Source organism: Shinella zoogloeoides (assembly GCF_022682305.1).
Classification (GTDB): Bacteria; Pseudomonadota; Alphaproteobacteria; order Rhizobiales; family Rhizobiaceae; genus Shinella; species Shinella zoogloeoides_B.
In genome coordinates this window covers 170,734-223,167 of record NZ_CP093528.1, presented here as the reverse complement: position 1 = coordinate 223,167, position 52,434 = coordinate 170,734, and the positions used below count along the sequence as shown (strand labels likewise).

Genomic DNA, 52,434 nt, shown 5'->3' with positions numbered 1-52,434 from the left:
CGACGTCTATGGTGTTTGCCGCCTCATCGAAAGACTGGGCACGAACCTCTGCCTCCCGAATGAGCTTCGGAAGCCTGATAACGTTGCTCATGTGATTTTCACTCCTGCGGAGATGGATCGGCGGGCTTCTGGCTGCCATTCACCGGCCGCCGCGGATCAATGTCCAAGACGATTTTTTGGTCGTCGGCGAAAGCGAAGAAAGCCTTGAAGTCAGTGACGACGGTCCGCCAGTCGTTACCCCATCCCGAAATGAAGTCCTGTGGCGACATCCGGCCGGAACGAACAGCGAGAATATCCGCCTCAAGGTCCTTCTTCGGATCAATCGGCTCGTTTGCCGGCATGACGAGCCGTGTGCGATAACCATCGCGACGGCGTTGCAGCCTCCCCGAGAGGATCGCCCGATCGGTGAAGCGTCGTGCGATCGGCATACAGAGGCGCGGGCCGACAATATGCCACTGGATCTGCTCGACGAGGCGACGGAACTCTATCTTGCCGGCGCGAAGGCTGGAATAGTTCGCCTGCCTGAGATCGCCGGTCAATTGATCGTAGGTTAGGCCAGCGCCAGCCGCCATCGCCTGCATTCCGGCAATGTACGTCTCAGCAAATGCCGACTGCGATGAGGGGTTGGCGAATGTGATGTCGGATTCGCCTATGTCGACAATCATACCCGGTTCGATCCGGGTGATGGACTTGCCCTTATCGTCCTTCTCGCCGCCGAGGACGGCCATCCCTCCGGGCTGACGCTTCATGAAACCGGCGAAGCTGGCTTGCGTGCGGGCCTGCACGATCGCCGCCTCCATGAGATCCTGTATCTCGTTCGCCGAGAGCAGGAGCGGCGCGAACCACGAAAGGCCCCGGATCTGGCCTCGCCGAAGCGGCCGATAGATATGACACAAGTCACCCCATTCGACGAGCGAAGAGCCGCCGACCGGCGACGCATATGCATCGCCAGGATGCTCTCGATGAAGCCATAGCCCCAGCCTGCGGCCCCAGTCGCCAAGCTCGACACCAAGGCGAGAACCGCCACCATCGATCCTGTCACGAGAAGTGTCGATGCAATCGCCTTCCAGGCCAAGCAGTCGGAATGGAACCGTGCCGTTCGCCTCACTCATGGAGAGATCGATAAACCGCGTCACATCCTCACCGCCCTCCACCATCGATCGAACGGAGAGCGCCTGGTGAGCACCGAAATTCAAGACGCCTTCCGCGTCGCAGATTTCCTGCCATTCCTCGAATACGGAATTGAACGCCTTGTCTGCACGGTCGCTTCCTGTGTCGGCAACGACAAGAATGCCCGTCCCGACCACATGCGACACAAGAACATCGAGGATACGCTGACCGGCCCATCGGTCACGCACGAATGCCCTAGCCCTGTCACGAAGCGCACGAAGCGCACCACCGACTTCGACGTTGGCCGATGTGCTACGCGCCCGCCAGGCCTTGTTGCGCCGTCCATGCTGGGCCGCCGCGTACTCGCGCTCGCGGTACTGGTCGAGCATGGACCGCGCGGCCGCGCGCTTGACGCCCGCTTCCGGCGAAAACACGGAAACGACTTTGTCGAGCAGGTTCATCAGTAGCCACCGCTATATTCAGCGAAGAGAACGTTGCTGTCAGTCTCCGGCTTGCAAAGCGCATCACGAATGACGTCGCGCGCTTTAAGCAGGTCGGCCATCGACTGATACTCAACCTCATGCGTCTGAAACCGCACACGGCGGGCGCCGGTGGCAATTGCAGCCTCGATCGCTGTGAGATCGGCCTGCGTCCAACTGGTCTGCATGTTCACCGGTCCCAGAAAGAGGAGGAGTTATCGAACCAATCGACGGAACCATCATCGTCGCGTCTATCGCTGACGATCTCGACGATGGCAGACTGCTCATCGGCGGACTGCGTTACAGGAACACTGGCGATCAGCGGCTCCGGCGCAAAAAGATCGGGCGAACGCACACTCTCCGGTACACCCCGCAGGGCGGCAAGGCGTGACCATTCCTGAGGTGTCATACGCGATACGCCGAGGTAATCAGCCAAGGCGTTATTGTAGACTTCGCAGTCGAGAAGATGGTTTTCCTCCCCGGCTCGCGGAACCCATTGCCGTTTGACGCGGCCTTTGACCTTTACGGTCCCAAGATACTCCGACGTGATCTGCCGGAAGTACGCCTCATCCATCCATGTGCCAAAGTGAATGTAACCAGGGGGATCGACGGGCTGCCCGGCGGCCATGCCCTCTTTGCGGAGATCCGCATAAAACGCGCCTTTCAATGACCAGGTGCCAACACCCCACACCATGGCACCGCCGCGCACGCGCTCACCCCGAAAGTCGATATCGACCTTTGACGGCTGGCCAAGGGCAGGCCGGGACCATCCGTCAAGGCCCTTTACCGCGAAGGTGCGCATCTTGCCGCGCACCCATGTATAGACCACATGCGCCCGGAAACCGGAGTCCACGGCAAAGAGGTCGACTTCACGCGTCTTGCCAAAAGCGTCCGGCCACTTTTTTGTGCGAATTTCCTCAAGCTTGAGGAACGCACCGGCGTGAGGATCGTCGGTGTCCCCGGCGATGAAGTCGGCGTCGACGACATAAGACTGGCGGTCGGAGCCATAGGCACGGATCGAGTACCAGATGCCACCGCCCTGCACGTCGGCCGCGCCGGTGAGGATGAGGCCCTGCGCGGGTATGTATCCGCGCTTGAGCACCTCGCTCCGCCGCTCCATGAGGCGGACGTGATCCGGGGCATCGCCTTTCATCTCGTAGGCAAGCCCAAGCGTCAGGTTGTGAAACGCCTTCAGCTTGAGCGGATCGCCATTGGCAGAAAGAAACCGCGACGCAATCTTGTCCCACGGCACGAACGGCGAGCTGAGCGCGTCGAAATGATAGGACGGATATGTGCCAGGCCGAGATGCGAATGGGACCCAATGGCCCTTGCGCATCAGCGCGACCTTCTCATGCGCCTCGACGATGGAGCCGCAGCAGGGCGTCACATAGTGCGCCTCGTAGGGATAGGCATCGTTGAACCGGAAATGCTTCCTGTCGAAGACAAAACGGAAATCGTCGCCGCAGCCGGGGCAGGGCATGCACCAATATCGCTGGTCCCCCGCATCGAAGAGATCTTCGATCTTCGACGCACCCTTGACGGTCGGGGTTGAAACATAGGCGCGCAGCCACTCGCCGGACATCAGGAAGGATTCCTGACGGGCCTCGATCATGGCGAGCGGATCGCCCTGGCCGTCAAGGTCATCCGGATACTCGTCGATCTCGTCGAGATAGGCCTTCTTGATCGTCTTCGATCGAAGATCCGCCGCGGAATTGGCGATAGCCAGCGTCAGTGACCCACCGGCATAGCGCTTCGATGTGGTGGTCGATGCATCGCCGTCACGCGATGTCTGCGGCCTAACCTTCCGCTTGAGGGTCGGAGACGTGTCGATCGAGACGGACAGCTTGTCCTTGTTGAAGTCGGACAGCGCACCGGTCGTGGGCTGCACGATCATCGCGCGGCACGGTTCGGTGTCGATCATGTGCCCGGCCGCGGCGATGATCATGATGGTGAAGCCGGTCTGCGCCGACTTGCGGACGGCCACCTCGTTGACACCGCTGTCCGTGGCCATCATGTCGAGCGGCTCGCGGATGTAGGGCGTAAGGCTTGCATCCCAGAGGCTGCCAGCCTTCGGCCCGTCCGGCACATGGAGATGAGTCTCAGCCCAGGCGGAAGGCATAAGCCGGTCCTCCGGCATGACGCCGGCCGCGACGACGGCAGCCAGAACCGCAAGGGCTGAGCGCTTTAGCGTGATCCTCATCATTCGTCTCCGGACGCCAGGTCGACATCGACACCGGCTGCTTCTGCTTCGAGCGCTTCGCCGAGAAGCGATGTCATCTTTGCGGAAATGGCTTGCCGCTGTTCATGGATTTTCTTGCGAAGGACGCGCCGCATCGCTGGCTCACCTTGCGATGCGGCTTCGACGAGATCGGGAATCCAGTCGAACGGCTGCTGTAATTCGCGCACGATCTGCTCGACGATCCGGATCATGGCCGTCTCGACGCCGTGCGGACCGCGAACAGCAACCACCTGCCCGGTACGTTCGGCGAAATCGAGGGCCTTGAGCTTCGCTTCATATTGAGCGCGCTCGGCCTGGGCGTCGCGGAGCGGGCCGCTGGCTTGCGGTTCCCGCGTTGCGGCCTGCTTCGTCTCCGCCGCCTGCTCGCGGAAAAGGTCGCCGACCTGGCCGACGATACGGTCATAGGTCGCCAACTCAACCAGCTTGCTGCGTCCTTCTCGCCGCGTGACGATCAACCCGTCACGCTCCAGCTTGGCGATCCTCTCGCTGGCGCTCTGTCGCGTCACGCCTTTGCGTTTGGCGAGGTCGGCCACGGAGACCCAAACGCCGCCATCGTCTGTCGCGCTCATTCGTCAGGCTCTTGTCAGGGTTTCCGCAATGTCAGTCAGGGGTGTCAGGTCAGTTTTTCAAGTGATCTGACTAGCGAAATTTCGGGCTCGTCCCGGCCCGCAAGGGTGGAGTACCGGGGAAGGACCCGAGAAGGGGGGGGGTCACCCCGGAAGGAGGCGACCCAGCTCGTGCAGGACGCGAGGGGCGAGGTGCTCCTCGATCAGTTCGGCGAGCACCTTGATGTACTCATCCGGATTGTTCGTCACATCGTGCGCCGGGTTCGGGCCGAACAGTTCACGGATCGCATTGTTGCGGCCGCTCTTTTTGTTCAGACCACGCGTGTTGATGAAAACGCCGACGTGTTCGCTCTCCATTTTCGCCCGGAACGCAGACTTAAGCATGCCGCGACCTTTGACGTGAACACCTTCAGCCGTCTCCTGGTGCGGCAGCTTCGCAAGTCCGATCCATCCGGACCGCATCACGACCTCTACGGTATTGCCGCCCGCATTGAATGCCGCCGTCGTCAGATCGCGCACCATACCGACGGGCAAATCCGCACGCTTTGCAGATACGCGCACGATTCGTACCCGGGCCATGTCTCGCATGCGGCGCATGGCTCTGGCGAACGCCTTGGTCTTGATCTCACCGGGCAAGCGGGCGATGGCTCGACCGAGAGCATCAATCTCGGACGCATCAAAATGCAGTTCGGCGCTCATACCCATAGACAAGAAAAAGGCGACCTCTCGGCCGCCTCATCATCTGGTCATAGCTGTCGCACTGGCCCTGAATCGGTCTCTCACAAGGGAGAAGGTCAGAGCGGGGTCCGGGCGCGAGAGCGAAGGTCACTAAGAACCGGATCAACCGTGGACAGACGATAGTCACGGAGGAGCGAGGATTGCAAGCGGCACGATGATGGCGCGCGGACGGCCGAACAGCATCAGCTCCACCACCGCATCGCCGCGCGCCTTGGAGCCGACAGACAGGATTTCGCCACCGAACCCGACGAACGGCCCTTCGGCAATCACCACCTTCGCACCACGCCGGAAGAGGCTTGCCGGCCGCTCATAGTCATACGCGCCGGCATCGGCCTTCCGCCGAAATTCCTCAATGCAATCCGCATCTACGGGATACGGATTCTCAAAGCCGCCGACGAAGCCCTCGACATGCTCGACGCCGAGGAAAGCAGTAAAGGCCTCAACGGATCGCGAGCAGCGGACGAAGACATAACCGGTGAAGATCGTCTCCGCCTTAGCGGGCAGGACACGATGATGACGGCGACGTTCAGGCCCCATACGCATCGGAACAAAAACCTCAACGCCCGCCTCTGCAAGGTGTTTTTCCACAGCCTTTTCACGCCCTGGCAAGACGCAAAGCACGAACCAGGGCGAATCATCCGGCGCACCACCGGTGGCGAAGCGGTGGAGGTGGTCCTGCCGGATGGCCTTCATGCGCTCGCCAAAGCGGACATGACCACCATCGCCGATCAGGCTGCCGGTGAAATCCCTATGCTGCATGTTCATCGCCTCTCATCCCCCTCGCCAACGCCTCGAATTCCGCCATGGCCATGGCCACGGCATCATCCACGCTCCCGCCCACGCCATCCGGCGGCGGCGGGAAATACACGAACTGCTGGCGGCCCGTGTCTGGCAGCCATGGCCAGCTCCGGCGCTCGTGCAGGCGGCGCCACGCCTCCCACATCTCGCTCCCCACCTTCACGGGCACAAACCCGGCCCCGAGCGCCTTGATCGATTGGGACACCAGCACGCCGCGGCAACTCGCCGCCCGCTCGTGCATGTCGGTCACGACCGGCCATCCGAACTTTGCGAGGCGCGAACGCTCTTCGCTGGCCCTGTCGAGCTTGCCGTCGAGGATCATCCGCTCGATGAACCCGGGCAGGGCCGGAAGCGGGCGGTGCGGCTGCATCAGTTCGCAGAGCCGCTTCGCTCCCCAAGCCTTGCCGAAAGGCCCTTCCGGACCTGCGGTTTGTTCGACGGCAGCCCTGGCCGGCAGTTTTTCCCAGCGGCGCTCCCGCAGGTAGACGGCTGCCGAGCAGATGATCTTGCGGCCGCTTCCCTTCACCGCTTCGAGATAATCGCCCATCCGGTCGATAGCGCTTGCCCGGTCGGCAGCACAGAGATCGAACCAAACCTTGCGGGCGGCGTCCTCGCTGTCACTGACATAGCTCGGCCAGGTCGGGAACCATCGGCGGAAGGCCCGCTCGACCGAGGCCGGCGTTTCCACGACCGCATCGCCACACGGCTCCTGCACCCCTTCCCGCGCCTCGCGCTCGCCCTCTCTCCCCTTACCGGTTTCCTTTACTGGTTCCCTTACAGGGTTACTGTCCAGATTCTGGACTCGGCTTTCGCCATTTTCTGGACTCGGCTCGACGTCATTTCTGGACTCGGCCCCGTGTCCAGATTCTGGACTCGGATTTGGTGTGGTTTTCTCTGGGAAATCAGGCTCGAAGGGGAACCGGTAGCGCGTCCGCTCCTGCCTGTTCGAACCACGCTCGCGGCGCTGCTCGCGGGCGATCAGGCCGGCGTCCTCCAGCTCCTTCAGGTAGACGTTGAGGGTCGAGCGCGGCACCTCGCAATCGGCGGCCAGCGTGTCCTGACTGGGGAAGCATCCGTTGTCCGGATGATAGCGGTCGCAGAGGTTCCATAGCACCACCTTCAGCGCCGGTTTTATGCCGCGCTGCTTGATCGCCCAATTGGTTGCGTCATGGCTCATTCCGCCGCCTCCCGCCATGCGGCAAGGTCCGGGCAATTCGCCGCGACCAGCGCGGCCATCACCGGCGGCGAGACGCTGTTGCCGACGCAGGAGACCTGTACGGATTTCGGGAAGCCGATCCAGACCGGGTCACCGGTTGCCTCGTCGACCTGCCATCCGCCGTCGATCACGTAGTCAGGCGGGAACCCTTGCGCGTTGTAAAGCTCGCGCGGCGTCAGCATGCGCATACCGATGTCCGTCATGACGAGGGTCAGCCCGTCGACCTCCATCGTGACGAATTCGCGCTCATCCCAGACGCCGTGTGAGCGCAGGAAATCCGCGACCTCCCGTGCCCGAGGCGCCATGTCCTCGGTGAAGGGAGGGATCGCAAGTTCGCATTCAACATGGCTGAAGCGGGGCTTCGTCGTGACGGTATGGAACGGCTCTGTTTCAGGGGTATCCTGATCGCTCCCATAATAGGCGTGCAGGAAGGGGGCCACGAGTTGCGACTTGTTGACGCCGGCGGTGACCGTCGCTGATGGTTCATCGGCGCCATGGCCGACGCTCGCGCCAAACTGGCGAGCGACGAAGGCGGAGACAACACCCTGATGGCTGCCGCTCTGGGTTACGGTAGACATCGGCTCGTTCGCCGACCTCCCAGGGTTCACGCCCCCATCGCGGCGCGAATCGTTATTATGCTGGGCCAGAAAGACCGCCGCGACGCAGGTGTCCGCCTTTGCCGTGATTGTCGCCATCGGCTCGTCCCCGGTGCGCGGACGGGACTGTCCCGACCTGCCGCCGCAACCAACGAGCGTCGGAACGACAACAGTGAGACCTGCGCCGCCGGCTGTGATCGTATGTGCAGGCTCGTCCGCCCCATTGAACGGCTTTCCCGCATTCCGCATTGTCATCAGGTGAGGCGCAATGATCCCGAGCGGAGCGCATCCGCCGGGCCGTTTGATGTAGCTGTCTGCCGTGATCGTGGACAACGGCTCGCGCACATCCTGGCCGGTAGCTCCCGTATTGAAGCGCACGACCGAGGGCACGATCACGGCATGCTTGACGCGAACCGCGTAACGACCCGTTCCACGGGCGACACGCGCCATGCTGGCGGCAGCCAACGGCCGGACTGCGCGAAGCTTGTATTTTTCCCATATCTCCGCGGCGGTATCGAAGATCGACGGGCACGGCAGCGACCAGTCGATGCATTCCGCCGCCGTGCGCCATGGCAGCTTCCTGCCGGCGGCAACATCGGCATCGCCTGGCGCGCCATGTGTCGGCTCCGGCCACACGATCGGCTTGCCGTCGCGCCTTGCGACGAGGAACAGGCGCTTACGGATGGTGGGCGCGCCGTAATCGCAGGCCCGAAGCTCGCGCCATTCGATCCGGCGATAGCCGTGCTTCCGCATGGCCTTCAGCCATTCCTTGAAGGTCTCGCCGCGGCGCTCCGGATCCGGCATCAGGCCGCGATCCGTCTCGACGAGCGGACCCCAGTCCTTCCATTCCTCGACATTCTCCATGGTGATGACGTCGGGTTTCGCCCGCTCCGCCCACAGCACGATGATCCAGGCGAGATCGCGGATATTGCGCTCGACGGGCTTGCCGCCCTTCGCCTTGGAGAAGTGCTTGCAGTCCGGTGAGAAATGCGCGAGGCCGACATGCCGGCCGGCAACATGGTCGAGCGGGTCGACCCGGTAGATATTCTCCGACAGATGCAGGGTATCGGGATGGTTCGCCGCATGCAGCGCCAGCGCCGCCGGGTTATGGTTGATGGCGATATCGGGCGAGCGGCCGAGGGCCATTTCTATCCCGGTCGAAGCGCCGCCGCCCCCGGCGAAGCTGTCGACGATAAGCGGACGCGCGGAACGGGGCGGCGCGGCGACGGAGGAAGCGAAAAGCGTTTCCCGGAACATCACGCACCCAGCTCCTCTATGATCGGTACGAGGCTGCTCATCGGCCGATCTCCCGCTCCACGCGCTTGGCAAGCGCCTGCACCTCACGGACCTTGCTGTCGAACTCGTCGCAGCGCATGCGGACCTTCGCCGCCTCGTCATTGGCCTTGCGGATAAAATCCAGCACCCCCTTGCGCGCCTCGACGATCTCGCCCTGCATGTGCTGGAGCGCCGCGCTTTCGGCGAGGAACTGGTCGAAGAGCGGATTGGAGCCTTCCGGCCCATAGAACCCTTCGCGGATTTCCGTCACCCACGCGCGCGGGACGCCGAGATCGTCCGCGACACGCTGGTCGGTCCACGGAGAGGCGTATCCGCCCTCGGCATAGACCTCCGCCAGCTTCATGTTGATCAGGCGCCGGTCCTCGACCGTCGAGGTCGGCGGCGGCTCGGCCGTTGCCGCCGCCGCGAAGCTCTTCTCTTTCATGCCATGGCCCTTTCTTGCGGCGGGCTGCGCATGGATGGGGCAGAAGTCCTTGCGCGGACCGCTCCCCACCACCCAGCCCTTGTTCTGGAAATTCTGCTGCGCCGCGACCGGCGGCTTGCGCGCCTTGCCCGTCTGGTGCGGGAAATAGGCGACGGCCCCGCATTCGGCGCAGGTGATGCGCATCGCCTTGACGCGCGCGGAGGCATCGCCGACGGAGATGACCGCCTCCGGAAAAGTCCGCCCGATGCTCATGTCGCCTCGCTTTCCGGCGCGGCCCTCGGCATGTAGTTCGCCCAGTCGACGCGGCGGCTGACGGTCGTGTCGCCATAGCCACCATCCGCCTGGCGCTCCCAGACGAACCATTCGGTATTCATCTGCGAGGAGGCCTTTGGCCCATCCCAGCCGTCCCGGTGCATCATCGGCAGGCGGCGCGAGAAGGCGTAGCGCCGGGCGGGCGGGCAGGTCTCCATGATGAAGACGCGATCCGGATCCTCGAACCCGAAATAGGCGTTGGAGTTGAGCAGCAGCGCCATCTTCCGCGGCTTGTGCACCCGCAGCGCATGGGCGATGAAGGCGTTCATCACCTCGCCGTAGGGCGGGTTCGTCACGATGTCGTGGCACTCTCCGTCGCCGCGCTTCGTCTCGCGGAAATCGATGACCGCCTGCAACTCGCCGCTTGCGTCCGCCGTTGCATAGTCGACAACATCGGAGAGCACGACGGCGTAGCCCGCCGCCTCCAGCATGCCGCTGATCGCGCCCCGCCCGCAGGCCGGCTCCCACACGGTCGGCGAGAAGTCCTCCAGCGCCAGCAGCGCATGCATGGCCTCCGGTGGCGTCTGGTAGAGATTGTCGCCTCGCTCTTCCTTCGTCGCGCTGCGCGTGCCGATGGCATGCCGCAGGCTCGCCCGGGTCGGAGCGAGGCCCTGCGCAATGCGCGCATCGATGGCACGGCGCGCGATGCCGGGCGATTCGGCCTCCGCTGCGGCGAGCTTTCGGGCCTCGTGGATTTCCTTGCGGGAAAGCCCGGCTTCGTCGGCCGTGAAAATGTTCCCGTCTGGAACATTTTTCGGGCGGCCGCGCGTGGCGGCCTGACCGGCGGCCTGCGCCGCATCGTAGGCCTTCGCCACCTCGATCTTGCATTGCGTTTCCACGAACAGGGCATCGCCCTGCATCTGGCGCAGCTTCGGCACGAGATGGCGGGTCGCCTCGTATTTCGCGGCGAAGCGCGCCTCCGCCTGGGAGAGGTCGTAGGCCCCATCCGCGATGATGCGCGCCCGCTCGATATCGCCCTCGTCGAAGAGGCTGAGCGCCGACTGGATCATGGTGGCGATCTGCGGGGTGCCGGCCCGTCCGACAGTGGCGGGAACGGCCGCATCGGCGGAGACGACCTTGCCGAAGAGGCTGGAGGCGGTCTCGCTCGGATACCACAGGTCGCCGTCCTTCGGGTCGCGCCGCAGCAGCCCCTTGGCGTTCAGGGTGCGGCATCGCTTGCGGTCCCGTTCCGCGGTGGATCGATACGATCCCTCCTCCAGCGCCAGGTCGACGATGGCGGTCTGTTCGGGAGAGAGCTTCGGCGCGTCCATCAGTGCGCCCTCATCAGGGCCGCCATATAGGCCTCTCCCCGCGCGGTGATGCGCCAGATGTCGTCATGGCCGGACAGCGGCGCGAGATAGCGGGCGGAAACGGCTTCCTCCGCCGCACGCTCGTCCGACGCTCGCTGCAGGAAGGTCGTCTTGTCCGGGCTTGTCCAGGCGCGGCGCACCATGGCGCGGGCGGCGGGGGAAAGTGACCCGCCAATGACGGGCGATTTTTTCAGGGCTTCCCGCATCACACGCCCTCCAGCCGGGAGAGCACGCATTCGCAGGCGCGGATGACGCGGCGCAGCTGCTGGCCGAGATCGCGCCGCTCCAGCGCGTCGAGCCGGCCGTCGGCGAAGGCCTCCCGCGCCATGCGCCAGACATCCGCCGCCTTGTCCATGATCTTCAGCACATCGGCTTCGGACAGAGTCTCGGCGATGGCGACGCGCCGCTCCAGCGGCTCCAGCCGGAACCCGAGCTGCCGCGCCATTTCGGACACGATCACCGGCGAGCCGGCGCGCATGTCCGCCTCGATGGCGACATCGACGGGCACGAGCAGGTCCGCGTGCTCGTGCCCGTTGCTGGCATATTTGGACAGCGTCGAGACACCGACGCGGGTGAGGAGGGCAAGGGAGGTGACGCCGCCGCCGAGGCGGAAGCAGGCGTCGGTCGCCCCCTTGAGCATGGAAACCAGTTCGGCAGAGATAAGGCGCACGAAAACACCCCGCGAAATGCAAGGAAACAAATTCAGGAAAGGATTCAGTGAGGCGCGAACCCGCCGCGCCTAGTGTCGGCCCGTCAGATCAGGGAGGGCCACATGCGGGAGGAAAGAAAAAAGGTGCCGGAGCGAAACGAAAGCGCCGGCACCAGGTGGCGCGCGCCGCGCGGCCGTCATCCAATCGGCCGGAAGCCACGCACAGGGAGGAGAGGGAGAGATGCGTCATTCGGCGGCCTCATGAACACGAGGCCGCGGCCGGGCGACACCCTCGGGCCACGCCTTACCTTCTGGCCAATTATCCGAGAGCCACCGCATAGCTCGCTCAAATCGCTCAGTCCCAATATCACCGCCAGCTTCGATCATCAGCAAGCGCCGACCACCTGAGAATATGATCGTCGACAGGCGTGCCTTGGACATGCCCGTGATCGAGCAATACGTGGTCGCGGTCAAAATGAGGTTCTCTCGGAGGGTCATCCCGAATGAATGCGTAATTTAATACGCCATGTCAACGTAATTTAATATCCTACCAAAGCAAGGGAATGCGTCATACAATACGCATAATGAGCAATATGTTGATTTCTCGGATTAATCAGCGCCTGAAAGAAACAGGCAAAGCCGCGCAACGTGTCTCAATCGAGGCTACGGGCGCTAAGGAGACCTTGCGGAAGATATTGGACGGGACCACAAAAAATCCTCGGATAGACACCATCAATAAGATTGCCGCGGCACTAGAAACAACGCCGGAGTGGCTTATGGGTGTCCAGAGCCTACAAGAGCTTGTTGAGTATAATAGCTCACAAAAGACGCCACCAACGTTACCGCCCCGCCAATCTCTTCCGCTCGACATACCCGTGCTGGGAACGGCCGCAGCCTCGCACAATGGCGGATCGTTTCAGATCACGCCTGACCCCGTGGATTATGTTAGACGACCGCCCGCGCTCTTCCTTGCGAAGGATATCTATGCGCTTTTCGTTGAGGGCGTTTCAATGATACCGCAGTACTGGCCGGGCGAACTTATCTATGTAACACCGCACAAGCCGCCACGTTTTGGGGATCCGGTCGTTGTCCAGTGCAAACAGATCGACGGCTCCTATGAGTCTACTATTGGACTACTGGCCAAACGTTCCGAAACAAGCATTATTCTTGATAAGCATAATCCGCAGGCTCAGATATCAATTCCTCGCGAATCGATTCATGCTATGCATAAAATCTTGACAACCAACGAACTTTTCGGCGTGTGATCGACTCTATTGAACAGACCAAACGTCATCGTACGAGAGATCGGTGTACTTCATTACCTCGGCGGCGGACGCATGGCAGCTAAACTTAGCAAGTGAATTTGCAACCTGCTCTTTTTCGGCCTTAAGGATTCTCTGGAATTCAGCCTTAACCTCTGCTGAGGGTTCATCCTTTGGGAGATTCTCCGACCTTAACTTATAGTTTTTGCATCTTTGCTCTGTTGCGAAAGCGGAGAGCACAAACATAGCCATGCGCCTTCCTTCGCCCGCACCTGGAGATTCGCCACTGTCGCTCCCGCCTTCTTTGGCTGAATCAGTTCCGCCGCGCTGCAACTGCGCTGACAAGCACTTCTGAAGCGATGAGGCGGATTTCGTACTTCCGCGCGCGCCCATAAGGTGTGGTTCGGCGCTGATGCCGTCCTTGATCGCGACTTGAGATTGAGCGCCCGCTAACGCATCCACCAGAGTTCGAGCTTCATCTAGTTTAAGCACAAAACTCACGCCGGCAACGTTGTTTCCGTACGCGCCAGGCTTTCCCTTCACATCCAGGATTACCTTGCCGTCGACTGCAATTTTCCCCTCCGCGTCTAGCTTATCTAGATCGGCGACATAGTCCCAGCCAGCAATCGCCCTAACCTCAAGCCCATGGTCGGCAGAATCACACAAAATGAAGATGCCTGAGCGTAGAGAGCTTGAGTAGTTGACCTCAACCTTTACGCCGCCCGTAAAGGGGTCGGGCGTCGATTCCGAGGTCCAGCTATTAAAGCCCGCTGCGGCGGGCGACGCAAAAACAACAAGAGCCAACAACGCCCCACCAAGCAGCCTCATCCCTCGCTCCATTTTTGGCTTTGGTTCTACAGTCTGCAACTCGCACGATTAAAGTCAACAGCCTGTTATTCTTCCATGTTTTCGCTTAAAACGATTCTGCGTAATTACGTACGTATTTTTCGGTTGACAGCGTATTATATTACGCATTAGCTTTTGGCTGTTCCCCGGAACGGCGGGCCGCAGGCTTAACCCCCTCTCCTCCTCAGGCCTCAGCGGCCCGCCACTCCGGATCACCCCTGAAACGGAGACGGCAATGCACCAGAAATCCGACACCACCCTGATCAACGACATGGCGGACGCCATGCTGCGCTACGGCGAGGGATGCACCCGCGACCAGCTCGCCATGCATTTCACCCAGGACGAGATCGACCGCCTCTCGGAGCGCGCCCGGGCGCACGCCAACGAGAAGGCCGTGATCCAGCGCCGCGCCCGCGTCGCTGCCCGCGCGGCGTGACGCCATGAAAGAGGTCGTCATCCCCCCGCCGCGTCGTCTCGCCCTGCGCATCGTCGACCGCATCGCCGAGGTGACGCTGGTCGTCAGCATCGCGATCCTCGCCGTCCTGGCGCTCCGGCTGGGGGTATGACGATGCGCCAGCCGCCCCGCGATCACGTTCCCGTCACGCCGGATCGTTCCGTCGCTCGCCCCTGCCGCACCGGCTTTGCCCTCGCGCTGGCAGGCGGATGGATCGTCCTTGCCCTTGCCTCCGCCTTCCTCGCCTTCGGCGTCTGATTCCGCCCTACAGGAGTGCACCCATGAAAATCATCCGCGATGCCAAGACGCTGTTCGGCATGCTGGAAAGCGGCAAGCTCAACGAGGAGCTTTCCGCCACATTGCAGGAAACGCAGCGCGCGCTGGCCGACCTCGTCGCCGCCCAGCCGAGCCGCAAGTTCTCGGCCACGGTCAAGCTGGAACTCAAGCTCACCGCCGCCGGCGACATGATCGAGTTCAATGCCGAAATTCCCCCGGTCAAGATGCCCAAGCTGCCGCGCCGTTCGACGGTCTACTTCCTGACCGACGACGGCAGCATCTCCACCGAGCATCCGCAGCAGCTCGACATGATCGGCGGCCCTCGGGAAATCGACCACGGCCGCACGCCCTTCACCCGCCCTTCCTGACCCCGCTTCCCGCCTAACGGAGACCGTTTTCCATGGACCATCTCACCGAAACCGCCATTACCGCCGTCGCGGACCTCGCCCGCAAGCAGGGCTTCGCCGTCACCACGATTTCCGCGCCGTCCGGGATGCACGGCATCCCGACATCCGTTCCCGTCCTTCTCGACCCGAACGCCGGCCGCGCTATCGACCTGAAGTCTCATTTCGACAACTGGCGCAGTGCGCCGGAGCGCAAGGCCGGCACGGCCAGGGTGACCACGCTGGAAAGCTTCATCGAACTGACGAAGCGCCACATGCTCGGCAATTCCGCGATCTTCGCGAACACCGACTGGCGGCAGCCGTGCCTCACGGCGGTCGTCGACTATCACCAGCCTCACAATACCTACGAAATCGACTCAGCAGGCGGGACCAAGGACAAAATCCCGGTCACGGTCGGAGAAGCCCGGTTCGGCCAGCACCGCATCGAGTACAAGTTCCCGCTGTCGGAGGAATGGAAGGCCTGGGTCGGCAAGGACAAGGAGCCGATGAACCAGGCGGCGTTCGCCGAGTTCATCGAGGATCACATCAGCGAACTGGCCGCGCCGCACGAGGAAGAGGTCTCCTACTGGGAAGAGAAGCTCGGCGGCAAGGTCGCCTATCCGAACGAGCTGAAGCTGCTTTCCATCGGCCTGAAGGTGCACGCCTCGACGCGTGTCGCCAACAGCGTCACGCTTCAGAGCGGCGAGGGCGAAATCACCTGGGCCGAGGAGCATCGCGACATGAAGGGCGACAAGCTCGTCGTGCCCTCGCTCTTCATCATCCAGCTTCCGCCCTTCTTCATGGGCGAGGCGATCCGCCTGCCGGTCCGCCTGCGCTACCGCGTCCGTGAAGGGCAGGTGACGTGGATCTTCCAGCTTTACCGCCCGGACGTCTACGTGACCGAGCAGGTGATGCGCGACATGGAGCGCGCCGCCCGCGAGACGGACCTGCCCGCCTACCAGGGCGCGCCGGAAATGACGGCCTGACGTCCGCCGATCCGCAACGGGGCGGCTGCGGCCGCCCTTCATCCACACCATCGCCGAGACATTGCCATGAACAAGATCACCGTCATGCTCGATGCCGCAACCGCCGTGCGCCTGCGCGCCGCCGCGGAACTCTATGACCGTCCGGTCGAGCAGCTTGTCGAGCTGGCCGCCGCCGAGGCCGGCCACGCCTTCTTCGCCGACATGCCGGAACGTGACCCGGCGCAGGGCATGGGCGTCCTCCATCCTTCGCTCCTGCCGCGGGAGGCGCTGTGATGTCCTTCGCCATCAGCACGGGCAGGCCGCCCCTTTCCGGCCGGATCGAAGCCAGGACGGCGGGGATCATCCGCAAGCGCTACCTGGCCGGCGCAAGCATGGCGGAGATCGCCGCCGAGATCGGCGAGACAGAAGGCGATATCTACCGCTACGTCTCGCCCCGCCGCGACCGCTGGAAGCGCGACCTGGATATCGAGCACCAGGCGCAGGCGCGGGGGCATATCGTCGTCTGGCGACGCTTCGTCCGCAAGTCCGGCAGCTTCGACCTTCGCCCCGTCACACTTCCCGGCACGACCATTCAGCGCAACATGATGGCGGAGGCCGGACGATGACCGAGGGATACGATACCTCCCGCCTGCCGGTCGGCACCCCCGTCCGCAAGGTCGGTGGCGACTATGAATTCCCGGGCACCATCGTCGCGGCCTTCAAGACCAGCGCCGGCGCCGAGCGGTTCGTCGTCGAGGCGACCGGCGAAGGCAGCGCCTATCGTGGCATGCTGCACATCTTCAACGGCGCGCAGTTGCGGGTCGACGCAGCAAGGTTGCCCGAGGCGCGCGGGATCGCAACCGTCCTCCGCGCCGTCAAGTGCAAGTCCTGCCATGGAACCGGTCGCGCCCATGGCGCGCTCTCCAGTCGGGACTGGCCCCTTTGCGCCCGCTGCAATGGCGCCGGGTTCGTCACGATCGCTGCGGTAGTCGCCCATGCAGACTGATCGCGCGCCCAAGCCGACCTTCCGTGTCCACTTCCATGATGGGACATGCCTCGACATCTCGGCTGCCAACAGCCTCATCGCCGAGCGCGACGCCCGGAAGAAACGGCCCGGAAGCTTTGTCAGAAAAATCAAGCTCGTGCGCAGCAACGCCGCGGAGCCAACCCGAAACCACCCCACCAACGGAGAAGCGCCATGAACGTGAACGCATCCATCAAGTCGCCCGCTCTCGGCATCCAGCGCGCCAACGCATCCGCCACGATTTTCCTTTCCTCCGGCGCTTCGCTCGCCATTCGCGCCGGCACCCTGATCAACGGCGACGCCGGCGCCTTCACCTTCCCTGGCGACACCGAGATTGCCGTCCCCGATCTTATCCCAGGCGAGGATTACGGTGTGCGCCTCGATGAAGGCCGGCCCTTCGCCTCCCTGCTTGGCCCGGAGAACCCCATCGACGCCGGCTGCATCGGCGGCTTTCATTTCGCACCGGGCGGCAACGCCTCGGCCCGCTCCGGCGGCGACGCGACGCCGGCCATCAATCCCTGCTCGCTCTGGGATATCGGCTTCCGCCCGGCCTGCCCGGATCCACGCGGCATGAAGCTGGTACAGGTCGGGGGCGCGCATCTCTTCTGGGATGACATCTACTGGCTTGGCACCGAACACGAACGTTACGGCACGAGCCGCTGCGGCGCGACCATCGCCACCGGCGAAACGCTCGACCGCCTGAACTATCACGACGCGGTCGAGATCCTTGCGAAATACGGCAAGCGCCTGTCGACCTATGACGAGGCCCGTGCCAGCGCCTACGGCGTCACGGAGCGCAGTTCCGCCGACGGGCATCCGAAGATGACCGGCCTCGACGCCGCCCGCACCAGCGCCACCGGCAGCATGCAGGCCACGGGCAACGTCTGGGGCTGGATCACCGACGGCGATCCCGACGACCCGCGCCCGTCCATTTTCGGCGGCTCCTGGCTCTTCGGCTCGCTCGCGGGTTCGCGCTGCGCGGACCTCGACGTCTGGCCCGACGTTTCGGGCGGCGGCCTCGGCGTCCGCGCCGCCTGCGACCACCTGGCCACCTGATCCGCGCGCGCGAAAGCGCGGGCGCACCCTCCCTACAGCAAAGGATTACGACCATGACGGCAGCCGCCGCAGTCAAGCAGCATGACATCATCATCGAGCGCGCCGACCTTGCGGCGCCGATCCTCTACGTTTCCGGCAAGGAAGCAGTTGGCATTCGTGCGGGAACCGTGATCCGGATCGATGGCGGCACCTACGGCTTCGACACGGATACGCCGCTCGGCGTCGCCGGGGCGCTCGTGCCTGGCTACGATTATGGCGTCGGCATCCATGAGAACGGAAAGCCTTTCGCCACGGTACTGGCGCCGGCCAATCCCCTCGCCAACGGCTTCGTCGCCGGGTTCCATTTTGCCCCCAGCGGCTGCGCGGAAGGAACCGAGGGCGGCGACGGTACCCCCTCCATCAATCCCTATTCCTCATGGGATATCGGCTTCCGCCCGGCGTGCCCGGACCCGCGCGGCATGACGCTGGTCGAGATCGGTCAGGGTCGCCTTTTCTGGGAGGATATCTATCTCCTCGCGGCCGATCACTTGCAGGGCACAAGTCGCTGCGGCGCGACCATCGCCGATGGACGCGACCTGCCCGAGCGCCTGGACGGCAAGGGCAGATATGCGAAGCTCGACCACGCGACGGCCGTCGAGATCTGCGCGCACCACGGTAAGCGCCTGATCGGCGCGGAAGAGGCCTTCGCCGGCGCCTACGGTGTCAAGGAGCGCTGCTCGCGGAGCAAGGACCCGGTGAAGACCGCAAGCATGGAGGATGGCGGTGCCCGCTTCGTCAGCCGCCGCGGCGTTATCGATGCGACCGGGACCATGTGGCAGCGAGGCACCGACGAACACCCTGACGATCCGCGCCCGTCCTTTTTCGGCGGCTCCTGGCTCGACGGCTCGAGCGCGGGTTCGCGCTGCGCGTACCTCGACTACTGGCCCGGCCTTTCGCTCGGCAGCCTCGGCGTCCGCGCCGCCTGCGACCACCTGAACCCTGCCGGATTTGCGCGATAGCGCAAATTCCTCCCGAACCGGACGATCGCCAGCCATGCACCGCGACGAACATGTGAACGCCAGGGATCTGGCGATTGTCGAGAAATACGAGGCCACCGTGACCTATCTCTATCCCATCCTCCAGTCCTTCCCGCGCCGGCACGGCGCGCTGCGCGACAGCATGATCGGGCAGCTGATGGACATGGTCGGCCTCCTGTACCAGGCCGCGAAATCGAAACAGCCTTCGCGGATCTATGCAGCGGATGCCCATCTGGCGACGCTGCGTTTCTGGTTGCGCTTTGCGACTGCGGAAAAGCTGATCTCCCACGGAAAGCATCAGGTGGCGCTGCGCCACATCGCCGAGACCGGCGCGATGCTGGGAGCATGGATTCGCGCCGCGAAGGGCAATGGGAGGTCGGGGTAATGGCTATGTTGCGCCCGTCCATTTTCGGCGGCTCCTGGATCAACGGCTCGAACGCGGGTTCGCGCTACGCGAACCTCGACAACTGGCCCGACAATTCGAACGGCAACCTCGGCGTCCGCGCCGCCTGCGACGACCCCTTTCCGGCTCGGCGACGGTCACGGCCGCGTCGGCCACTTTCCACCGGCGCGAATGCGTCAGGGTGGTCGGCCCAACCTTCCAGCTTCGGCGAATACACTGCGAGGTCCGGCAAAGCGGGGAGTAGCGGCGTCCGCGCCGTCGAAACCCGCGGCCGGCGTCTCGCCGCGAGGCCCCTCATGGCGAAGAAATACCGTAACCTCATCGGATCGATCACGGCCGACGCCAACATGCGCGAGGCGCTGCGCCTGACCGCGCGCGGCAAGCGCCTCACCCCCGGCTATCTCGAATTCAAGGAATACTCCGTCCTCAACCTGCATCTGCTGGCGGCCACCATGCGCGACGGCTCCTATATCCAGGGAGAGCCGGCCGAGTTCCGCATCTTCGATCCGAAGGAACGACTGATCTCGGCTCTGCCCTTCGAGGATCGTATCGCACAGCAGGCCGTTGCCCGCGTCATCGCGCCGATCTTCGATGCTACCCTGCTGCCGCGCTGCTTCGCATGCCGTCCGGGCAAGGGCACCCATGCCGCGGCAATCACCCTCCAGGCCGATATGCGCCGCCTGGATCGCGACGGACCGCTCTACGCGCTGAAGACGGATTTCTCACGCTACTTCTACTCCATCGAGCGAGGTGCGCTCTGGCAGATCATCGAGGCGAAAATCTCGTGCCGGGCCACCCTGCGCTTGCTGGAGGCCATGCTGCCGCGCACAGGCATCGGCCTTCCTATCGGCAACCTGACCTCGCAGATTTTCGCGAACATCTATGCCGGCGTCGTCGACCGTCACCTCCAGCAGGATCTCGGCGAGCGGTACTGGTATCGCTACATGGACGATATCGTTGTCCTCGGCCGCGATCCGGATCACCTGCGCAAGGTGCGCGCCTCCATCGAAGAGCTTTCCCGCGAACGTCTCGGCCTGCGCTTTTCCAAATGGAGCATCCAGCCCGTCAGCCGCGGCGTGAACTTCGTCGGTTATCGGATCTGGCCGACGCACAAGCTGCTGCGCCGCGACAGCGTGGTGCGCGCCCGCCGAAAGATCAAGGCCTACCGCACCGCCGGAGAGCACCTGCGCCTTGAGCGCTTCCTTGCAGCATGGACCGGACACGCTCGTTGGGCCGACAGCCGCAATCTTCTCAAGAATCTTGACGTTCCGCCGGCCACTCTCGGCCGCGCAATTCCCGTCACACCGATGAAAGGCCCTGGCGATGCGTGACCTCATGATCGACATCGAGACACTTGGCGCCGCCCCGGGAAGCGTGATTCTCAGTATTGGCGCGGTCACCTTCGATGCGGAAACCGGCGCGCTTGGCGCGGATTTCTATTCCGCTATCGACCCGCAGTCCGCAGTCGATGCCGGCCTCAGGATGGACGTATCCACGCTAAAGTGGTGGATGACCCAGTCCGACGATGCGCGCCACGCCGTGTTTGCCGGAAGCCAGCCCCTCGACTGCGCTCTGCGTGAGTTCAGCGACTTTGCTCACGGGGCCGACGCCTCCCGGGTATGGGCCAAGCCGCCATCCTTTGATCTCGTGCTGCTGGAGGCAGCGTTTCAGGCCTGCCGGCTTCACGTGCCCTGGCATTATCGTTCCCTGCGGGACGTGCGCACGCTTCTCGATTTCACTGGGACACGCCCCACCTACGTCGGAACGGCGCACAACGCGCTCGACGATGCTAGGTCGCAGGCCTTGAGCGTTATCGACGCCTATCGCAACGCCGCCATCCGCACCCCCAACGTAGCAAAGGACGCCGACCATGGTTAAGCTCGCACCTTGCCCCTTCTGCGCGGCCGAACTCGAGGAGAGCGCCGTCTTCTCGAACCGCACGGCAAAGCACTTCATGCACCCGCCGTCCGATGATCCGTGCATCGCCTCGAGCATAAATATCATCGTGTCGGACCGCGAGGATGACCAGCAGCGGGTTGCAGCCTGGAACCGGCGCACTCTGCCCGCCGATGTCACCGAGCTTGTCGTCGCTGCCCGTGAATTCTGGGAAGTAAACGAGGACATGAGCTTGAAGTCCTGCGCGCTCGATAAGGCGCTCGAGGCTTTCGCTGAGCGCGTCCCGTACGAGAACGAGCCCGAGGACACCATTACCGCGAACGGGGGCGACCATGCGTAAACCCAAGACCATGCAGCGTCCTGCCTCGGCCCGCAATTGCGTCACCATCGGAGACGTCGAGCGTCTGGCCGGGATCGGCCAAACCAATGAAGAGCGCTTCGCCTTCTGGCGGCAGTTTTCCGACCGCGAAGACGGCTTCGATGCCGGCAGGGCAGAACTCTACCGGCGCATCGAGGCTAACGACCGGGAGCGCGCCCATGTCGAGTGATCCAATCATCCGTGGCCTTCTCCGCCAGGCGGCGGATTTCATCGCCGACGAGCGTGAGAACATCTTCTGCGCTCATTCGGTCAACGGCGAGCTGATGATCGAGGACGAGGCAGATCAACGGGCCGCGAACATCATCGCCGAGTATGACGCATGGCTTGTCGCGGCGAAGGCGATCCTTACCCCCAGCAATCCAAAGGACGTCGACCATGGCTGAAACCGACACCTATACCTCGCCGCGCAACACCGCCCGGGTGCGGTTCGCCGCCACAGGGAAAGCCTTCGCTGACCTGTCGTTCGAGGATCTTCAGTCCCTCCGCGACCACATCGCCGTCGAGATGGAAAACGTCAAGCTCATTGATGGAACCCTCAAGATGAACCCGCGCATCAAGGCGGTCGATTGGCCGAACGGCTGGGCTGCTCTCACATGCCGCTCGCGCTACTTCGAGGACCGGGAAGCCGTCACATTCAGCCACAAGACCTTCGTTGGCTTCGCTGGATGGGCAGACGCCGACAACGTGAAACCCATCATCACCGGGTTTCACGCCTGGTGCGACACCCTAACTGCGAGAGGCACCAATGACTGATTCCGTGCCGACCGCCGAGCGCTGGGAGGCCAGCGACATCGCATGCTTTCCGCAGCGGCCGGCATCGGCCGGAGGTAAGTCGTTTGCCGAGGCAGCCACCAGCCACATCGAGCACGGCGGCGAGGCCCGGTACCTGCGTCGAATTGTCGAGCATTTTGGCGACAAGCCGCTCTCGGAAATCTTCCCGTTTGACATAAAGCAGATGGCGCGGGTGCTTTACCCCGACGGATCGAACGCCACCTTGAACCGGCAAGCCCTCGCGCCGGCGCGAGCCGTAATGATCCATGCCTATGAGCGCGGATGGTGCGGCTATACGCGCTTGCGCCGATTCCGAGAGGATACACCGAAGCGCCTCGAGCCAGCCTCGACGACATGGCTTCACGCCTTCATCAGACAGGCGGTCCACGACGGCCACAACAGGGTTGCCGCGCTCGTTCTTTTCATGGCGACATCCGGCGCCCGCGTTACCGAGGCGATCAATCTGCGCTGGAGCGAGGTCGATCTGCGGCAGAAGAGCGTGCTGCTACTCAAGACCAAGACCGATCGTAATTCGCTCCGCTCGCTCACCGGAGAGGTCGCAGCGCGCCTTGCGGACCTTCAGACAAGCGCCAGACCGGAAGACCGCGTCTTCGGCTTCTCGCACCGGCAATCCGTCAACGCCCGCATCCGGAAGATCTGCGAGCGCGCCGGTATCTCCTACAAGCCGAGCCACACATGCGGCCGGTCCAGCTTCGCGAACAACGCACTCGACATGGGCATCGACATCCGCAGCGTGATGGAAGCGGGCGGCTGGCGCAGCCTCGCGATCTTCCTCGGCATCTATGTGCGCCCGCACCGCAACGCCAAGCGCATCGTCGCCGAGAGTTTCGGCCGTTACCAGTATCGGACGGAGATCTGAGATGGCGCAAGAAGAGCTTCGACCGTCGCCAGCCCAGATCCGCTTGAACGCAATCCGCAGCCGCCACGCCTCGGCGTCGCCGGCCTGGGAGATTGCCTTCGGCGAGACGATCACGGTGCGCGCCGGCGAGGTAGGCGACCTTCCCGAAGTCTGCACGTTCACGGCCGGCGTGTTCGTCGACGATCGCGAGCTGATAACCCACGCGCACGAAGATATCGCGTGGCTGCTTGCCGCCTACGAGCGCCTGGCGGCCAAGTACCGAGACGCGCTCGCCGAGATCAATCGCACCGCACAGAGCCGCAATGTGCGGGACTTCGCCGCCGAATGCGCAATGCAGAGCGGCAAGCAGGCCTTCCGCACCTTTCTGCGCGAGCGTCACAGCCTGGAGGCGACGGACGACGAGCGAGTGAATGCGCGTGTGCGCTCGATCCTGGCCATCCAGTCGCGCGCCGAACTGAACACGGACGGAAGCGCCCGGCAGCGATGGTTCTCGCTCCGGGCGGAATTCAAGAATTGGCAGGAGGGCAGGGTATGAGTGCTCAGAGCATTGAAGACGATGAGCCCATGACGCTTGCCGAGGCTTGCTGTATCGTGTTCAGAGGAGCCATCAAGCCAGCCACGTTGAGGGCCGAGGCTGCGAGGGGCAATCTCGTCATCGAGCGGATTGGCCGACGCGACTTCGTTACCCGCGCAGCGATAAGGGAAATGAGGGAAAGATGCCGCGTCCAGCAAAGGGAGCCCGTCTCTGGTACGACAAGAAGTCAGGCCTCTGGTACATCCGAGACGGAACAACAAAGCGCGGCACTGGCTGCAGCCTTGCAGAGCGCGAGAGCGCTGAGGAACGGCTCAAAGAATACATCGGCGAAAAGTATCAGCCGCCGAGCGACAGTCGTCCGTCTCGACTCCGTGTCGAAGACATCTTGACCTTCTACGCCCGGGAAATCGCGCCTGGGCAGCGATCTGATACCACCAGCTACGCGATCGAGCGGCTTCTAAGCTGGTGGCAGGGAAAGTTCCTGTCTGACGTCAAGCGCTCTTCTTGCCAGGACTATGTATCGTTTCGTACCGCCCAGTCGATTCGGCAGGCGAAGAAGGCGAAAGAGCCGAAACTGGTCAGCGCGGAAACAGCGCGCCGCGAACTCACGGTTCTCAGGGCCGCAATCAACGCCTACCACGCCGAAACGCCCCTCGATGCACTGCCGGTGGTAACGCTGCCGCAGGCTTCGGACGCGCGTCCGGATTGGCTCAGGCGTGACCAGGCGGCGCGCCTGCTGTGGGCCACACGGAAGGCCGAGAGCAAGGACGCCGGTCGGGCGCTGCGGAGACTGATCCTAATCGGCCTATACACCGGCACGCGATCAGGAGCCATGCGACGGCTCGGATGGGTTCCGAACACCCTGGGCGGGTACATCGATGTGGACGCCGGCGTGATCCATCGCCGCGGCGACGATGAGCAGGAGACCAAGAAGCGGCGACCGACAGTTCGCATTCCGGATCGGCTGATGGGTTTTCTGAAGCGCTGGCGAAAGGAAGATATGGCCGCGAAGCCGCCCATCGCCTTCGTCATTCATTATCGCGGAAGTCCCGTCGACAAGCAGAGAAAGGCATGGGCGTCTGCGCGAGATGCGGCCGGCCTCGGCAAGGAGGTTACGCCACACATCCTGCGGCACACCGCTGCAACTTGGCTCATGCTCGCCGGCGCCGAGATTTGGGACGCCGCGCACTATCTGGGAATGAGCCCGAAAATGCTCGAAGACGTGTATGGCCACCACAGCCCGGAGTATCAGAAGAGCATCGCCGCGACCGTGGGTCGGAAGCGATAACTGTCAGCATTTCTGTCAGGACAGAAACGCGGGGCGCGCTAAGTGGTTGAAAGAATGGTGCTGCTAGAGAGATTTGAACTCTCGGCCTCTCCCTTACCAAGGGAGTGCTCTACCCCTGAGCTATAGCAGCATCCGGCGAAACAGGGCTGTTCCGCGTGAGCGAGGGCCTATTGCCACAGGTGATCGGGCAGCGCAAGCGGCCAATTTGCGATTATCGCAACAAATCTGGTGCGGGCGCCGCTTTTTTCGGGGCGCGGATTTGATTATGAGAAGGGCATGAGCGGCAAGGACGACACGGAAAGCCGGAAGACCAGGACGGAAGCGGAGCTTCGGGCCGAGCGGCTGGCGAAAACGCTGCGGGACAACCTGCAGCGCCGCAAGCAGCAGGCGCGCGCCCGGCGCGCGGGCAATGCGGACGAGACGGTGGGGCTTCCTGCCGCAAAAAAAGACGAATCGGACGGTTAGTCGGGGATGTCTTCATCATGAAGGCTACGGGGGACGGTTTCCGGAACCGGGCGCAAATAACCATGCGGCCGGCACGGTCTTCATTTTTCGATCGCGATGCTCTAAGAAGCCGCCATCTCCGAAAGCCTATACTCACTAGGAAAGGCGGGCACGGCCCGTAGTCACGCATGGATCGTATCAGGATTGTAGGCGGCAATGAGCTTCGGGGCATCATCCCGATCTCCGGCGCCAAGAATGCCGCATTGCCGCTGATGATCGCCTCGCTCCTCACCGACGACACGCTGACGCTGGAAAACGTGCCGCATCTTGCCGACGTCGAGCAGCTCATCCGCATCCTCGGCAACCACGGCGCCGATATCTCCGTCAACGGCCGCCGCGAGCGCCAGGGCGAAGGCTATTCGCGCACCGTTCACTTCACCTCGCGCAACATCGTCGATACGACCGCCCCCTACGAGCTGGTCTCGAAGATGCGCGCTTCCTTCTGGGTCATCGGCCCGCTCCTCGCCCGCGAAGGCAAGGCCCGCGTCTCGCTGCCGGGCGGCTGCGCCATCGGCACGCGTCCGGTCGATCTCTTCATCGAGGCGCTGGCCGCGCTCGGCGCGAAGATCGAGATCGACGGCGGCTATGTCGAGGCGACGGCACCCCAAGGCGGCCTGATCGGCGCGCGCTATACCTTCCCCAAGGTTTCCGTCGGCGCGACCCATGTCATGTTGATGGCCGCGACCCTTGCCCGCGGCACGACCGTGATCGGCAATGCCGCCCGCGAGCCGGAAGTGCAGGACCTCGCCAAGTGCCTCAACGCCATGGGCGCGAAGATTTCCGGTGCCGGCACCTCCACCATCACCATCGAAGGCGTCGACCAGCTTTCCGGCGCGCGCCACCGCGTGCTGCCTGATCGCATCGAGACCGGCACCTATGCCATGGCTGTCGCCATGACGGGCGGTGACGTTGTTCTGGAAGGCACGGACGCCGCTCTGCTCGACACCGCGCTCGAGGCGATCCGTCGCTCCGGGGCCGAGATCACCTCGACGGAAAGCGGCATCCGCGTCGTGCGCAACGGCGGCGGCATCAAGCCGGTTGACGTCGTGACCGATCCCTTCCCGGGCTTCCCGACGGACCTTCAGGCGCAGTTCATGGGCCTGATGACCAAGTCGAACGGCATTTCGCACGTCACCGAGACGATCTTCGAAAACCGTTTCATGCATGTGCAGGAGCTTGCCCGCCTCGGCGCGAAGATCTCGCTCTCCGGCCAGACCGCGAAGATCGAGGGTGTGGAACGGCTGCGCGGCGCGCCCGTCATGGCGACGGACCTGCGCGCCTCCGTCTCGCTCGTCATCGCCGGCCTTGCCGCCGAGGGCGAGACCACGGTCTCACGTGTCTACCATCTCGACCGCGGCTTCGAGCGACTGGAAGAGAAGCTCACGCGCTGCGGCGCGGTCGTCGAACGCGTCAGCGACTAACCTTCTGCGCGCGGCGGAGTTGCAGTCCGCCGCGCGCAGTCCTATCTCGTGATCAATAATCGAGATACCGCCCATCCGCGGGAAGGACTTGCCAATGGACAGCCTGAAACTGCTCGCCCTCGACGCGGAAGACCTCTCCGTCGTCTCGGCCCACCTGCAGGACGCGGTCTTCAAGACCGACGGCCTTGCCTATGACGCCCGTCACCAGGTCTTTTCGGTCGCCATCAACCGCTTCGTCTGGGAAAAGGCGCGCGGCAAGAGCTTCGAGCGCCGCCGCGCCGTCATCGCCTTCAAGCGCGTCAATGCCGTGCGCTCGCTCGGCATCGATCGCAAGGACAAGGAAAGCGTCTTCTCCCTCCTCGCCGTAAACTTCACCCCGACGGGCGAAGGCCCTGACGGCACCGTCGAACTCGTGCTCTCCGGCAATGCTTCCGTCGCCCTCGATGTGGAATGCGTCGAAGTTCAGCTTGCAGATACCGGCGGAGCGTGGGAAACCAGCTTGAAGCCCCGCCACCCGGCGGTTTGAGCAGTGATCCGGCCTTTTGCCGGGAGACGACGGGAACTTGTGACTTGGCGATCAGACTTAACTACCAGAGCGGCGATTTCGAAACCCGGTTCGCTGCCTTCCTGACCACCAAGCGCGAGGTCTCCGAGGACGTCAACGCCATCGTTCGCACCATCATCGACGATGTACGCGCCCGCGGCGACAAGGCGCTCGCCGACTATACGAAGAAGTTCGACGGCCTCGATTTTTCGACCACCTCCATGCGCGTGACGCTGGAGGAGATCGAGGCGGCCTATGATGCCGTCGATCCGAAGATCATCGCCGCGCTCGAGCTTGCCGCCCAGCGCATCGAGAAGCACCATTCCCGCCTGATGCCGAAGGACGACATCTACGAGGACGATATCGGCGTCGGCCTCGGCTCGCGCTGGACGGCCATCGACGCCGTCGGCCTCTACGTTCCGGGCGGCACCGCGAGCTATCCGAGTTCGGTTCTGATGAACGCCGTGCCGGCCAAGGTCGCCGGCGTGCCGCGCCTCGTCATGGTCGTACCGGCCAAGGAAGGCGAGATCAACCCCGCCGTGCTCGCCGCCGCGCGCATTGCCGGCGTCGACGAGATCTACCGCATCGGCGGCGCGCAGGCCGTCGCCGCGCTCGCCTATGGCACGCAGACCATCGCCCCCGTCGCCAAGATCACCGGCCCCGGCAATGCCTTCGTCGCCGCAGCCAAGCGCCAGGTCTTCGGCACGGTCGGCATCGACATGATCGCCGGCCCCTCGGAAGTCCTCATCATCGCAGATAGCGACAACGATCCGGACTGGCTTGCCGCAGACCTGCTCGCCCAGGCCGAGCACGATGTCGGCGCCCAGTCGATCCTCGTCACCGACAGCCCTGCCCTTGCCGAAGCCGTCGAGGCCGCCGTCGAGCGCCAGCTCAAGACGCTGGCGCGTTCGGAGACGGCCGCCGCAAGCTGGCGCGATTTCGGCGCGACCATTCTTGTGCCCGATCTCAAAAAGGCCGTGCCGCTGGCAAACCGCATCGCCGCCGAGCATCTGGAGATCGCCACCGCCGATCCCGATGCCCTGCTACCGGCAATCCGCAACGCCGGCGCCATCTTCGTCGGCCGCCATACGCCCGAAGTCATCGGCGACTATGTCGGTGGCTCGAACCACGTGCTGCCGACGGCTCGTTCCGCCCGCTTCTCCTCGGGCCTCTCGGTGCTCGACTACATGAAGCGCACGTCGATCCTGCGCCTCGGCCCCGACCAGCTCCGCGCGCTCGGCCCCGCCGCCGTCACGCTTGCCGAAGCCGAAGGGCTCGGCGCCCACGCCCGCTCCGTCGCCATCCGGCTCAACATGGAGACGTGAGGCATGGGCACGAAGGGCAACTTCCGTCTCTGCGATGTGGTGCTGGACGATACGATCGGCCGGGCCACGCCCGACGTGGAGCACGAACGCGCCGTTGCCATCTTCGACCTCATCGAGGAAAACACCTTCGAGCCGATCGGCCATGCCGGCGGCCCCTACCGCCTGAACATCTCGCTGCTCGATTCCAAGCTAGTCTTCGCCATCCGCACGGAAGGCGGCGAGGATGTCGCCACCCACATTCTCTCGCTGACGCCCTTCCGCCGCATCGTGAAGGACTATTTCCTGATCTGCGAGAGCTATTACCAGGCGATCCGCTCCTCCACGCCCAGCCAGATCGAGGCGATCGACATGGGCCGGCGCGGCATCCATAACGAGGGCTCGCAAACGCTGATGGACAGGCTCTCGGGCAAGATCAAGTTCGATTTCGACACCGCCCGGCGGCTGTTCACGCTGGTCTGCGTTCTCTACTGGCGCGGGTGAGCGGATGGAGGGCGTTTCCCCGGCACTCGAAAAAGCCCGGTCGCGAACGCCCCGTTCGGTTCTCTTCATGTGCCGCATGAATGCCGTACGCTCGCCGATGGCCGAAACATTGGCCCGCAGCCTCCTGCCCGCCGGCACCTATGTCGCCTCCGCAGGCATCCGCCCCGGCGAGCGTGATCCCTTCGTCGACGCCGTGCTCGGGGAGGTCGGCCTTTCGCTCGGCCGCCATGCGCCCCATTCGCTGGACGAGCTGGAGGACGACTATTTCGACCTCATCGTCACGCTCGCGCCGGAAGCGCACCATGCAGCGCTGGAACTCACCCGCTCCATGGCCGTCGACGTCATGTACTGGCCGACGCCGGACCCCGCCGTCGCCACCGGCACGCGCGACCAGATCATGCATTCCTACCGCGAGGTTCGCGAGCACCTGAAGCTGCTGATCGAGAAGCGGCTGAAGGGTCCGGGCTGAACCGGAAACGGCCTGAAAAACGGCAAATGCAGAAAGCCGGCGCTTCGGTGTTCACAAAGCACCGGGGATTGTGTAGTTTCCGGCAAATTTTTCGAGGCGGGCATCCGGCTCGCCCTCATCCACCCTACAGGAATATCATCACAAGATGGCAAAAGAAGAAGTCCTCGAATTCCCCGGCGTCGTGACGGAACTGCTTCCGAACGCAACCTTCCGCGTCAAGCTCGAAAACGAGCACGAGATCATCGCCCACACCGCGGGCCGCATGCGCAAGAACCGCATCCGCGTTCTCGCCGGCGACAAGGTGCTGGTCGAAATGACCCCCTACGACCTCACCAAGGGTCGCATCACCTACCGCTTCAAGTAAGACGCTTCTCAAAGCCCTGGGGTAGCGCCCTCGCCCGGCCCCTGGCCCTGGAGCGAAACACGGCGCCCCCGGCGCTTTCCCGGAGACCCCATGGCGCAGACCGACAAGCTCATCCTCGCCTCCGGCTCGCCGCGCCGCGTCGAACTGCTCGCGCAGGCCGGCATCGAGCCCGCGCGCCTGATGCCGATGGATATCGACGAGACGCCGAAGCGTTCCGAGCATCCTCGCTCGCTCGCGCGGCGCCTTTCGACCGGCAAGGCGCAGGCGGCGCTGGCCGCCATCAAGGGCGATCCCGCCTTTGCCGGCAGCTATATCCTGGCCGCCGATACGGTCGTTTCCGTCGGCCGGCGCATCCTGCCGAAGACGGAAATGATCGACGAGGCATCGAGCGCGCTGCATCTCCTGTCCGGCCGCAGCCACCGCGTCTTCACCGGCGTCTGCCTCATCACGCCGGATCGCACCGTGCGCCAGAAGGTCATCGACACGAAGGTGCGCTTCAAGCGGCTGTCGACCACCGACATCGAGCATTACCTCGCCTCCGGCCAATGGCGCGGCAAGGCGGGCGGCTATGCCATCCAGGGCATTGCCGGCAGCTTCGTCGTCAAGCTGGTCGGCTCCTATACCAATGTGGTCGGCCTTCCCCTCTACGAAACCCTCGCTCTCCTCTCCGGCGAAGGCTTCGACGTGCATGCCGGCTGGGCGGACGCCTGACATGGCGGACGAGACCGAAAAGCCCTCCGCCACCGTGGCGCCCCTGCGCAAGGCCGTGCCCTGCCCCATCTGCAAGCGCCCTTCGGCCCGCGAGCACTATCCCTTCTGCTCCAATCGCTGCCGCGACGTCGATCTCAATCGCTGGCTCTCCGGCTCCTACGCCATTCCCGTCGCCGATGACGAGGCGAAAGCCGACGAAGACGATATGTGACAGCCCTGTCACACGGCAAAAATGCAATCTTTTCCACAACTTGAAAAGCCAACCATTTTTCCCGCAAAAAACCACCGATGGGGCTGGACACATTTTTGCAAGATGCTATAACCCCGCTCGCTTCCGGGGCGAAACCAAGCGCCCCACGGATTTCCAAGGAAATCCAAGCCGGATGCCCGGATAGCTCAGTTGGTAGAGCAGCGGATTGAAAATCCGCGTGTCGGTGGTTCAAATCCGCCTCCGGGCACCACTTCATCAGCCTTCACGAACTCCGTCTCCGTCGATCGCTGCCGATCACCTGCCATTCTTCCATCACCGAATTCGATGCATCTGTCAGCGAAACTCGCGTGAACGATCATGGAAAACCGGCTAGACCTTGGCCGCTTCGTTCCGCCGGGCGAAAGCGGAATTGCGGTTTACCGGAGTGAATATCCATGAGCATCGTCGAAAGCCTCAGCCCTCGCTCGCTCCGGGCGCCGGAAAGCGGGATCGTCGAAGTCGTCAATTATGCGCGCGGGCGCGAGGGATTGATTCCGCTCTGGGTGGGCGAAGGCGATCTGCCGACGCCGGATTTCATAGCGCGTGCGGCCTCCGACGCCCTCCTGCGCGGTGAAACCTTCTATACTTGGCAGCGCGGCATCCCGGAACTGCGCTCGGCGCTCTCGCGCTATTATGCGCGCCGCTTCGGCGCAAAGCTGCCGGACGAGCATTTCTATGTGGTCGGCTCCGGCATGCAGGCGATCAAGCTTGCCATCGAGGCGCTGGTCTCGCCGGGCGACGACATGGTCTATCTGACACCGGCCTGGCCGAATTTTGCGGCGGCGGCCGAGCTGTCCGGGGCCAATGCAGTCGCCGTCCCGCTGGATTTTGCCGGCGGTCGCTGGCAGATCGATCTTGACCGCGTCGAGGCTGCGATCACGCCGAAGACGCGCGCGCTCTTCGTCAACACCCCGTCGAACCCCACCGGATGGACCGCGACGCGCGAGGACCTGGCGAACCTCCTCGCCATCGCGCGGCGCCACGATCTCTGGATCATGGCCGACGAGATCTATGCGCTCTATCATTATGCCGGCGGTCGCGCGCCTTCCTTCCTCGACGTGATGGAGGAAGGCGACCGGGTTGTCTTCGTCAACTCCTTCTCGAAGAACTGGTCCATGACCGGCTGGCGTGTCGGCTGGATCGTCGCGCCGCCGGAAATCGGCCAGGTGCTGGAAAACCTCATCCAGTATTCCACCTCCGGCGTGCCGCAGTTCCTGCAGCAGGGCGCGATCGTGGCGCTCGACGAGGGCGATGCCTTCGTGCAGGCGAATATCGACAAGGCGGCGCGCAACCGCGACGTCTTCTGCGATGCACTGATCGCCACCAACCGGGTGGAGACGCTGAAGCCAGACGGCGCACTCTATGCGTTCCTGAAGATCGACGGCGTGACGGATTCACGCCTTGCCGCGCTCGATATCGTCGACCGCACCAATGTGGGCCTTGCGCCCGGCACGGCCTTCGGTCCGGGCGGTGCGCTTTTCATGCGCGCCTGCTTCCTGAGAGACCCCGCGCAGGTCGCCGAAGCGGCCGACCGGCTCGCCCGCTACATCGCCGCCCGCTGATCAGCCCAGCCGGGCGAGCAGGAAATCCGCGCGCGCATCCACCGGCGTCTTCGGCAGGACAACCGTTTCGTAGCCGAGCGCCGGGTAGGTCTTTTCGAGGCGCGCATATTCGCAAAGCGCGGCGTCGAAACCGTGCCGGCGCTCCGGGTCTTCGGCATAGATTTCCGGCCAGGGCGGTGTGAGGAAGACCTTGCTGTTATAACGATGCTGCGTGGCAAGCGCGGCCATCACCGGCTCTCCACAGGTCGCCTCGAGCGCCGATGCGGCATCTATCAGCCCTCGGTCGAAGAACACGAGGCCATCGTGGTCGTGCATCCGTTCCCGGTCGGCAAGCGCCATTGCGATGGCGCGGCGGGCGAAGGCGGCAAGGTCCCGCCACGGCAGGGCGTCGCCCCCTGCCGCCAGTTCTTCCTGCACGATGCGGCGACCCGGCTCCTCCACCACCGCATGGCCACGCCGGCGCAACTCTTCAAGGAGGGTTGACTTCCCCCCGCCGGAGCAGCCGGAAAGCACGATGAAACGGTCTGACATGATCTGGTCTTTCGTGGATTGAAGAACGCCGGGTGCAATAGCGGTTGCGTCCCGTCTGCATGCGGGCTGATATGCTTCCCAATTTGCACGATTCGGGGAATGACATGGCGGTTCTGGTTACGGGCGGCGCGGGCTATATCGGCAGCCATATGGTGTGGGCGCTCGTCGATGCCGGCGAGGAGGTCGTGGTGCTCGACCGGCTTTCCACCGGCTTCCGTTGGGCCGTGGCGCCGGAGGCGCGCTTCTACGAAGGCGACATCGCCGATACGGCGCTGCTGGCACGTATCTTCTCCGAGAACGCGGTCGATGCGATCATCCACTTCGCCGGCTCGATCGTCGTGCCGGAATCGGTCGCCGACCCCCTCTCCTATTACGAGAACAACACGGTCAAGTCGCGGGCGCTGATCGCGGCCGCCGTAGCGGCGAAGGTGCCCCATTTCGTCTTCTCCTCCACCGCCGCCGTCTACGGCACGCCGGACGGCACAGAGCCGGTGGTGGAAACCGCCGCGCTCCGGCCGGAATCGCCCTACGGCTCCTCCAAGCTGATGACCGAGATCATGCTGCGCGACACGGCCGCCGCACACGACTTCACCTATACGGCGCTGCGTTATTTCAATGTGGCGGGGGCCGATCCGCGCGGCCGCACGGGCCAGTCCACCAAAGGCGCGACGCATCTCATCAAGGTCGCCTGCGAGGCCGTCCTCGGCAAGCGCGGCGGCATGGACGTCTACGGCACGGACTACCCGACGCCCGACGGCACCTGCATCCGCGACTATATCCATGTCAGCGACCTTGCCAATGCGCATCTGAAGGCGCTGCAGCGCATGCGGGCGGGCGGCGGCTCCATCGTCGCCAATTGCGGCTATGGCCGCGGGTTTTCCGTTCTGGAGGTGCTGGAGCAGGTGAAGGCCGTTTCGGGCAGGGAGTTCCCGGTGCATTTCGCCGGCCGCCGGCCGGGCGACGCAGTCCTCATCGTCGCCAATCCCTCCGTGGCGATGCAGGAACTTGGCTGGACGCCACAGCATGACGACCTTGCCTTCATCGTGCGCACGGCGCTCGACTGGGAAGACCATCTCGGCAAGCGCAACCAGCGCTAAGGCGTCTTTGCCGGAAATGCCACGGGCCGGCCGAGGTGCGCATGGAGCGCCTTGGGGCAGTTTCAGGCCTCGCCGAGCTGCGCCTTCTCATAGGCGATGGCACGCTGGATAAGCTGCGCCCAAACCTCTTCGTAGAAAGCGCCGTCGAGGCCGAGCGCCTCGGCGTTGCGGCGGGCGTTATCCCGCACCTGCCGGACGCGCTCCGGCACGTCGGCGGGAATGCCGAGACCCGCCTTGATCTCCGCCGCGCGGCCGATGAAGCTCCAGCGCTCGGCAAAGAGCGCCATCAGCGCGCTGTCCACCCGGTCGATATTCTCCCGGATTTCCATCATCGTGGTGCACTCAGCCGCAGTCTTCGCCATTCCGGTCTCCTTCATGGGCACCCGGATAGCAGAGGATCGTTTGGGGGGAAAGGCGTTCCGGTGTCGCAAGGGGCGGGACCGTGTTCGAGGCCACATGCAGGCCCGGGGGTTAGGCAAAAGGAGGGTGCGGTCCTGTCTTTCGCCTGCGGGCCTGCATGCTGGCCGAGAAGAACCCTAGGCAAACAAGCTGGCGCGAGGCTGGAAGCCGTTACGTAGCGTTAAGCCACGTTGCAGAGGCGTTGCGTTCACAACGAGCGAAGCTCCCGGCAGGTCCGCCAGGAGCTTCGAAAATCGCCGGATCGCGCCGCCGATCAGTTGGCGTTGGCGGCCGGAACCATCGGGCGATAATCGCCACGGTCCGTGTTCTTGTATTCGACGGTCGTGTCGCGGACGGCAACGCGGTCGCCGATGCTGTGCGTGCGGACCGGGTCGACGTTCTGGGACTTCACGGCATCCGGCGTACCGCCGACATAATACTCGCCCGAGGCGAAGGCGGCGGAAGCACCGAAGACGGAAGCGGCGACGAGGGCGGCGGTGAAGATCTTGGTCATGGTTATATTCCTTGTTCTGTCTTGTGGTTCAGGTCTTGGGAGGAGGACGGTCAATTACTTGGCGTTCGGAGCGACCGAGCGGTAATCGCCATGGTCATAGGAGCTGGCTTCTGCGGCCTGGCCCTTGATGACGTGCTTGTCGCCGATGCTGTTGGTGCGGAAGGCGTCGACATTCGTCTGGCTCTGCACCGGTGCCGGCGCGCCGCCGACATAGTAGTCGCCCGAGGCGAAAGCCGTGGAGGCGCCAAAGACGGAAGCGGCGATGAGGGCGGCGGCAAAGGTGGTGGAGAGGGTCTTGGTCATGGTCGTATTCCTTGATTCAGTCTTGCATTCGATATCCGGGAGCTTGCCGGCCCCGCCGGCAAGCTTTCCGCTTGGCAATGGTTAGCGGGACATGTCCGAGCCGGCCGGGCGATAGTCGCCATGGTCATAGGGCTGGGCGATGGGGGCGTGACGCTTGATGGCCACATGCTTGTCGCCGATGCTGTTCGTCTGGAACCGGTCGACATTCTGGCTCTGGCTGCTCACGGCGTCCGGCGAGCCACCGACATAATAGTCGCCGGAAGCGAAGGCGGCGGAGGCGCCGAAGACGGAGGCCGCGACGAGGGCGGCGGCGAAAGTGGTGTTGAGGGTCTTGGTCATGGTCGTTGTCCTTTCCTATATGGGTCTATGGAAGCGGCGGTGTGGTCTTGCTCGATTGCCGGGGCGGGCCATTTCGGGGCGCTCACGGCTCTCTTCGCTTCAACAGTTCCGACATCGTCTTTCCCTTGGTTGTCTTCCCGAAAACGGGGTGTGCCGCTTTCGTGAATTAAAGATGGTCCCTCAATTTGTGGGACGCAAGGGTCTGTTTTTGGAAACAACCGTCAACGTTTTCTGAACAATGAAAACCACCGTTTCCGACCACAACCGGAATGGACGGAACGCAAGGAAATCACCTGCCGGGGTCGCTTGCCCGGGCACGGGCCGAACTCATTAATCTGTTGATTTAAAATTGGATTTTTTCCGCCAGATTGGCGATTTCGCCAAAACGCACGCAGAAAATGCAGCGCGGGTGCGCATCGTTAACACTTGCGGCGGTAAAAACCCGGACCGGCGATTTCAAGAGTTTCACGAATGTGTGACGCATAAAAAATCGGCCCTGAAACGCCATTCAGGGCCGATTGAATTGCGGCAGGAATGTGGCGGAGATGCTCACAGACACGCCGGCGATTCCCTTACCAGGCCTACCCTGTCCGCTTCAGGCGGCGCGCAGATAGTGCTCCGTCAGTTCCGTCCAGAAGGCGGCGCCGACCGGCAGCAGGTCGTCGTTGAAATTGTAGCCGGGGTGGTGAAGCGACTTGTCGTCCTCCCCGCTCCGGCCGCCGAGGAAGAAATAGGTGCCCGGCCGTTCCTTCAGCATATAGGCGAAGTCCTCGCTGCCCATGAAGGGGCGCTCGAGGTCGACAACCTTGTCGGCACCGGCAAAGCGCACGGCAAGGTCGCGCACCAGATCCGTTTCGGCCTTGTGGTTGACCGTCGCATCGTAGAAGCGCTGGTAGTTCACCGTCGCGCTCATGCCGTAGCTTTCGGCCTGCCGCTCGGCGATGAGGCGGATGCGGCGCTCCAGCTCGTCGCGGACAGTGGGGTCGAAGGAGCGGATGCCGACGACGATCTCCGCACGGCTCGGGATGATGTTGCTGGCCGAACCGGCATGGAAGGAACCGACCGTCACCACCGTCGGATCGAGCGGGTGGATGTTGCGCGAGACGATGGTCTGCAGCGCCATGACTATGGACGCGCCGCAGACGATGGGGTCCGCCGTCTCCTGCGGCTCCGCGCCATGGCCGCCGACGCCGTTGACGGTGATGCGCGCCTCGTCCACCGCCGCCATGATCGGGCCGTCGCGCAGGGCGAACTGGCCGAAGGGCAGGTTCGGCTCGTTATGGAGCGCAAACACGGCGTCACAGGGGAATTTTTCGAACAGTCCCTCCTCCACCATGATCTTCGCCCCGCCGAAATTCTCCTCGGCCGGCTGGAAGATCAGGTGCACCGTGCCATCGAAATTGCGCCGCTCGGCAATCGCCCTGGCCGCCCCCAGCAGCATGGCGGTGTGCCCGTCATGGCCGCAGGCATGCATCTTGCCCGGCGTCTTGCTGGCATAGGGAAGGCCCGTCTCCTCGAAGATCGGCAATGCATCGATATCCGCGCGGATGCCGATGGACCTGCGGCTCGTGCCGTTCGTCAGCGTCGCGACGAGGCCCGTCTTCGCAAGGCCGCGCGTGACCTTGTAGCCGTAGCCTTCCAGATGCCGCGCGATGACGTCGGAGGTGCGCACCTCCTCAAGGCCGAGTTCCGGGTGCTCGTGCAGGTCCCGGCGGATCGCCACCATTTCAGGCATGGAATTGAGAAGGGTCGTATGAATTGTCATTCAAGCACCACGTGTCGGAATCTTGCTTTCGAAATAGCGGAAGGCGACCACCAGGATGGCGGTCAGGCAAAGGTAGATGAGCGCCAGCAGCAGCAGCGGCTCGTAAGTAATGTAGGTTTCCTGCCGCACCTTGGAGATGACGGCATAGACGTCGATGACGGTGATCGTCGCGACGAGCGGCGTCGACTTCAGCTGCAGGACCGTCTCGCCGTTCAGCGTCGGCAGGGCGCGATGCACGGCGCGCGGCAACCAGATGCGGCGGAAGGCGGTGAACGGGCTCATGCCATAGGCGCGGGCGGCTTCCAGCTCTCCGCGCGGCACGCCGGCAAAGGCCCCGCGCATCACCTCGCCCTCATAGGCGGCAAAGGATAGCGTCAGCGCCGCGACACCATAGGGCCAGGCCTCGCGCAGATAGGGCCACAGGAACGAGCTGCGGATGCTGGGGAACTGCGGGAACAGTGAGCCGAGGCCGTAATAGAGCAGCCACAACTGCAGGAGCAGCGGCGTGCCACGGATGACGGTGCAGAACCCTTTCGCCAGCGCCTTCAGCGGCCAAGGCCCCGTCACCTGCACGAGGCCGATGGGCACGGCGAGCAGAAAACCGAGAAAGGCCGTGCTGAACAGCATCAGCAGCGTCACCCCGACACCGTGGGCGAGACGCCCGGAATATTTCGGCACCCAGTCCCAGCGCATGAACCAGACGACGCAGAAGACGAGGATGGCGGCGATCGCCATCAGCACGATGCGGTGCGGCTTGAAGAAGCTCTGCTTCGAGGGCAGCTCGGTGAGCGCCATGGCGGAGACGGTTTGCTCGCTCATCAGGCCGGCCTCACCATGCCGCGCCGGTAGTGGCGCTCTATGAAGCCGATCAGCACGTTGGAAACCAGCGTGATCATTAGGTAGAGCGCACCCGCCGCGCAGAAGAAGAGAAGATAGGCCTTGGTGCTGCCCGCCGCCTGGCGCGTGACCAGCGTCAGCTCGCTGAAGCCGACGACGGCCAGCAGCGCCGTATCCTTGGTGGCGATCAGCCAGAGGTTAGAAAGGCCGGGAATGGCATGCGGCAGCATGGCCGGCAGGGTGACTCGGCGCATGATCTGCACCGGCGACATGCCATAGGCCCGCGCCGCCTCGATCTCGCCCGCCGGCACCGCCTTGATCGCCCCGCGCAACACCTCCGTCGAATAGGCGCCCTGCACAACGCCGATGACGAAGATGCCCGCCGCAAGCCCGCTGATATCGACCGCGCCCCAGCCGAGGGCGGCGGAAATCTGGTTCAGCACGTCCGTGCCGGCATAATAGAGAATGAGGATCAGAACGAGCTCGGGCACCGCACGCACGAGCGTCGTGTAGACTTCCAGCAGGTCCTTCGTAACCGGGCCACCATAGAGCTTGCCCATCGCCCCGCCGGTGCCGAGGATGAGGCCAAGCCCGTAGCCGCCGATGGCGATCTGGATGGAATTCCACAATCCCGCCAGGAGAACCCCGCCCCAGCCGGGCGGTTCAAGGGCAAGCAGGCTCCAGTTGATCAGCGATCCGGCATCGGCCATGGGGTCTCGTGTCCGTTTCAGGAGAAAGGCCGGCGGCAGGCGCCGCCGGCGTCAGAGAGCGAGGCGATCAGCCGCCGTAGATGTCGAAGTCGAAGTACTTCTTCGAGAACTCTTCGTACTTGCCGTTCTCGCGGATCGCCTTGATCGCGGCATTGATCTTATCCTTCAACTCGGTCTCGCCCTTGCGCAGGCCGACGCCGACGCCGAGGCCGAGGACTTCCGTGTCATCCTTGACCATGCCCTTCATGTCGCAGCAGGCGCTGCCCTGCTCGCTCTTGAGGAACTCCAGCATGGCGACGGAGTCGGCCTGCACCGCATCGATGCGGCCGGCGGCGAGGTCGTTGTTGGCCTCGTCCTGCGTCTGGTATTCCTTGACCGTCACGCCCGCCGGGGCGAAATACTTGTTGGCATAGACCTGGTGGATGGTCGCCACCTGCACGCCGAGCGTCTTGCCGGCAAGACCTTCGGGCGTCGGCTCGAACTTCTGGTCCTTCGGACCGATGATGCCCGGCAGCGAGTTGTAGTACTTATCCGAGAAGTCGATGGTCTGCTGGCGCTCCGGCGTGATCGACATGGAGCCGATGATCATGTCGATCTTGCTGGTGGTCAGCGCCGGGATGATACCGTCCCAGGCGACGGGCGTCACGACGCAGTCGAGCTTGGCTTCGGCGCAGATCGCCTTCATGAAGTCCACTTCCCAGCCTTCCCAGTTGCCAGAGGCATCCGGCGAGGTGAAGGGCGGATAGGGCTCGGCGGCGAAGCCGACGCGGACCTGCTGGGCGGCCGCGCCGGAAATGGCCGCAAGGCCGATGGCGGCGGCAAGGGCGATGGTCTTCAAGGCACTCTTCATGGTCTTCCCTCTGTTGGTCTTATGATTTTCAGTGGATGGAGCTGATGAATTTCTTGAGGCGTTCCGATTTCGGCGCGCCGAATATCTCGTCGGGCGGGCCCTGTTCCTCGATGACGCCTCCGGCCAGGAACACGACATGGCTAGCCACGTTGCGCGCGAACTTCATCTCGTGGGTGACAAGGATCATCGTGCGCTTCTCCTTGGCGAGGTCGCCGATGACGGAAAGCACCTCGCCTACCAGTTCCGGGTCGAGCGCGGAGGTGGGTTCGTCGAAGAGCATGACATGCGGCTGGATGGCGAGCGCCCGGGCAATGGCCGCGCGCTGCTGCTGGCCGCCGGAAAGGAAGGCCGGATAGGCATCGCGCTTTTCATAAAGCCCGACGCGGCGCAGAAGCGCCTCGGCCCGGTCGACGGCCTCGTCCTTCTTCACGCCCAGCACATGGACGGGCGCCTCGATGACGTTTTCCAGGATGGTCATGTGCTGCCAGAGATTAAAGCTCTGGAACACCATGCCGAGGCGGGAGCGGATGCGCTGAACCTGCCTGCGGTCGGAAGGCATAATGCCGCCATGGCCGTCCTTCTTCATGGCGATGGTCTCGCCGTGAATCGTCACCGTGCCGGCGCTCGGAAGCTCCAGCATGTTGATACAGCGAAGGAAGGTGGACTTGCCGGAGCCGGAACCGCCGATGATGGCGATGACGTCGCCCTCATGCGCGGTGAGCGATACGCCCTTGAGAACCTCCAGCGGCCCGAAGCGCTTGTGCAGGTCCGTGACCGCGATTGCCTCGGCACGTTCCGTCATCGTGGAGAGGTCTCCAGCGCACGGAAAATCGATGCATGACTCATGCCAAATTCCCCTGTTTTCCAGCGTTCCCGCGGGCATCTTCGGCCCGTCGTTTCCTCTTGTTGAAACCATCGTGGCACTTGTTAAGAAATTGTTCAAGCGTATAATAGCTGCATCGCTGACTTTTCCGGCAGCGCCCACCACGATCCAATTTCATGAGGAGCACTGAATGACCGCCTACGGTTCGCAGGAAATGTCGGCCCCCCTGAAGCGCGTCCTGATGCGCCGCCCAGGCAGCAGCCTTGCGGCGGCCGATCCGGCCAAGTGGCATTACGGCCCGACCTTCGACGGCGCCCGCGCGGTCCACCAGTACAAGGCCTTCGCCGAGCTGGTCGAAAAATCCGGCACCGAGATCATCTGGCTGGAGGATGACGGCGACGGGCTTGCCGACGCCATGTTCACCCACGACCCGTCGCTGATGTCGGATCATGGCGCGATCCTGCTGCGCATGGGCAAGCCGCTGCGCGTCGCCGAGACGGCGCTGCACGAGAAGGCCTATGCCGAACGGCAGATCCCGATCCTCGGCCGCATCACGGGCGAAGGCACCGTCGAGGGCGGCGACTGCATCTGGCTCGACGCGAAGACGCTGGTCATCGGCCGCGGCGTGCGCACCAATCAGGAAGGCATCGATCAGATCACACAGATCCTCGCGCCGCACGGCGTCACGGTTCTCGCCTATGACCTGCCGCTCTGGCATGGCGAGGAAGCCTGCCTGCACCTGATGAGCGTGATGAGCCCGCTTGCCGACGACCTCGCGCTCGTCTTCGCGCCGCTCCTGCCGGCCGCCTTCTACCAGATGCTGAAGAAGCGCGGTATTCGCCTCATCGAGGCTCCCGCCGACGAGTTCCACGCCAGCAACGGCCTGTCGCTGAACGTGCTGCCGACCCGCCCCCACGAGGTCATCATGGTCGAGGGCTTCCCGGCGACCAAGGCGGCCATGGAAGCGGCCGGCTGCAAGGTGGAGACCTTCGAGGCCGACGCGCTCTGCATCGCCTGCGAAGGCGGCCCGACCTGCCTGACGCGGCCGGTGCTGCGCCGCGCTGCATAAGAGCAATTCCAGCAAAAGCGTATAACGGTTTTGCTGGAATTGCGTAAAACCTAGAAGAGGCACCATGGCCCGCCGGACCTTCCATCGCGCTCCCGAAGCCGAACGCCGCCACGATCTGATCGAGGCGACGCTCGACTGCATCGCGGAATATGGCCTCGAAGGCGCGACGGTCCGGCAGATCGCCATCAAGGCGGGCGTCACGGCGGGCCTCATCCGGCATTATTTCCAGTCGAAGGAGCATATCCTTCAGGAGGCCTACCGCATCGTCATCGCAAGGCTCACCGAAAAGGCCGAGCGGGTGACGGGCGATCCGCAGACGCGGCTGCGCGACTTCATCGTCATCAACCTGACGGAGCCGGTCGCCAACAGCCGCAGCCTCTCGCTCTGGGCCTCGTTCATCAGCCGTGTCAGCGTCGATCCCGAACTCGCCGCCATCCACCGCGAAGGCTATCTCAGCTTCCGCAATGCGCTGGAAGCGCTGCTCGCGGATTTCCTCACCGAGCGTGGCGCGGACGCCTCGCCGGAGCGCTGCCGCCGGCTCGCCATCGCCATCAACGGCCTGCTCGACGGCCTGTGGCTGGAAGGCTGCCTTGCCGGCGAACTCTTCGGCGACAGCGAACTCGTCGAGATCGCGCTCACCACAATCGAAACGCTCCTCGGACTGCCCCTGAAACCCGCCAGGGACTAGACGACATTTCATACGGAGGACGGCATGCGCTACGCATCCATCACAGACCGGCTTCAGAATCTCGGCTCGGAAAAATGGGCCGTCCACGCCGCCGCGCGGCGCATGAAGGCGGAAGGCAAGCCCGTCATCGAGCTGACCATCGGCGAGCCGGACGTGCCGCCGGACCCGGCGCTCCTGGCCGAGGCCACCCGCGCCATGCATGCCGGCCGCTACCGCTATTCCAACGGCCGGGGCGAACCCGCGGTCGTCGCCGCGCTGGTGCGCAAGTACCAGAAGCGCCGCAGCGACGTGACCGCCGAAAACGTGCTCTGCTTCCCCGGCACCCAGACCGCGCTCTTCTCCGTCATGCTCGGCCTCGTCGAGGCGGGTGATGCTGTGCTCGTCGGCGATCCGCTCTATGCGACCTATGAAGGCGTCATCCGCGCGACCGGCGCGGAACAGGTCGCCGTGCCGCTGCGCCCGGAAAACGGCTTCCACATGAAGGCCGCGGACCTCGAGGCCGCCATCACACCGGAATGCCGCGTGCTGCTGCTCAACACGCCGCACAACCCCACCGGCGCAGTGCTGACCGCACAGGAGATCGCCGAGATCGGCGCCGTCTGCCGCAAGCACGACCTCTGGATCGTCTGCGACGAGGTCTACGAACAGCTCGTCTTCGGCGCGGGTTTCGCCTCGCCCTTCGACAATCCGGACCTTGCCGAGCGCACCATCGTCGTCTCCTCCATCTCGAAATCCCACGCCGCGCCGGGCTTCCGCAGCGGCTGGGCGATCGGCCCGGCGGAATTCTGCACCCGGCTGCTGTCGGTCTCCGAAACCATGCTCTTCGGTGTCCAGCCCTTCATCGCCGACATGACGGCCTATGCGCTCGACAATCCGATCTCGACCGCCGCCACCATGCGCCAGAGCTACAAGGCGCGCGCCGCGCGCTTTGCCGATGCCCTTTCCCGCGCGCCCGGCCTCGTGCCGCTGCCGCCTGAAGCCGGCATGTTCATCGTCGTCGACGTCTCGGAGACCGGCATGAGCGGCGAGGAGTTCGCCTGGGCGCTCCTGAACGAGGAACTCGTCGCCGTCATGCCGGGTTCGTCCTTCGGCGAAGGCGCGGCCGGCTTCATCCGCCTCAGTCTCACCGTGCCCGATGCCCATATCGACGAGGCCTGCCGGCGCATCGCCGCGCTCGCCGCCCGTTCCACCCTGCCGAAGGAGCGCCGCGCATGACCACGAAGACCGTCGGGGAAGTTCTCGTCGACCTGCTGGAGGCCAATGGCGTCGACGTCGTATTCGGCATTCCGGGCGTGCACACGGTCGAGCTTTACCGGGGCCTTGCCGCCTCGAAGATCCGCCACATCACCCCGCGCCACGAACAGGGCGCGGGCTTCATGGCCGACGGCTATGCGCGCGTTTCCGGCAAGCCTGGCGTCGCACTCGTCATCACCGGCCCGGGCCTCACCAACACGATCACGGCGATGGCGCAGGCGCGGCAGGATTCCGTGCCGATGCTGGTGATATCAGGCGTCAACCGGCGCGATTCGCTCGGCCACGGCCGCGGCATGCTGCATGAGCTGCCCGACCAGCAGGGCATGATGAAGACGCTGGCGCTCTATTCGCATACGCTTCTCAACCCCGCCGACCTGCCGCTCGTCGTCGAGCGCGCCTTCGCCGTGCTGCTCTCGGGCCGCCCCGGCCCGGTCCATATCGAAATTCCGACGGACGTGATGGCGACGCCCATCGAGACGGGCATTTTCCCGGCCGCCGTCGCGACACGTCCGCGCGCCGATGCGGAAACCCTGCAGCGCGCCGCCATCCTCTGCACCAACGCCTCCCGCCCCGTCATCCTCGCCGGCGGCGGCGCGGTGACGGCGGAAGAGGAGATCCGCGAGCTGGCCGAGCGTATCGGCGCGCCGGTCGTCACGACGGTCAATGCCCGCGGCATGCTCGCCGGCCATCCGCTTCGCGTGCCCGCCAGCCCCAGCCTCAAGGCGGTGCGCCGGCTTCTTTCCGATGCCGACCTCGTCGTCGCCTTCGGCACGGAATTCGGCCCGACCGACTACGACATCAATGTCGACGGCGGCTTCCCGCGCCTCAAGACGCTGATCCGCGTGGATATCGATGCCGCGCAGCTCGCGCGCACGCCGCAAACGGGCCTTTCGATCTTCTCCAGCGCCAAGACGGCCGCTGCCGGCATGCTCGGCTTCCTGGAAGGCCACAAGCCGATCGGCAACGGCGCGCCCCGCGCAGAGGCGGCGCGCAAGGGCGCATGGGCCGAGCTGACGGCCAAGATGCAGGCGGAAGTCGGCGTCATCGACGCGATCTGGCGCACCCTGCCGAAGGCGATCATCGTCGGCGACTCGACGCAGGCCGTTTATGCAGGCAACTATTATTGCGATGCGCCGCGCGCGCGCAGCTGGTTCAACGCCGCGACGGGCTACGGCGCGCTCGGCTTCGCCCCGCCCGCCGCCGTCGGTGCGGCACTCGCCGAACCCGATGCGCCCATCGTCTGCCTCGTCGGCGACGGCGGCCTGCAGTTCTCGCTGTCGGAAATCGGCTCGGCGGTGGATGCCGATGCCCGCGTGATCTTCCTCGTCTGGAACAATGACGGCTATCAGGAGATCGAGAACTACATGGTCGACGCCGGCATCACGCCCGAAGGCGTAAAACCCTCCGCGCCCGATTTTATCGCCATCGGCACCGCCTATGGCGTGCCCTCCGAACGCCTAGCGGATGTCAGGGACCTGCCGGCGGTACTGGAGCGGGCGGGGGACCGCCGCGGCCCGAGCCTCATCGAAATCCATCAGACAAAGACAGCCGGCGCGACCGCATGATGCATGGAAAAAGGCCCGGTTTCCCGGGCCTTTTCCTTGAGCGAGGCGCTGAAAGGCTCAAACGGCCGGACGGCTCTTGAGCAGGTCGCGGATTTCCGTGAGGAGCTGCACGTCTTCCGGCGGCGTCGCGGGTTCGGCGGCACCGGCTGCCTTTTCCTTCTCCAGCGAGGCGCGCATGCGGTTCACGCCCTTGACCATCAGGAAGATGATCCAGGCGAGGATGAGGAAGTTGATGAGGGCGGTGATGAAGCTGCCATAGGCGAAGACGGCGCCCTGCTCGCGGGCGGCGGCAAGCGAGCTGGCCGTCACATTGCCCGACAGCGCAATGAAATAGTTGGAAAAATCGAAGCCACCGCCGGTCAGGGCGCCGATGATGGGCATGACGAGGTCGTTGACGACGGATTCGACGATCCTGTTGAAGGCTGCACCGATGATGACGCCGACGGCAAGGTCCATGACATTGCCGCGGGCGATAAACGCCTTGAACTCGTTGAGCATATGGGTCTCCTGTTGCTGCGACGCAAAAGCAACCTAGTGCAGTTTGCGCGCCCGGGAAACTGCGATCCATCAATATTTAATCGTTTCTACGACGAGCATCTCCCTCAGACCTTCGGCGCAATTTCCTTCGCCCCCGCTTTGGCCTATTCTCTCACAAGAAGGCCGAAGGATTGCGGGAGGATGCATGCCGGGCTCGCTGATATTCGCCCTGGCGCTCGCCTATCTGCTGCTGCTCTTCGCGGTCGCCAGCTACGGCGACCGCAAGGCGCGGCGCTCCGGCCACACGTCGAAAGGCCGGCCGCTTGTCTACGCGCTGAGCCTTGCCATCTACTGCACCTCCTGGACCTATTTCGGCGGCGTCGGCCTTGCCACCACCCACGGGCTGGAATTCATCGGCATCTATATCGGCCCGATCCTGATGTTCACGCTCGGCATGCCGCTCATTCGCCGCATCGTGACGCTGGCGAAGTCCGAGCGCCTCACCTCCATCGCCGACTTCGTCGCCGCCCGTTACGGCAAGAATCCGGGCATCGCCGCCGTCGTCGCGCTCATCTCGCTGATCGGCTACATTCCCTATATCGCGCTGCAACTGAAAGCCGTCTCCAGCTCCGTCGCCGCCATGGTGGATACGACCGGCTTCGGCATCGCCGCCTCGGGCGGCCTCGTTGACCTGCCTCTGGTCGTGACGCTCTTCCTCGCCTGCTTCGCCACCGTCTTCGGCACGCGCCACACGGACGCGACCGAGCACCAGGATGGCCTGATCCTCGCGATCTCGATGGAATCGCTGGTCAAGCTGGTCGCCATCGCCTCGGTCGGCCTCTATGTCGTCTACTTCATGTTCGACGGCCCGGGCGACCTCTGGCGGCGCGCCGCGGAGAACGAGCGCGTCATGCAGTCGCTAAGCTACGAGACGCCGGTTGCGCGCTGGATCCTGCTCATCGTGCTCTCCGCTTTCGCCATCGTCATGCTGCCGCGCCAGTTCCACGTCACGGTCGTGGAGAACCGCACGGCCGGTGAATTGCGCACGGCGGGCTTCCTCTTCCCGCTCTATCTCATCGCCATCAACCTCTTCGTGCTGCCCGTCGCCATCGGCGGCGTGATGACCTTCAACGGCCAGGGCGACGGCGACCTCTACGTGCTGACCCTGCCCTTCGCGCTCGACCAGCCGATCCTGACGCTCGTCGCCTTCATCGGCGGCTTCTCCGCCGCAACCGCCATGGTCATCGTCGCCTCGGTGGCGCTGTCGATCATGGTGTCGAACGACATCGTCATCCCGGTCGTGCTCCGGCGCAACCTCATCGGCGGCGTCGAGCAGCAGGAGGACCTGTCGCGCATGCTGCTGCGCATCCGGCGGCTCGCGATCTTCTTCGTCCTGCTGCTCGGCTATGCCTATTATCGTGCCGCGACCGCCAATGCGGGCCTCGCCTCCATGGGCCTGCTCGCCTTCGCGGCGGCGGCGCAGGTCGCGCCGGCCCTGCTTGGCGGCCTGTTCTGGCGCAGCGCCAATGCACGCGGCGCCATGGCCGGCATGATTTCCGGCCTCGTCGTGTGGGCCTACCTGCTCTTCCTGCCGAGCATCGGGGTCGCGGACAACGCCTTCGTCGCCGAAACCGTGCTCGGCTTCCTCTTCCCCGGCTCGACCGTCTTCACGGGCGAAGCGGCCGATCCGCTGGTCAACGCGACCCTCATCGCCATGATGGTCAATGTCGGCGCCTATGTCGTCGGCTCGCTCACCCGCAACCCGACCTCGCTGGAGCGCCTGCAGGCCGGCACCTTCATCCGCTCCAAGCCGCGCCTCGAGCGGGCCTTCCGGGGCCGGCGCACGAAGGTGACGGTCAAGGACCTCAAGTCCACCATCGCCAAATATCTCGGCGAGGAGCGCATGCAGCGGTCCTTCCACACCTACGAGCGGCAGGCCGGCCGCTGGCTGGAGGACAACGCGCCGGCCGACGCCGCCATCGTGCATTTCTCCGAACAGCTTCTCGGCAGCGCCATCGGCTCCTCCTCCGCCCGCCTCGTGCTTTCCCTCGTGCTCCAGCGCATCGACGACACGCCGACGGACACGGACTGGCTGCTCGACCAGGCAAGCGAGGCGCTGCAATACAATCAGGACATGCTGCAGACCGCGCTCGGCCAGATGGACCAGGGCATCGCCGTCTTCGACAGCGAAGGCAACCTCACGGTCTGGAACCGCCGCTTCCGCCAGCTTCTCGACCTGCCGGAATATGTCGGCCAGGTCGGTTTCCCGCTCGCCGATATCGTGGACATCCTTGTCGAGCGCGGCGACATCGCCGAGGCGGACCGCGCGGCGGCGATCACCCGCACGATGACCTTCGACGAACCCTTCGCGCTGGTACTGTCCGGCGGCGCGCGCATCATCGAAATCCGCACCAATGCCATGCCGGAAAAGGGCTTCGTCTCCACCTATACCGACATCACCGACCGCGTCGCCTCCGACCGCGCCCTCAAGCAGGTCAACGAGACGCTGGAGCAGCGCGTCGCCGAGCGCACCGTGGAACTGACCCGCGTCAATACCGAGCTTGCCGAGGCGCGCGCCGCCGCGGAAGAGGCCAATATCAGCAAGACGCGCTTCTTCGCCGCCGCCGGCCACGACATCCTCCAGCCGCTCAACGCCGCGCGGCTCTACTCCTCCTCGCTCGTCGAGCGGCTGGGCGAGACGGAGAACCGCGAGATGATCCACAATATCGATTCCTCGCTGGAATCGGTGGAGGCCATCCTCGGCGCCGTGCTCGACATTTCCCGCCTCGATACGGGCGCGATGAAACCGCGCGTGCAGACGGTGCCGCTGAAGGATCTCCTGAAGCGCATCGAGACCGATTTCGCCCCGATGGCGCGGGCGAAGAACCTGAAATTCACCGTGCTCCCCTCCTCGCTCGCCATCCGCACAGACCCGAACCTCCTGCGCCGCGTCGTGCAGAACCTCGTGTCGAACGCGATCAAATACACCAATTCCGGCGGGGTCCTGGTGGGCGTGCGCCGCAGGGGCGGACAGGCGACCATCGAGGTGCTCGATTCCGGCATCGGCATCCCCGCCTCGAAATTCCGCACCGTCTTCAAGGAATTCGCCCGGCTCGACGAGGGTGCACGCACCGCGCCCGGCCTCGGGCTTGGCCTGTCCATCGTCGACCGCATCTCGCGCGTGCTCTCCCATCCCGTCGAGCTGCAATCGACGCCGGGCCGCGGCACCAGCTTCAAGGTGCGCGTGCCCGTCGATACCGCCGCCAGCCGCCACGTCGCCGACAAGCCCGCCGCGGTGCCGGCCAGCGACGAGCCGCTGAAGGGACTGCGTGTGCTCTGCATCGACAACGAGCCGAAGATTCTCGACGGCATGCGGCTGCTGCTGTCCGGCTGGGGCTGCACGGTGACGCTGGCGGATTCCGTCGGGGCGGTCGAGACGCTGGTTGCCGCCGATCCCCCCATCATCGATGCCGTCATCGCCGACTACCATCTCGACGACGGCACCGGCATTTCCGCCATCGGCAAGCTACGGGCGGCGCTCGGCCGCGAGGTGCCCGCCCTCCTCGTCACCGCCGACCGCACGCCGGACGTTCGGGCCGAGGCCGAGCGGGACAATATCCTCGTGCAGAACAAGCCAGTGCGCCCCGCTTCCATGCGGGCATGGCTGACGCAGTTTTCGGCGTTGCAGCGAGAGGCGGCGGAGTAGGCTTCCGGTTCAGGCAGCCGCCTGCGCCGCCCCGATCTTGCCGAGCTGGATGACCGCCTGGGTGCGGCTGTCGACATTGAGCTTCAGCAGGATCGCCGAGACATGGGCCTTGATGGTCGCCTCGGAGACGCCGAGTTCGTAGGCGATCTGCTTGTTCAGCAGGCCCTCGGCCAGCATGGCGAGGACACGTGACTGCTGCGGGGTGAGCGTACGCAGCCGGGCGATGAGGTCCGCCACTTCGCTGTCCTGCTCCGGCCCGCGTACATAGCCGCCCGGCGTATAGATATTGCCCTCCAGCACCGAGCCGATGCCCTCGCGGATATCCTCGATGGAGGCGGACTTGGAGATGAAGCCGGAGGCGCCGAGATCGAGCGCGCGGCGGATGGTGGCCGGATCATCGCTGGCCGAGACGATGACGACGGGAAGGCTCTGGAATTCCGCGCGCAGCGAGATCAGGCCGGAAAGGCCGCTGACACCGGGCATGGCAAGGTCGAGCAGCAGGAGATCGGCATTCGGATGGTCCGTGGCCGCCTTGCGCGCCGCCTCGAAATCGCCCGCCTCGACGATATCGGGATTGCCCGCCATTCCGGTGAGCGCCTGTTTCAGCGCGCCGCGGAACAGCGGGTGGTCATCCGCGATGATGATGGTGAGTGCCGATGCCATGCGCTCCCTCCCAAGAGTAGACCCCGTGACGGACGCAGCACGGCCCGGCCGGCGCAGGAAAGCCCGTCAGGTCTTCTGCGGCGCCGCTTTCCCGGGGACGGCTTCCTCCTCGCCGTCCTCGAGGTTCTTCACGATGCCCATGAACCTTTGCATCATCTTTTCCATGATGCTCATCGTCCGGTCAATCTCTTCATCCGACGGTAGTGAGGGTTTTGCGTCCGTCAGGCTGGTTGCACCGCCCTTTTCGAGCGCCTCGACGCGTTTGGTGAGCAGCTCCAGCTCCTTTTCGAAGGCCGCGCGCTCGTCCGCCGCCATGCGGCAGACGATCTGCCCGTCCTGCTCGCGGCATAGCGAAACATCGCCCGAGGCAGTGTCAAGCCGAACGAAGCCGGTCTCCGTCTTCTCCATGCGGTAGCGCCCCTCGCCCTCGGCATGGGCGGAGCCTGCAAGCAGCGCGGCGGCGAAGGTCAGGGGCAGAACAGAGATTCGCATGCAAAATCCTCCAAGAGCCGGTTTCCGGGCCTGTCGCCGGTGGACATTCGCCGTTCTTTGCGGCAAGCGCTACCGGTAGACGCGGCAGCCGATGGAGAAACGGACGAGATGGCCAAAACAATCTACAAGATCGTTCCGGCAAGTCTGTGGCAAAATGCGAAGGACGCCGGGATTTTCAAGGGCGCCGCCATCGACCTTGCGGACGGCTATATCCATTTCTCCACCGCGACCCAGGCAAAGGAGACCGCCGCCCGCCATTTCGCCGGCCAGGGCGACCTCCTTCTCGTCGCCATCAATAGCGATGCACTCGGCGAAAAGCTTCTCTTCGAGCCTTCGCGCGGCGGCGATCTCTTCCCGCATCTTTATGCCGACCTGCCGCTTTCCGCCGTCCTCTGGGAAAAGCCCCTGCCGCTCGGCCCCGATGGCGCCCACCAGTTTCCGGAGATGTCCTTCTGATGTCCTTCCTCTCGAGCCTCGGCCGCAAGGGCCTCTTCCTCTTCGATCCCGAGACCGCCCACGGCCTTTCCATCGCCGCGCTGAAGGCCGGCGTCGTGCCCGCCTGCCCGGCCAAGGCCGACCCGCGTCTGGCCCAGACCGTCGCCGGCATCGCCTTCCCCAATCCGCTCGGCATGGCCGCCGGCTATGACAAGAACGCGGAGGTGCCGGAAGCGCTGCTGCGCCTCGGCTTCGGCTTCACGGAAATCGGCACCGTCACGCCGCGCCCGCAGGACGGCAACCCGAAGCCGCGCATCTTCCGCCTGACGCAGGACGATGCCGTCATCAACCGACTCGGCTTCAACAATGCCGGCCACGCCGCCGCCCTAGAGCGCCTGAAGACCTGCCGGCGCGACGCGCTGATCGGCGTCAATATCGGCGCCAACAAGGACAGCGAGGACCGCATCGCGGATTATGTGGCCGGCATCCGCACCTTCTACGACGTCGCCCGCTATTTCACCGCCAACATCTCCTCGCCCAACACGCCGGGCCTGCGCGACCTTCAGGCGAAGGAAAGCCTTCATGCGCTGCTGTCCGCCGTGCTTGCCGCCCGCGCCGAGGAACAGGCCCGCAGCGGCCGCCCGGTTCCCGTCTTCCTGAAGATCGCACCCGACCTCACGGAAGAGGGCCTCGACGATATCGCCGAAGTGGTGCTCGCCCATCCGCTCGACGGCCTCATCGTCTCCAATACGACGCTGTCGCGCGAAGGCCTTCGCGATACCCGCCATGCCGGCGAGGCCGGCGGCCTTTCCGGCAAGCCGCTCTTCGAAAAATCGACCATCGTGCTTGCCAAGATGCGCCGGCGTGTCGGCGCCGACCTGCCGATCATCGGCGTCGGCGGCGTCTCCTCGGCGGAGACGGCGGCGGAAAAGATTCGCGCCGGAGCGAACCTCGTGCAGCTCTATTCCTGCATGGTCTATGCCGGGCCGACGCTGCCCGGCGAGATCGTGAACGGCCTCTCGCGGCTTTGCGATCGCGAGCAGGTCGCCTCGATTTCCGCGCTGCGCGGCACCCGCACCGCCCATTGGGCGGACCGCGCCCTCTGATCGCCACACGGGAA

The 52,434-nt window shown here is 64.3% G+C and carries 67 protein-coding genes and 2 tRNA genes (1 of these 69 only partly in view); 41 read left to right on the top strand and 28 right to left on the bottom strand.

The annotated features are described in order from the left end of the window. The 13 genes from MOE34_RS01160 to MOE34_RS01100 all read right to left on the bottom strand — a co-directional run. Nucleotides 1-139, bottom strand: partial view of an HK97 family phage prohead protease gene (locus tag MOE34_RS01160; protein WP_242220048.1) — the 5' end (the start) only. The gene continues 539 nt to the left of window position 1, outside the view; only the first 139 of its 678 coding nucleotides appear in the window; it begins with the start codon at nucleotides 137-139; the stop codon falls past the left edge of the window. Next, the gene (locus MOE34_RS01155) at nucleotides 99-1,571 is read right to left on the bottom strand and encodes a phage portal protein (protein ID WP_242220046.1); all 1,473 of its coding nucleotides are present in this window, start codon (nucleotides 1,569-1,571) and stop codon (nucleotides 99-101) included. Before MOE34_RS01155 ends, MOE34_RS01160 begins: the two co-directional genes overlap by 41 nt. Beyond that, complete coding sequence (locus MOE34_RS01150; protein ID WP_242220044.1) at nucleotides 1,571-1,777, bottom strand: phage head-tail joining protein; 207 nt, start codon at nucleotides 1,775-1,777, stop codon at nucleotides 1,571-1,573. The genes MOE34_RS01155 and MOE34_RS01150 overlap by 1 nt, the downstream gene beginning before the upstream one ends. 2 nt (nucleotides 1,778-1,779) lie before the next feature. After that, nucleotides 1,780-3,708, bottom strand: coding sequence for a phage terminase large subunit family protein (locus MOE34_RS01145; protein ID WP_242220042.1), 1,929 nt, complete (start codon nucleotides 3,706-3,708; stop codon nucleotides 1,780-1,782). An 80-nt stretch (nucleotides 3,709-3,788) separates the two neighbouring features. Beyond that, nucleotides 3,789-4,397: a winged helix-turn-helix domain-containing protein gene (locus tag MOE34_RS01140; protein ID WP_242220040.1), complete on the bottom strand. Its 609-nt coding sequence runs from the start codon at nucleotides 4,395-4,397 to the stop codon at nucleotides 3,789-3,791. A 141-nt stretch (nucleotides 4,398-4,538) separates the two neighbouring features. Continuing rightward, complete coding sequence (locus tag MOE34_RS01135) at nucleotides 4,539-5,093, bottom strand: hypothetical protein (protein WP_242220038.1); 555 nt, start codon at nucleotides 5,091-5,093, stop codon at nucleotides 4,539-4,541. Nucleotides 5,094-5,255: 162 nt separating this feature from the next. Beyond that, nucleotides 5,256-5,897 carry a transcription termination/antitermination protein NusG gene (nusG, locus tag MOE34_RS01130; protein WP_242220036.1) on the bottom strand — a complete coding sequence of 214 codons (642 nt, stop codon included), beginning with the start codon at nucleotides 5,895-5,897 and terminating at the stop codon, nucleotides 5,256-5,258. Then, nucleotides 5,881-7,107, bottom strand: a complete 1,227-nt coding sequence (locus MOE34_RS01125; RefSeq protein WP_242220035.1) for a helix-turn-helix domain-containing protein — start codon at nucleotides 7,105-7,107, stop codon at nucleotides 5,881-5,883. Before MOE34_RS01125 ends, nusG begins: the two co-directional genes overlap by 17 nt. Next, entirely contained in the window at nucleotides 7,104-8,999 is a 1,896-nt protein-coding gene (locus MOE34_RS01120; protein ID WP_242224195.1) for a DNA cytosine methyltransferase, read from the bottom strand. Before MOE34_RS01120 ends, MOE34_RS01125 begins: the two co-directional genes overlap by 4 nt. A gap of 37 nt (nucleotides 9,000-9,036) precedes the next feature. Then, a complete protein-coding gene (locus MOE34_RS01115) occupies nucleotides 9,037-9,714 on the bottom strand; it encodes a hypothetical protein (RefSeq protein WP_242220032.1) in 678 nt (225 codons plus the stop codon). Further along, nucleotides 9,711-11,045: an SAM-dependent methyltransferase gene (locus MOE34_RS01110; protein ID WP_242220030.1), complete on the bottom strand. Its 1,335-nt coding sequence runs from the start codon at nucleotides 11,043-11,045 to the stop codon at nucleotides 9,711-9,713. The genes MOE34_RS01115 and MOE34_RS01110 overlap by 4 nt, the downstream gene beginning before the upstream one ends. Next, nucleotides 11,045-11,290, bottom strand: a complete 246-nt coding sequence (locus tag MOE34_RS01105) for a hypothetical protein (protein WP_242220028.1) — start codon at nucleotides 11,288-11,290, stop codon at nucleotides 11,045-11,047. Before MOE34_RS01105 ends, MOE34_RS01110 begins: the two co-directional genes overlap by 1 nt. Then, nucleotides 11,290-11,754: a phage regulatory CII family protein gene (locus tag MOE34_RS01100; protein ID WP_242220026.1), complete on the bottom strand. Its 465-nt coding sequence runs from the start codon at nucleotides 11,752-11,754 to the stop codon at nucleotides 11,290-11,292. Before MOE34_RS01100 ends, MOE34_RS01105 begins: the two co-directional genes overlap by 1 nt. Nucleotides 11,755-12,317: 563 nt before the next feature. Here MOE34_RS01100 and MOE34_RS01095 point away from each other — a divergent pair. After that, nucleotides 12,318-12,998 (top strand): S24 family peptidase, encoded by a 681-nt coding sequence (locus MOE34_RS01095; RefSeq protein WP_242220024.1) that lies wholly within the window; start codon nucleotides 12,318-12,320, stop codon nucleotides 12,996-12,998. A gap of 6 nt (nucleotides 12,999-13,004) precedes the next feature. Here MOE34_RS01095 and MOE34_RS01090 read toward each other — a convergent pair whose 3' ends face one another. Beyond that, nucleotides 13,005-13,823 (bottom strand): hypothetical protein, encoded by an 819-nt coding sequence (locus MOE34_RS01090; RefSeq protein ID WP_242220022.1) that lies wholly within the window; start codon nucleotides 13,821-13,823, stop codon nucleotides 13,005-13,007. A 253-nt stretch (nucleotides 13,824-14,076) separates the two neighbouring features. On the opposite strand from MOE34_RS01090, the gene MOE34_RS01085 reads away from it, so the two are divergent. The 21 genes from MOE34_RS01085 to MOE34_RS00990 all read left to right on the top strand — a co-directional run bounded on the left by MOE34_RS01085 (nucleotide 14,077) and on the right by MOE34_RS00990 (nucleotide 25,167). Continuing rightward, nucleotides 14,077-14,277 (top strand): hypothetical protein, encoded by a 201-nt coding sequence (locus MOE34_RS01085; RefSeq protein ID WP_242220021.1) that lies wholly within the window; start codon nucleotides 14,077-14,079, stop codon nucleotides 14,275-14,277. A 4-nt stretch (nucleotides 14,278-14,281) separates the two neighbouring features. Beyond that, nucleotides 14,282-14,407 carry a hypothetical protein gene (locus tag MOE34_RS25400; RefSeq protein WP_277955657.1) on the top strand — a complete coding sequence of 42 codons (126 nt, stop codon included), beginning with the start codon at nucleotides 14,282-14,284 and terminating at the stop codon, nucleotides 14,405-14,407. Between the two features lie 2 nt (nucleotides 14,408-14,409). Then, nucleotides 14,410-14,553, top strand: coding sequence for a hypothetical protein (locus tag MOE34_RS01080; RefSeq protein ID WP_242220018.1), 144 nt, complete (start codon nucleotides 14,410-14,412; stop codon nucleotides 14,551-14,553). A 23-nt stretch (nucleotides 14,554-14,576) separates the two neighbouring features. Next, complete coding sequence (locus tag MOE34_RS01075; protein WP_242220016.1) at nucleotides 14,577-14,939, top strand: hypothetical protein; 363 nt, start codon at nucleotides 14,577-14,579, stop codon at nucleotides 14,937-14,939. 32 nt (nucleotides 14,940-14,971) lie between these two features. Next, on the top strand, nucleotides 14,972-15,940 hold the full coding sequence (locus MOE34_RS01070; protein ID WP_242220014.1) for a DUF2303 family protein: 969 nt from the start codon (nucleotides 14,972-14,974) through the stop codon (nucleotides 15,938-15,940). Between the two features lie 66 nt (nucleotides 15,941-16,006). Beyond that, nucleotides 16,007-16,213 (top strand): hypothetical protein, encoded by a 207-nt coding sequence (locus MOE34_RS01065; RefSeq protein ID WP_242220012.1) that lies wholly within the window; start codon nucleotides 16,007-16,009, stop codon nucleotides 16,211-16,213. Beyond that, nucleotides 16,213-16,545: a terminase gpP N-terminus-related DNA-binding protein gene (locus MOE34_RS01060; protein WP_242220009.1), complete on the top strand. Its 333-nt coding sequence runs from the start codon at nucleotides 16,213-16,215 to the stop codon at nucleotides 16,543-16,545. The genes MOE34_RS01065 and MOE34_RS01060 overlap by 1 nt, the downstream gene beginning before the upstream one ends. Beyond that, complete coding sequence (locus tag MOE34_RS01055) at nucleotides 16,542-16,925, top strand: hypothetical protein (RefSeq protein WP_242220008.1); 384 nt, start codon at nucleotides 16,542-16,544, stop codon at nucleotides 16,923-16,925. The genes MOE34_RS01060 and MOE34_RS01055 overlap by 4 nt, the downstream gene beginning before the upstream one ends. Beyond that, nucleotides 16,915-17,121, top strand: a complete 207-nt coding sequence (locus tag MOE34_RS01050; RefSeq protein WP_242220006.1) for a hypothetical protein — start codon at nucleotides 16,915-16,917, stop codon at nucleotides 17,119-17,121. Before MOE34_RS01055 ends, MOE34_RS01050 begins: the two co-directional genes overlap by 11 nt. Continuing rightward, entirely contained in the window at nucleotides 17,118-17,999 is an 882-nt protein-coding gene (locus MOE34_RS01045) for a hypothetical protein (RefSeq protein WP_242220004.1), read from the top strand. Before MOE34_RS01050 ends, MOE34_RS01045 begins: the two co-directional genes overlap by 4 nt. 53 nt (nucleotides 18,000-18,052) lie before the next feature. After that, on the top strand, nucleotides 18,053-18,997 hold the full coding sequence (locus MOE34_RS01040; RefSeq protein WP_242220002.1) for a hypothetical protein: 945 nt from the start codon (nucleotides 18,053-18,055) through the stop codon (nucleotides 18,995-18,997). Nucleotides 18,998-19,031: 34 nt separating this feature from the next. Beyond that, on the top strand, nucleotides 19,032-19,400 hold the full coding sequence (gene avd, locus MOE34_RS01035) for a diversity-generating retroelement protein Avd (RefSeq protein ID WP_242220001.1): 369 nt from the start codon (nucleotides 19,032-19,034) through the stop codon (nucleotides 19,398-19,400). Next, on the top strand, nucleotides 19,400-20,749 hold the full coding sequence (locus MOE34_RS01030) for a reverse transcriptase/maturase family protein (protein ID WP_242220000.1): 1,350 nt from the start codon (nucleotides 19,400-19,402) through the stop codon (nucleotides 20,747-20,749). Before avd ends, MOE34_RS01030 begins: the two co-directional genes overlap by 1 nt. Before the next feature lie 4 nt (nucleotides 20,750-20,753). After that, nucleotides 20,754-21,296: a 3'-5' exonuclease gene (locus tag MOE34_RS01025; RefSeq protein WP_242219999.1), complete on the top strand. Its 543-nt coding sequence runs from the start codon at nucleotides 20,754-20,756 to the stop codon at nucleotides 21,294-21,296. Then, on the top strand, nucleotides 21,289-21,654 hold the full coding sequence (locus MOE34_RS01020; RefSeq protein ID WP_242219997.1) for a Lar family restriction alleviation protein: 366 nt from the start codon (nucleotides 21,289-21,291) through the stop codon (nucleotides 21,652-21,654). The genes MOE34_RS01025 and MOE34_RS01020 overlap by 8 nt, the downstream gene beginning before the upstream one ends. After that, on the top strand, nucleotides 21,647-21,862 hold the full coding sequence (locus tag MOE34_RS01015) for a hypothetical protein (RefSeq protein WP_242219994.1): 216 nt from the start codon (nucleotides 21,647-21,649) through the stop codon (nucleotides 21,860-21,862). Before MOE34_RS01020 ends, MOE34_RS01015 begins: the two co-directional genes overlap by 8 nt. Further along, nucleotides 21,852-22,076 (top strand): hypothetical protein, encoded by a 225-nt coding sequence (locus MOE34_RS01010; RefSeq protein WP_242219992.1) that lies wholly within the window; start codon nucleotides 21,852-21,854, stop codon nucleotides 22,074-22,076. Before MOE34_RS01015 ends, MOE34_RS01010 begins: the two co-directional genes overlap by 11 nt. Then, nucleotides 22,069-22,446: a hypothetical protein gene (locus MOE34_RS01005; protein WP_242219991.1), complete on the top strand. Its 378-nt coding sequence runs from the start codon at nucleotides 22,069-22,071 to the stop codon at nucleotides 22,444-22,446. The genes MOE34_RS01010 and MOE34_RS01005 overlap by 8 nt, the downstream gene beginning before the upstream one ends. Next, complete coding sequence (locus tag MOE34_RS01000; protein WP_242219989.1) at nucleotides 22,439-23,344, top strand: tyrosine-type recombinase/integrase; 906 nt, start codon at nucleotides 22,439-22,441, stop codon at nucleotides 23,342-23,344. Before MOE34_RS01005 ends, MOE34_RS01000 begins: the two co-directional genes overlap by 8 nt. Nucleotide 23,345: 1 nt before the next feature. Then, on the top strand, nucleotides 23,346-23,879 hold the full coding sequence (locus tag MOE34_RS00995; RefSeq protein ID WP_242219987.1) for a hypothetical protein: 534 nt from the start codon (nucleotides 23,346-23,348) through the stop codon (nucleotides 23,877-23,879). A gap of 181 nt (nucleotides 23,880-24,060) precedes the next feature. Beyond that, nucleotides 24,061-25,167: a tyrosine-type recombinase/integrase gene (locus MOE34_RS00990; protein WP_242219985.1), complete on the top strand. Its 1,107-nt coding sequence runs from the start codon at nucleotides 24,061-24,063 to the stop codon at nucleotides 25,165-25,167. A 55-nt stretch (nucleotides 25,168-25,222) separates the two neighbouring features. Here the strand turns inward: MOE34_RS00990 and MOE34_RS00985 are convergent. Then, a tRNA-Thr gene (locus MOE34_RS00985) sits at nucleotides 25,223-25,297 on the bottom strand. 146 nt (nucleotides 25,298-25,443) lie between these two features. Between MOE34_RS00985 and MOE34_RS00980 the strand changes: the two genes are divergently transcribed. The 11 genes from MOE34_RS00980 to MOE34_RS00930 all read left to right on the top strand — a co-directional run bounded on the left by MOE34_RS00980 (nucleotide 25,444) and on the right by MOE34_RS00930 (nucleotide 32,797). Continuing rightward, nucleotides 25,444-25,632, top strand: a complete 189-nt coding sequence (locus MOE34_RS00980) for a hypothetical protein (RefSeq protein WP_242219984.1) — start codon at nucleotides 25,444-25,446, stop codon at nucleotides 25,630-25,632. Between the two features lie 167 nt (nucleotides 25,633-25,799). Next, nucleotides 25,800-27,092 (top strand): UDP-N-acetylglucosamine 1-carboxyvinyltransferase, encoded by a 1,293-nt coding sequence (gene murA / locus MOE34_RS00975; protein ID WP_242219982.1) that lies wholly within the window; start codon nucleotides 25,800-25,802, stop codon nucleotides 27,090-27,092. Nucleotides 27,093-27,186: 94 nt separating this feature from the next. Continuing rightward, nucleotides 27,187-27,618 carry a DUF2948 family protein gene (locus tag MOE34_RS00970; RefSeq protein WP_242219981.1) on the top strand — a complete coding sequence of 144 codons (432 nt, stop codon included), beginning with the start codon at nucleotides 27,187-27,189 and terminating at the stop codon, nucleotides 27,616-27,618. 44 nt (nucleotides 27,619-27,662) lie between these two features. After that, complete coding sequence (hisD, locus tag MOE34_RS00965; RefSeq protein WP_242219979.1) at nucleotides 27,663-28,961, top strand: histidinol dehydrogenase; 1,299 nt, start codon at nucleotides 27,663-27,665, stop codon at nucleotides 28,959-28,961. A 3-nt stretch (nucleotides 28,962-28,964) separates the two neighbouring features. Beyond that, a complete protein-coding gene (locus MOE34_RS00960; protein WP_242219977.1) occupies nucleotides 28,965-29,441 on the top strand; it encodes a UPF0262 family protein in 477 nt (158 codons plus the stop codon). 4 nt (nucleotides 29,442-29,445) lie between these two features. Next, nucleotides 29,446-29,910: a low molecular weight phosphatase family protein gene (locus tag MOE34_RS00955; protein ID WP_242219975.1), complete on the top strand. Its 465-nt coding sequence runs from the start codon at nucleotides 29,446-29,448 to the stop codon at nucleotides 29,908-29,910. A 145-nt stretch (nucleotides 29,911-30,055) separates the two neighbouring features. Continuing rightward, nucleotides 30,056-30,274: a translation initiation factor IF-1 gene (infA, locus tag MOE34_RS00950; protein WP_004435948.1), complete on the top strand. Its 219-nt coding sequence runs from the start codon at nucleotides 30,056-30,058 to the stop codon at nucleotides 30,272-30,274. Between the two features lie 90 nt (nucleotides 30,275-30,364). Further along, nucleotides 30,365-30,985: a Maf-like protein gene (locus MOE34_RS00945; RefSeq protein WP_242219973.1), complete on the top strand. Its 621-nt coding sequence runs from the start codon at nucleotides 30,365-30,367 to the stop codon at nucleotides 30,983-30,985. A gap of 1 nt (nucleotide 30,986) precedes the next feature. Further along, nucleotides 30,987-31,196, top strand: coding sequence for a DNA gyrase inhibitor YacG (gene yacG, locus MOE34_RS00940; protein WP_242219971.1), 210 nt, complete (start codon nucleotides 30,987-30,989; stop codon nucleotides 31,194-31,196). A 174-nt stretch (nucleotides 31,197-31,370) separates the two neighbouring features. Further along, nucleotides 31,371-31,446: transfer RNA gene (locus MOE34_RS00935), tRNA-Phe, on the top strand. Nucleotides 31,447-31,630: 184 nt separating this feature from the next. Further along, complete coding sequence (locus MOE34_RS00930; RefSeq protein ID WP_242219968.1) at nucleotides 31,631-32,797, top strand: pyridoxal phosphate-dependent aminotransferase; 1,167 nt, start codon at nucleotides 31,631-31,633, stop codon at nucleotides 32,795-32,797. On the opposite strand, the gene MOE34_RS00925 is transcribed toward MOE34_RS00930, so the two are convergent. Next, a complete protein-coding gene (locus tag MOE34_RS00925; RefSeq protein WP_242219966.1) occupies nucleotides 32,798-33,328 on the bottom strand; it encodes an AAA family ATPase in 531 nt (176 codons plus the stop codon). 104 nt (nucleotides 33,329-33,432) lie between these two features. Here MOE34_RS00925 and galE point away from each other — a divergent pair, with 104 nt between their 5' ends. Next, on the top strand, nucleotides 33,433-34,425 hold the full coding sequence (gene galE / locus MOE34_RS00920; protein ID WP_242219964.1) for a UDP-glucose 4-epimerase GalE: 993 nt from the start codon (nucleotides 33,433-33,435) through the stop codon (nucleotides 34,423-34,425). 62 nt (nucleotides 34,426-34,487) lie between these two features. Here the strand turns inward: galE and MOE34_RS00915 are convergent, their stop codons facing one another. From MOE34_RS00915 to MOE34_RS00875, 9 genes are all read right to left on the bottom strand, one after another. Next, the gene (locus tag MOE34_RS00915) at nucleotides 34,488-34,787 is read right to left on the bottom strand and encodes a chorismate mutase family protein (protein ID WP_242219962.1); all 300 of its coding nucleotides are present in this window, start codon (nucleotides 34,785-34,787) and stop codon (nucleotides 34,488-34,490) included. Nucleotides 34,788-35,098: 311 nt separating this feature from the next. Next, nucleotides 35,099-35,338 (bottom strand): hypothetical protein, encoded by a 240-nt coding sequence (locus MOE34_RS00910; RefSeq protein ID WP_242219960.1) that lies wholly within the window; start codon nucleotides 35,336-35,338, stop codon nucleotides 35,099-35,101. 54 nt (nucleotides 35,339-35,392) lie between these two features. Further along, nucleotides 35,393-35,641 (bottom strand): hypothetical protein, encoded by a 249-nt coding sequence (locus MOE34_RS00905; RefSeq protein WP_242219958.1) that lies wholly within the window; start codon nucleotides 35,639-35,641, stop codon nucleotides 35,393-35,395. 81 nt (nucleotides 35,642-35,722) lie between these two features. Then, nucleotides 35,723-35,980: a hypothetical protein gene (locus MOE34_RS00900; protein WP_242219956.1), complete on the bottom strand. Its 258-nt coding sequence runs from the start codon at nucleotides 35,978-35,980 to the stop codon at nucleotides 35,723-35,725. A 595-nt stretch (nucleotides 35,981-36,575) separates the two neighbouring features. Beyond that, nucleotides 36,576-37,745, bottom strand: a complete 1,170-nt coding sequence (locus MOE34_RS00895; RefSeq protein ID WP_242219954.1) for a M20 aminoacylase family protein — start codon at nucleotides 37,743-37,745, stop codon at nucleotides 36,576-36,578. Further along, nucleotides 37,746-38,564, bottom strand: a complete 819-nt coding sequence (locus MOE34_RS00890) for an ABC transporter permease (protein ID WP_242219951.1) — start codon at nucleotides 38,562-38,564, stop codon at nucleotides 37,746-37,748. Next, nucleotides 38,564-39,292, bottom strand: coding sequence for an ABC transporter permease (locus MOE34_RS00885; RefSeq protein ID WP_160787789.1), 729 nt, complete (start codon nucleotides 39,290-39,292; stop codon nucleotides 38,564-38,566). Before MOE34_RS00885 ends, MOE34_RS00890 begins: the two co-directional genes overlap by 1 nt. A 67-nt stretch (nucleotides 39,293-39,359) precedes the next feature. Then, a complete protein-coding gene (locus MOE34_RS00880) occupies nucleotides 39,360-40,142 on the bottom strand; it encodes a transporter substrate-binding domain-containing protein (protein WP_242219950.1) in 783 nt (260 codons plus the stop codon). Nucleotides 40,143-40,170: 28 nt separating this feature from the next. Beyond that, nucleotides 40,171-40,944, bottom strand: coding sequence for an ABC transporter ATP-binding protein (locus tag MOE34_RS00875; RefSeq protein ID WP_242219947.1), 774 nt, complete (start codon nucleotides 40,942-40,944; stop codon nucleotides 40,171-40,173). Between the two features lie 211 nt (nucleotides 40,945-41,155). Between MOE34_RS00875 and MOE34_RS00870 the strand changes: the two genes are divergently transcribed. The 4 genes from MOE34_RS00870 (at nucleotide 41,156) to MOE34_RS00855 (ending at nucleotide 45,541) form a co-directional block, all read left to right on the top strand. After that, on the top strand, nucleotides 41,156-42,034 hold the full coding sequence (locus MOE34_RS00870) for a dimethylarginine dimethylaminohydrolase family protein (RefSeq protein ID WP_160787786.1): 879 nt from the start codon (nucleotides 41,156-41,158) through the stop codon (nucleotides 42,032-42,034). A gap of 64 nt (nucleotides 42,035-42,098) precedes the next feature. Then, nucleotides 42,099-42,722 (top strand): TetR family transcriptional regulator C-terminal domain-containing protein, encoded by a 624-nt coding sequence (locus MOE34_RS00865; RefSeq protein ID WP_242219945.1) that lies wholly within the window; start codon nucleotides 42,099-42,101, stop codon nucleotides 42,720-42,722. Nucleotides 42,723-42,746: 24 nt separating this feature from the next. Beyond that, nucleotides 42,747-43,937, top strand: a complete 1,191-nt coding sequence (locus MOE34_RS00860) for a pyridoxal phosphate-dependent aminotransferase (RefSeq protein ID WP_242219943.1) — start codon at nucleotides 42,747-42,749, stop codon at nucleotides 43,935-43,937. Continuing rightward, nucleotides 43,934-45,541, top strand: coding sequence for a 5-guanidino-2-oxopentanoate decarboxylase (locus MOE34_RS00855; RefSeq protein WP_242219941.1), 1,608 nt, complete (start codon nucleotides 43,934-43,936; stop codon nucleotides 45,539-45,541). Before MOE34_RS00860 ends, MOE34_RS00855 begins: the two co-directional genes overlap by 4 nt. A 57-nt stretch (nucleotides 45,542-45,598) precedes the next feature. On the opposite strand, the gene mscL is transcribed toward MOE34_RS00855, so the two are convergent. Then, entirely contained in the window at nucleotides 45,599-46,039 is a 441-nt protein-coding gene (gene mscL / locus MOE34_RS00850; protein WP_242219939.1) for a large conductance mechanosensitive channel protein MscL, read from the bottom strand. Between the two features lie 184 nt (nucleotides 46,040-46,223). Here mscL and MOE34_RS00845 point away from each other — a divergent pair, with 184 nt between their 5' ends. After that, a complete protein-coding gene (locus MOE34_RS00845; RefSeq protein WP_242219937.1) occupies nucleotides 46,224-49,724 on the top strand; it encodes a hybrid sensor histidine kinase/response regulator in 3,501 nt (1,166 codons plus the stop codon). 9 nt (nucleotides 49,725-49,733) lie between these two features. On the opposite strand, the gene MOE34_RS00840 is transcribed toward MOE34_RS00845, so the two are convergent. Together MOE34_RS00840 and MOE34_RS00835 are read right to left on the bottom strand one after the other, a co-directional pair. Beyond that, nucleotides 49,734-50,387, bottom strand: a complete 654-nt coding sequence (locus MOE34_RS00840; RefSeq protein WP_160787780.1) for a response regulator — start codon at nucleotides 50,385-50,387, stop codon at nucleotides 49,734-49,736. Between the two features lie 66 nt (nucleotides 50,388-50,453). Continuing rightward, nucleotides 50,454-50,879 (bottom strand): hypothetical protein, encoded by a 426-nt coding sequence (locus tag MOE34_RS00835; protein WP_242219935.1) that lies wholly within the window; start codon nucleotides 50,877-50,879, stop codon nucleotides 50,454-50,456. Nucleotides 50,880-50,987: 108 nt separating this feature from the next. On the opposite strand from MOE34_RS00835, the gene MOE34_RS00830 reads away from it, so the two are divergent. Both MOE34_RS00830 and MOE34_RS00825 read left to right on the top strand, forming a co-directional pair. Further along, complete coding sequence (locus MOE34_RS00830; protein WP_242219933.1) at nucleotides 50,988-51,335, top strand: DUF952 domain-containing protein; 348 nt, start codon at nucleotides 50,988-50,990, stop codon at nucleotides 51,333-51,335. Next, nucleotides 51,335-52,420, top strand: coding sequence for a quinone-dependent dihydroorotate dehydrogenase (locus MOE34_RS00825; protein WP_242219931.1), 1,086 nt, complete (start codon nucleotides 51,335-51,337; stop codon nucleotides 52,418-52,420). Before MOE34_RS00830 ends, MOE34_RS00825 begins: the two co-directional genes overlap by 1 nt. Nucleotides 52,421-52,434: the final 14 nt, after the last annotated feature.

Bases quoted from the DNA above. Each gene is read 5' to 3' on its own strand.
- MOE34_RS01155 (WP_242220046.1), bottom strand. From the start codon at position 1,571: ATGAACCTGCTCGACAAAGTCGTTTCCGTGTTTTCGCCGGAAGCGGGC.
- MOE34_RS01150 (WP_242220044.1), bottom strand. From the start codon at position 1,777: ATGCAGACCAGTTGGACGCAGGCCGATCTCACAGCGATCGAGGCTGCA.
- MOE34_RS01145 (WP_242220042.1), bottom strand. From the start codon at position 3,708: ATGCCTTCCGCCTGGGCTGAGACTCATCTCCATGTGCCGGACGGGCCG.
- MOE34_RS01140 (WP_242220040.1), bottom strand. From the start codon at position 4,397: ATGAGCGCGACAGACGATGGCGGCGTTTGGGTCTCCGTGGCCGACCTC.
- MOE34_RS01135 (WP_242220038.1), bottom strand. From the start codon at position 5,093: ATGAGCGCCGAACTGCATTTTGATGCGTCCGAGATTGATGCTCTCGGT.
- nusG (WP_242220036.1), bottom strand. From the start codon at position 5,897: ATGAACATGCAGCATAGGGATTTCACCGGCAGCCTGATCGGCGATGGT.
- MOE34_RS01125 (WP_242220035.1), bottom strand. From the start codon at position 7,107: ATGAGCCATGACGCAACCAATTGGGCGATCAAGCAGCGCGGCATAAAA.
- MOE34_RS01120 (WP_242224195.1), bottom strand. From the start codon at position 8,999: ATGTTCCGGGAAACGCTTTTCGCTTCCTCCGTCGCCGCGCCGCCCCGT.
- MOE34_RS01115 (WP_242220032.1), bottom strand. From the start codon at position 9,714: ATGAGCATCGGGCGGACTTTTCCGGAGGCGGTCATCTCCGTCGGCGAT.
- MOE34_RS01110 (WP_242220030.1), bottom strand. From the start codon at position 11,045: ATGGACGCGCCGAAGCTCTCTCCCGAACAGACCGCCATCGTCGACCTG.
- MOE34_RS01105 (WP_242220028.1), bottom strand. From the start codon at position 11,290: ATGCGGGAAGCCCTGAAAAAATCGCCCGTCATTGGCGGGTCACTTTCC.
- MOE34_RS01095 (WP_242220024.1), top strand. From the start codon at position 12,318: ATGAGCAATATGTTGATTTCTCGGATTAATCAGCGCCTGAAAGAAACA.
- MOE34_RS01090 (WP_242220022.1), bottom strand. From the start codon at position 13,823: ATGAGGCTGCTTGGTGGGGCGTTGTTGGCTCTTGTTGTTTTTGCGTCG.
- MOE34_RS01085 (WP_242220021.1), top strand. From the start codon at position 14,077: ATGCACCAGAAATCCGACACCACCCTGATCAACGACATGGCGGACGCC.
- MOE34_RS25400 (WP_277955657.1), top strand. From the start codon at position 14,282: ATGAAAGAGGTCGTCATCCCCCCGCCGCGTCGTCTCGCCCTGCGCATC.
- MOE34_RS01080 (WP_242220018.1), top strand. From the start codon at position 14,410: ATGCGCCAGCCGCCCCGCGATCACGTTCCCGTCACGCCGGATCGTTCC.
- MOE34_RS01075 (WP_242220016.1), top strand. From the start codon at position 14,577: ATGAAAATCATCCGCGATGCCAAGACGCTGTTCGGCATGCTGGAAAGC.
- MOE34_RS01070 (WP_242220014.1), top strand. From the start codon at position 14,972: ATGGACCATCTCACCGAAACCGCCATTACCGCCGTCGCGGACCTCGCC.
- MOE34_RS01065 (WP_242220012.1), top strand. From the start codon at position 16,007: ATGAACAAGATCACCGTCATGCTCGATGCCGCAACCGCCGTGCGCCTG.
- MOE34_RS01060 (WP_242220009.1), top strand. From the start codon at position 16,213: ATGTCCTTCGCCATCAGCACGGGCAGGCCGCCCCTTTCCGGCCGGATC.
- MOE34_RS01055 (WP_242220008.1), top strand. From the start codon at position 16,542: ATGACCGAGGGATACGATACCTCCCGCCTGCCGGTCGGCACCCCCGTC.
- MOE34_RS01050 (WP_242220006.1), top strand. From the start codon at position 16,915: ATGCAGACTGATCGCGCGCCCAAGCCGACCTTCCGTGTCCACTTCCAT.
- MOE34_RS01045 (WP_242220004.1), top strand. From the start codon at position 17,118: ATGAACGTGAACGCATCCATCAAGTCGCCCGCTCTCGGCATCCAGCGC.
- MOE34_RS01040 (WP_242220002.1), top strand. From the start codon at position 18,053: ATGACGGCAGCCGCCGCAGTCAAGCAGCATGACATCATCATCGAGCGC.
- avd (WP_242220001.1), top strand. From the start codon at position 19,032: ATGCACCGCGACGAACATGTGAACGCCAGGGATCTGGCGATTGTCGAG.
- MOE34_RS01030 (WP_242220000.1), top strand. From the start codon at position 19,400: ATGGCTATGTTGCGCCCGTCCATTTTCGGCGGCTCCTGGATCAACGGC.
- MOE34_RS01025 (WP_242219999.1), top strand. From the start codon at position 20,754: ATGATCGACATCGAGACACTTGGCGCCGCCCCGGGAAGCGTGATTCTC.
- MOE34_RS01020 (WP_242219997.1), top strand. From the start codon at position 21,289: ATGGTTAAGCTCGCACCTTGCCCCTTCTGCGCGGCCGAACTCGAGGAG.
- MOE34_RS01015 (WP_242219994.1), top strand. From the start codon at position 21,647: ATGCGTAAACCCAAGACCATGCAGCGTCCTGCCTCGGCCCGCAATTGC.
- MOE34_RS01010 (WP_242219992.1), top strand. From the start codon at position 21,852: ATGTCGAGTGATCCAATCATCCGTGGCCTTCTCCGCCAGGCGGCGGAT.
- MOE34_RS01005 (WP_242219991.1), top strand. From the start codon at position 22,069: ATGGCTGAAACCGACACCTATACCTCGCCGCGCAACACCGCCCGGGTG.
- MOE34_RS01000 (WP_242219989.1), top strand. From the start codon at position 22,439: ATGACTGATTCCGTGCCGACCGCCGAGCGCTGGGAGGCCAGCGACATC.
- MOE34_RS00995 (WP_242219987.1), top strand. From the start codon at position 23,346: ATGGCGCAAGAAGAGCTTCGACCGTCGCCAGCCCAGATCCGCTTGAAC.
- MOE34_RS00990 (WP_242219985.1), top strand. From the start codon at position 24,061: ATGCCGCGTCCAGCAAAGGGAGCCCGTCTCTGGTACGACAAGAAGTCA.
- MOE34_RS00980 (WP_242219984.1), top strand. From the start codon at position 25,444: ATGAGCGGCAAGGACGACACGGAAAGCCGGAAGACCAGGACGGAAGCG.
- murA (WP_242219982.1), top strand. From the start codon at position 25,800: ATGGATCGTATCAGGATTGTAGGCGGCAATGAGCTTCGGGGCATCATC.
- MOE34_RS00970 (WP_242219981.1), top strand. From the start codon at position 27,187: ATGGACAGCCTGAAACTGCTCGCCCTCGACGCGGAAGACCTCTCCGTC.
- MOE34_RS00960 (WP_242219977.1), top strand. From the start codon at position 28,965: ATGGGCACGAAGGGCAACTTCCGTCTCTGCGATGTGGTGCTGGACGAT.
- MOE34_RS00955 (WP_242219975.1), top strand. From the start codon at position 29,446: ATGGAGGGCGTTTCCCCGGCACTCGAAAAAGCCCGGTCGCGAACGCCC.
- infA (WP_004435948.1), top strand. From the start codon at position 30,056: ATGGCAAAAGAAGAAGTCCTCGAATTCCCCGGCGTCGTGACGGAACTG.
- MOE34_RS00945 (WP_242219973.1), top strand. From the start codon at position 30,365: ATGGCGCAGACCGACAAGCTCATCCTCGCCTCCGGCTCGCCGCGCCGC.
- yacG (WP_242219971.1), top strand. From the start codon at position 30,987: ATGGCGGACGAGACCGAAAAGCCCTCCGCCACCGTGGCGCCCCTGCGC.
- MOE34_RS00930 (WP_242219968.1), top strand. From the start codon at position 31,631: ATGAGCATCGTCGAAAGCCTCAGCCCTCGCTCGCTCCGGGCGCCGGAA.
- MOE34_RS00925 (WP_242219966.1), bottom strand. From the start codon at position 33,328: ATGTCAGACCGTTTCATCGTGCTTTCCGGCTGCTCCGGCGGGGGGAAG.
- galE (WP_242219964.1), top strand. From the start codon at position 33,433: ATGGCGGTTCTGGTTACGGGCGGCGCGGGCTATATCGGCAGCCATATG.
- MOE34_RS00915 (WP_242219962.1), bottom strand. From the start codon at position 34,787: ATGGCGAAGACTGCGGCTGAGTGCACCACGATGATGGAAATCCGGGAG.
- MOE34_RS00910 (WP_242219960.1), bottom strand. From the start codon at position 35,338: ATGACCAAGATCTTCACCGCCGCCCTCGTCGCCGCTTCCGTCTTCGGT.
- MOE34_RS00905 (WP_242219958.1), bottom strand. From the start codon at position 35,641: ATGACCAAGACCCTCTCCACCACCTTTGCCGCCGCCCTCATCGCCGCT.
- MOE34_RS00900 (WP_242219956.1), bottom strand. From the start codon at position 35,980: ATGACCAAGACCCTCAACACCACTTTCGCCGCCGCCCTCGTCGCGGCC.
- MOE34_RS00895 (WP_242219954.1), bottom strand. From the start codon at position 37,745: ATGACAATTCATACGACCCTTCTCAATTCCATGCCTGAAATGGTGGCG.
- MOE34_RS00890 (WP_242219951.1), bottom strand. From the start codon at position 38,564: ATGAGCGAGCAAACCGTCTCCGCCATGGCGCTCACCGAGCTGCCCTCG.
- MOE34_RS00885 (WP_160787789.1), bottom strand. From the start codon at position 39,292: ATGGCCGATGCCGGATCGCTGATCAACTGGAGCCTGCTTGCCCTTGAA.
- MOE34_RS00880 (WP_242219950.1), bottom strand. From the start codon at position 40,142: ATGAAGAGTGCCTTGAAGACCATCGCCCTTGCCGCCGCCATCGGCCTT.
- MOE34_RS00875 (WP_242219947.1), bottom strand. From the start codon at position 40,944: ATGACGGAACGTGCCGAGGCAATCGCGGTCACGGACCTGCACAAGCGC.
- MOE34_RS00870 (WP_160787786.1), top strand. From the start codon at position 41,156: ATGACCGCCTACGGTTCGCAGGAAATGTCGGCCCCCCTGAAGCGCGTC.
- MOE34_RS00865 (WP_242219945.1), top strand. From the start codon at position 42,099: ATGGCCCGCCGGACCTTCCATCGCGCTCCCGAAGCCGAACGCCGCCAC.
- MOE34_RS00860 (WP_242219943.1), top strand. From the start codon at position 42,747: ATGCGCTACGCATCCATCACAGACCGGCTTCAGAATCTCGGCTCGGAA.
- MOE34_RS00855 (WP_242219941.1), top strand. From the start codon at position 43,934: ATGACCACGAAGACCGTCGGGGAAGTTCTCGTCGACCTGCTGGAGGCC.
- mscL (WP_242219939.1), bottom strand. From the start codon at position 46,039: ATGCTCAACGAGTTCAAGGCGTTTATCGCCCGCGGCAATGTCATGGAC.
- MOE34_RS00845 (WP_242219937.1), top strand. From the start codon at position 46,224: ATGCCGGGCTCGCTGATATTCGCCCTGGCGCTCGCCTATCTGCTGCTG.
- MOE34_RS00840 (WP_160787780.1), bottom strand. From the start codon at position 50,387: ATGGCATCGGCACTCACCATCATCATCGCGGATGACCACCCGCTGTTC.
- MOE34_RS00835 (WP_242219935.1), bottom strand. From the start codon at position 50,879: ATGCGAATCTCTGTTCTGCCCCTGACCTTCGCCGCCGCGCTGCTTGCA.
- MOE34_RS00830 (WP_242219933.1), top strand. From the start codon at position 50,988: ATGGCCAAAACAATCTACAAGATCGTTCCGGCAAGTCTGTGGCAAAAT.
- MOE34_RS00825 (WP_242219931.1), top strand. From the start codon at position 51,335: ATGTCCTTCCTCTCGAGCCTCGGCCGCAAGGGCCTCTTCCTCTTCGAT.